Raw genomic sequence first — 56375 nt, forward strand, 5'->3', positions numbered from 1 at the left:
ACCGGAGCCCAATCGACTACGAACAAGACCGCCAGGCCGACCCCACCGTGGAGTTGGCCGCTTGAAAGCTCTCCACGGCGCGAGGGGATTGACAGGGGCGCCCGGCCGCCACGCGACAGGACCTGGAAGTGAGCCAGGTGCAGATGCACGGGGTGGTGGAAGTCGCTGGTGAACCGCCAACGTTCGACGGTGCCCAGGCGCGGGCGCGCCAGGATCTCCGAGGTGCTGAAGGGGCGGCCGTTGATGGTCCACATGTCCTCGTAGCGGCGGAAGTCGAAGTGCCGCGTGGCGACGGCGGACGCCGGGCGCAGGGCCGCGTACCGGGAGAGGCGGGCGGGGACGTGACTGGCGTCCTTCTCCTTGCGGGCGACCCGGAAGCGCATGACCTCGCGCAGACGGCCGTCCGCCAGGCTGTTGACCAGGGTGACGTGGCTGCCCACCGGGCATCCGGTGAAGTCCACGACCACGTCGAAGCGTTCCGCCGGTGCCATGGGAACTCCGGCCAGACGCTGGGGTGCCGCGAGCAGGCCGCCGTCGCCGCCGATCTGCACGAAGGGAAGCGTGCCGCCGTGTTCCCTCTCCAGCACCAGGTGGTAGCGCCGGGCGTTGGAGGCGTTCAGCAGCCGTAGCCGGTGCCGGGTCGCGGAGACCTCCGCCTCGGGCCAGGGCGCCCCGTTCACCAGCTGTACGTCGCCGAGAACGCCGTCCATGTACGCGTCCTCGACTCCGGGGGTGCCGGTGCAGGTCGGCGAGTGGCCCGGGTAGCGGAAGGAGCCGTCCTCCTCGAAGGAGCGGTCGCAGATCAGCAGCGGGATGTCCCGCTCGCCGCCGGGCAGCGGCAGGGCCTCCTCCTCCTGGTCGTGGACCAGGAACATCCCGGCCAGACCGCGCCAGACCTGCGGGGCGCTGAAGTCCATCCGGTGGTCGTGGTACCAGAGCGTCGCGGCCCGCTGGTCCATCGGGTACGCGTACGTCTTGTAGCCCTCCGAGACCGTCCAGTCGGACGCCGGGGCGTGCATGCCCGCCATGCCGTCCGTCATTCCCCGGCCCCTGAACTCGGCGCCGCACTGCGCAGGCACCAGCACATCGGTCGGGTAGCCGTCGGAGTGCGGCGGGGTGACACCCCCGTGCAGGTGCAGAGAAGTGGGCACGGACAGCTTGTTGAGTACCCGCACCTCCATCCGGCGGCCCGACCGGGCGGTGAAGGTGGGGCCGGGGAAAATGCCGTCGTAACCCCAGACGGTCGTCCTCAGCCCCGGGACGATCTCCACGGACCCCTCGCGCTGGGTGATGTCGTAGACGTCGGTACCGCCCGTGGTACGCGACGGGCGGGCGCACGGCGGCACGGGCAGCGGCACGGCGAACCGCCGGGGCGGTCGGACCCTGCTGGACAGAACCGATCCCGTGCGCTCGTCCGACCACTTCTCATACGCCGCCGCTCCGGCGGGTATCGCGAGCCCGGCCGTGACCCCGGCACTCAGACCCAGGAACCGTCGACGAGATGTCATCTGCCTACCTGCCCCTGGTACGTGTACGCCCAGCAGGCCAGTGCCACACCCACTCCGAACACGCCAAGTGCCAGCGGCACGTGGCCGCCCAGCACCCGAGCCGCGCCCAACCCCGTCTGCGCCCCGACCAACACAACCAGGCCGACCGCGAGCGCGCCGGGCCAGGCCGGTCCGCGCATCGAGCGCCACACCAGGAGTGCGGCCACCGCTTCGAAGAGGGCGATGGTGGCGACCAACTGGGCGTTGGCCGCGTGCAGGTCGAGGAAGCGCACGTCACCGGTGATGAACAGGCCGGCCAGGGCCGCCTGGAGGAGGGTGTCGAGGAGGAACAGCAGAGAGGTGGTGCGCAGCAGGGTGAGTGGCCAGGTACGGGAGCGTTCCGCGGCTCTGCCGGAATGTGACTCCTCTTCCGTTGGGCGCGGACGTGGAGCTGGAGCCTGTGTGGACGTATCAGTCACCCGTCACCTCACCGCTCCCGGCGCGGGCCTGCGCCTCGAACGCCTGGAAGCCGGCCTCGATGCCCATGAAGATGTCGTTCATGACCAGATAGCCCTGCGCGATGAGCGGCGAGTCGCGCAGCTCCTCGATGAGGAAGTAGTACGCCTTGAGGTCTTCCGTCTCCAGCACGGCGAAGTCGGAGAAAGCGGTGGTGAACGCCTCCGCGTCGAAGAAGCGGGCGGAGACGCGGTCCGCGTACCTGGCGAACACCGGGTGGATATGGGCCGCCGCCATCGCGTTCCGCTCATCGCGGGAGAGCACCAGCCAGGTCGGGCTGAAGGTGTAGGTCAGGATGATCGTCGTCGTCACGACAGAGGTCCCCCGTTTCCCCAAGTGTTGTAAACGCTGTAAGCTTACGGCGTTTACTACATGTGATAAGCGTTAACCTTGTCAAGTGCGGGCCGGTCGGCGGCCCATGGCTCAGGAGGCACAGGGTGAGCAGTAACCCCGCGTCGGCGCGACGCGCTCGGCAACGCGAAGAGGTGCGCGAGCGGCAGCGCACCGAGACGAAGTCCGAGATCCTGCGGCATGCCCGCCAGTTGCTGGTGGACGAGGGCCCCGCCGCCGTCTCCCTGCGGGCCATCGCGCGCGAGATGGGGATGACCGCTCCGGGGCTGTACCGCTACTTCGCCGACCATCGTGAGCTGGTCCAGGCCCTCACGGCCGCCCTCTATGACGAACTCGCCGCTGCCCTGGAAAGCGCCCGTGACAAGGCGCCCGAGCAGTCCCCGCGGGGCCGCCTCACCGCCACCGCGCGGGCGCTACGGGCCTGGGCGGTGACACACAAACCGGAGTTCGCCCTTATCTTCAGTAAGCCGATGCCCGACGCCGACTGTGGACCGGGCGACCCCTGCCACGCCGCCAGCTGGCGCTTCGGCGGCGTCTTCGTCGACCTGATGCTGGAGTTCTGGCGGGCCGGCACCCTCGCTCTGCCTGAGCCCGGCACCCTCGACCCGGGCTGGCTCCCCCAGCTGAACGAGATAAGGGAACACCTCGGCACCGAACAGCCACCCCTGGAAGCGCTGTACGTCTTCGTCCTCGCCTGGTCCCGCCTGTACGGCATGGTGTCCATCGAGGTGTTCGGACACCTGGACTTCGCCCTGACCGATCCCGAGCCCCTGTTCGAGCACAACCTCCGCGACATCGTGGAGCTGCTCGAATCCGACGCGCGCAACCACCCTTAGGGACCTGAGTCAGAGATTCGCCGGCATACGCGGCCACTTGGCCGAGGATCTCGTCGTCGGTCTTGGCCCATGCGGTGGCCCTGGGGTCCTCGTTCCGGACGGAGCGAAGGACGACGAACCCGTCGGTGTGAAGTGCAGGCGGAAGGGAACAGGGTGGTGCCGACGCGGACGTAGTCATGGCTGCGGCGTTCGGGGACCCCGTGGGCCATCGGCGGCACGGGCTGGAACCGGTCGAGGCAGAGGCCGACGACGTCGCGGACCTTGTCGCTGAACGAGGGGTCGGTGGACAGCTTGAATGTCTGTGAGCGGGGCCGGGCGAGGGCGAACGCCCGGAGGTTGCTCCACCGCTCGGCGGTCCGCGGGCCGGTGCCGACCATGGCCGCGGCCCCTTCCCGCTCGGCCGGCCGGAAGTCCGCGAGGCCGATCCGCCATCCTGCCGCCGCCCGGCCATCGCCATGGTCAGCGCGTAGGCCAGTGCGATCCCCAGGATGACCACCGCGGTGTTGTTCGTCTGCTCGGCAGCGTGCGCGCGCTGGGCCTCCAGGCAGGCGCCGTAGGTCAGGACCTGCGCGCCGGAGCCGGTCAGCGCCAGGTTCACCGCGGCCGTCGGCGTTCGTCGAGCGGCCGGCCCGCGCCCGTCGTCGAGTCGAGGTAGACCTGGCTCGGCATCACCGCGCCGGTCAGTGACGCGGACACAGAGGTGTCGTTGCCGTGCAGACCGCGCGCGACCACCGCCGCGATGACGGTTCGGACCTTTTCGCCGGCCGGCAGCAGCGCGACCACGTGGTCCCCGGCCGGCAGGCTGTCGGACTGGGCCGCGTGCTCGTCGACGATCAGGAAGTCGTCCCGCGGCGAGGCGAGCGCCCGGGAGAGCACGGACGGCGTGATGGTGGTGCCCAGCGCCGCCGGGGACACCGTTGGTGGTGAGCGAGTCGATCTGCTCGCCCTGGGCGATGCCGGTCCGGGCGTCCATCCAGGTGACCGGGGTGCCCCGGATGCCGGGCACGGCCGTCAGCCGCTGCAGCGTGCGGGCGTCGATCCCGGAACCGCCGGGCACGACGACGTCCGCCGGCTTGATCTCCTGCTGCCGGCGTGCGAGGACCGCGGCGTCACCGGACTTCTGCATGGTCAGCAGGGCGCCGACCAGCCCGACGGCCATCACGATCGGCGCCACCGTGGCGGCCGTACGCCGCCGGCAGGCGAGGACGTTCTCGCGCACCGGCAACGGACCAGCCTTGCCCGAGCCGCGCAGCGGGCCGGTCAGCAGCCGGGTGACCGGACGCAGCAGGATCGGCGCAGACAGGGTGCCCGCGCCGACGTAGAGGACCGGCACCGCCTCGTGCTTGCGGGCAATGCCCGCCGGATACGGCTCGGTCCGAGAGATCACGATCCCCACGACGACCGCGCCGATCGGCATCCCGGCCCCGGCAGCCAGCGGCCAGCGCCCGCAGGGCTACGGGTGGCCTGCGAACGGTGTCGGGGGCGGCAACTATGCTCCAGTCCATGAGTGATGCGGGCAGCGACAACAGCGGCAGACGGGTTGTCGACGGGCGGTTCGAGCTGGAGAAACGGCTCGGCGGTGGCGGTATGGGCTTGGTCTGGCTGGCCCGGGATCTGGTGCTGCAGCGGAGCGTGGCCATCAAAGAGGTCCGGCCGCCCGATCCGGACCTCGCCGAGTACGACCCGGAAGCCGCGCGGATGCTTCGAGAGCGGGTCCTGCGGGAGGCTCGCGCCCTGGCTCGGGTCGACCACCCCAACGTGGTGACGATCCACCACATTGTGGACGGCGGCGCGGGGACCTACCCCTGGATCGTCATGGAACTCGTCACCGGCGGTTCCCTGGCCGATCGTCTCACCCGCGGACCGATGAAACCCCGGGAAGCGGCGCTGATCGGACGCGAGGTGCTGGCCGCCCTGCGAGCGGCGCACGAGGCCGGCATCCAGCACCGCGATGTGAAACCGGCCAACGTCCTCCTGCGTCCCGACGGCCGTCCGGTGCTCACCGACTTCGGTATCGCGGCGATCCGTGAGTCGACCGCCCTCACGGCCACCGGGTCGATCATCGGCACTCCCGACTACATGGCACCGGAACGGGTCTCGGGCCACGACGGCGGACCTTCTTCGGACCTGTGGTCGCTGGGAATGATGCTCTACACCGCTGTGGAGGGGCATCACCCCCTGCGCCGGAACACGACGCTCGCGACGCTCGCCGCCGTCCTGAACGAAGAGATCCAGCCCCCCGTCCGGGCAGGCGCTCTGAAGGACGTCCTGGCCCGGGTCCTCGTCCGCGACCCTGCGGCACGGCCTGGCGCGGCAGAGCTGGAGCGGATGCTGGAGGCCGCGTCCCGTGAGGCCGTGACACCCACCTCGTACCCACTGCGTCCCCCGCTCGGCGGACCGGCTTTTGCCCTCGAGCCGGAGCGGCCTGCCCTGCCAGCTCCCGGCCCCGCGCCGGCGATGCCTGCGGCACCGGCCCCCGGCAACGCGACGGTGACAAACGGTTTCGGTCCGGCACCCGCGATGTCCCCGGGGCCCTACGACAGCCGCCCCGGACACACCACGTCACCGGGTCGCGAGGACGCGCGGCCCGGGGCCACGACCACAGCGGTACACCAGAGCCGACGGCGCTGGATGTGGGTGGGCCTGCCCGTGGCGGGAGTGGCGCTCGCCGGAACTCTCATATGGACGCTGGGTCCGGGCGGTGACACCCATGCCTCCGGCTCGTCCGGCCCCTCGCGGTCCGCCGATTTCACCACTTCGGCGGCGCCATCGGGTGGATCGGTCCCCGTCTCGGCCTCGCCGGCGGGGAAGGAACGGAGCGGAAGGACTGACCTGTTGACACCGGCCGGTATCCGCACCGCCGTTGAGGCGTTCAAGAAGGAGACCGGCAGGGACCGCTTCGGAGGCCTCACGGTCTATCAGGACTACGTCAGCGCCGATCTGATGGTGAACGGCAGCGACACCAAGTACGACACGTACACGTACCGTCCCGGGCAGGCCGTCGAGAAGGGCATCATCAGCTCGACGCTGATCGACGGCAACAAACCCGTCACCCTCGACGGGTTCGACTGGGACGCGGTGCCGGCACTGCTGCGCGAGGGCGAGAAGAAGCTGAACGTCGATCACGTGACCACGCGCTATCTCGTCCTGGAACTGGCGGACAAAGACTTCGGCACGCCCGTCGGCATGGCTGTGTACCTCAGCAACGCCTACAACCAGCTCGGCTACCTCCAGGCGGATGCCAAGGGCAAGGTGGTGAGGGTCATGCCCAATGACGAGTGAGGGGACCTTTGCCGCGCGCATCGAGGCGGCGCCTCAACGAGACGCGGATCGGTCCATCTCCTGGAAAGGGCTTCGCGGCGCATCCACTGGAGCAAGGCGGGGTTGTCGACGGTGGTGAGGGCGCTGACAGTGGTGCGTAGGTGGCGGTCGAGGCGAGGGGAGGCGCGCCATCCCGTGCTGCCACCCGCCGTCGCGACCGCTTCCTCGGCGGAGCGCTCCAGCAGCGCCTCCGTCCAGGCCAGGCAGACCAGTGCCTCGCACAGGGCGGTGAGTCGAGGATCAGCCAGTGAGGGCAGCGCGCGACCGAGATGGCCTCCGCCGCGACCGCGCGTGCATAGGGGGTCGGACGCCGTCGGCAGGGTGGACATGCCTCGGTAGCTCGGGATGGTCCATGCCCACCGGCTCGATCAGAGTGTGCTGCAGATCACGACTCTCCTGGAGACCGCCGCTGGCGCCGAGCGCCCGCCTAGGACCAGGTGCGTGACCGGCAGTCGGTTTCGCCGAGCGAGCAGGCAGGGTCAGCCGAGTTTGAGGAGGCCGGCTTCGACCACGGCGCGGCCGAAGGGGCTCGCGAGTTCGGCGAGACGCTCACAGCCGGCGTCACCCAGGGCGGCGTAGGCCGGAAGCGCCAGACGGTCGGTGCGGTCCTCGATGTGCCGGCGCAGGAGTGCGCCTTCCGAGCTGAGGGAGTCGCCGTCCAACAGGCCTCGCTCGTGCAGGCGCTCCTGGGCGCCGGCCCACTCGTCCTCGGACCAAGCGCGGCTCGCCCTGAGGAAGTCGACGGGTATTTCACCGGTGGCGGCGTGCAGAACCAGGGCTTCCAAACCACCGACACCCTCGCTGAGCAGGCAGGCGACATGCCCGTCTCCACGGAACTCCCGAAGCAGCGTCTGGGCGTGCCACAGCTGCAGTACCGGCTCCTTCGGCCAGGGAAGTGCGGCGTGCGCGGCGAACAGGGGGCGGCCCTCCGCGTGTTCGCTCGCCGCCTCAGCTGCCCGGCGGGCCAGCGCCAGGACCTCCTTCAAGTGGGGCAGCTCAGGGATTCCCGCCTGCCGCAGGGCTTCGTCCGCCGCGGCGTACCGCGCGTCCAGCACCTGCTGCGGCGTCGTTGTCTCCCAGGCCCCGTCGAGGGCCTGGCGCACCAGAGCGGGATTGAAGTTGTAGAAGGTCGAGACGACCAGCTCGGCGGATGCCCGGCCGAACGCGGCGCTCCGCGAGGCGAAGTACCCGGCGCGTCCGCTCAGTCCCAGGTCCGCGTACCGTCGCCTTGCCTCGGGGACGAAGTAGATCATGGCGTGTACGGGCTCGAGTCCGCGCCAGGCCGCGCGCGCTGTCTTCATGGGTCACCTCTTCGGAGAGTCGACGAACGGGGTATTCGCTGCTGTTCCGTACTCACCGTGCGTTCGCAGGTGTTCGAGCAGCAGGCGGCTCAGCGTCTCGGGTGCCTCCTCGGGTACCCAGTGGCTGACGCCCTGAAGGGTCTCGAACCGGTACGGCCCGCTGACCCACTGCCCGGTCTGCTGCGCTGCCGCCGGGCCGAACGCGCTGTCCCGCGTGCTCCAGACGTACAGCGTGGGCACGTCGATGACACCGATCGCGCCGTCGGGGCGGCCGGCCCGGTACCAGTTCAGCGCCGCGGTGAGAGCGCCCGGCTCGGACAGGTGCCGTACGTAGGCCTCGGCACTGGCCTGGGGGACCTTCCCGGCGTAGAGCGCGCGAAGCTGTCGGGCGTCGTCGGCGAGCATGCGCTCCTCGGTCGCGGGTGTTTCGCGCCAGGCGATCATGTAGTGGGAGCGTTCGCGCTGATCCTGGTCGGTGCGCAGCGCGGATGCCAGAGCGCCGGGATGAGGGGTCGACACCACCGTCAGGGTGCGTACCCGGCCGGGGTGGGCGTGAGCGGTCCACCAGGCCACCGCGCCTCCCCAGTCATGGCCGACCAGGTCGAACGCCGCCCAGCCCAGCTGTTCGGCTATCGCGACCACGTCGTCGACGAGGTGGCCCATGCGGTAGTCCTCGGGCCGCCGGGGGCGGGCGCCCGGGGAATACCCACGCTGGTCGGGCGCCACCACCCGGTGGCCCTGCGCGGCCAGCGCCGCGATCTGCCGTTGCCACACCAGCCCGGTCTGGGGGAAGCCGTGCAGCAGCAGCACCGGGCGACCGTCGGGCGGACCCGCCGCGATCGCGTCGAACACGCCCGCGACGGTGGAGATGCTCAGCTCGGTCACTCTCCCCCTCCTCATACCAACTGGTCGGTATCCTTCAGGTGGGAGGGTGGGCTGTCAAGGGTGTGAGCGCGTGGTGTGGATCTAATTGAACCTGACGTCGGATTCAACTATAACCGGTTCGGAGGCCGACGCCCCGTCACCCTGCGGTCATGGCTCACGTCATCGGGCACCGGAGGGGACGGTCGACGAGCCCTCGCCCCGCCGTGGTTGGCGCCCGGCGCCGCCTTCCGGCATCCATCCCGGCGTGCGGAGCCCGGAATCCCCGTACCGATACCCGCCCCGTCGCTCCCGGGCGAACCGGACCAACAGGAAGCAGTGAGGCGACATGAGGGAAGCAGTCATCGTTTCGACGGCACGGACGCCGATCGGAAAGGCCTACCGCGGCGCGTTCAACGACACCCAGGCGCAGGAACTCGCCGCCCACGCCCTCTCGCACGCTGTGCAGCGCGCCGGGCTCGAAGGAGGCGAGATCGAGGATGTGATCCTCGGCTGCGCCGCGCAGCAGGGGTCTTCCGGTTTCAATGTCGCGCGTCAGGCCGCTCTCCGCGCCGGGCTTCCGGACACCGTCTCGGGGATGTCGATCGACCGGCAGTGCTCGTCGGGCCTGATGGCCATCGCGACGGCCGCCAAGCAGATCGTCGCGGACGGTATGCAGATCGCTGCCGGCGGCGGTGTCGAGTCGATCTCCCTGGTGCAGAACGACCACATGAACACCCACCGCATGGCGGATCCCTGGCTGGTCGAGCGCAAGCCGGGTATCTACATGCCGATGCTGCAGACGGCGGAGATCGTGGCCGAACGCTACGGCGTGAGCCGGGAACGCCAGGACGAGTTCGCGCTGGTGTCGCAGCAGCGCACCGCGGCGGCGCAGGAGGCCGGCCGGTTCGACCGGGAGATCGTCGCGCTCAACAGTGTCAAGAAGGTGCTCGACAAGCAGTCCGGGGAGGTGCGGGACGAGGAGGTCACCCTGACCCGGGACGAGGGCAACCGCCCGTCGACGACGCTCGAAGGCCTGGCCGGGTTGGCGCCGGTGCTGCCGGACGGTCAGGTGAGCGCGCGGTCCAGCGTGACGGCGGGCAACTCATCGCAGCTGTCGGACGGGGCTTCGGTGTCGGTGCTGATGGAGTCGAGGGAGGCCGAGCGTCGCGGACTGGCACCGCTGGGCGTCTACCGGGGGATGACAGTCGCCGGTTGCGGCCCGGACGAGATGGGCATCGGTCCGGTGTTCGCCATCCCGAAACTGCTGAAGCAGCACAACCTCACCATCGACGACATCGGCCTGTGGGAACTCAACGAGGCGTTCGCCTCCCAGGCGCTGTACTGCCGCGACGAACTGCACATCGATCCCGAGCGGTTCAACGTCGATGGCGGCGCGATCTCGGTCGGTCACCCTTACGGAATGACCGGAGCCCGCCTGGTGGGTCATGCCCTCATCGAGGGCAAGCGCCGAGGGGTCCGGTACGTGGTGATCTCGATGTGCGTCGGTGGCGGAATGGGCGCAGCCGGACTGTTCGAGGTCGCCTGAACTCGGCATCCCTGCCGGACGCAACCCAACTGCGAGAGAGGCGTGGATACGGTGTCGAACATGGCGGGAAGGATCCGAACCGCGGTCCTGGTGGACTTCGGCGGGGTCATCACGTCCTCGGTGTTGCGGGCTTTCACCGACTTCGGCGCCTCGCTCGGCGGCGACCCGCGGCTGCCTCTGGACCTCCTCGGCAGGGATCAGCCATCACGCACCCTCCTGGCCGACCACGAGTGCGGCCGTATCGACACAGAAGCCTTCGAGCGGGGATTCGCCGAACGTCTCCGGGCCCACGGCGCCGACGTACCGGCCGAGGGCCTGACGGCCCGGATGCAGGCGGGGTTGTCGATCGACCAGGACATGCTCTCGCTGCTCGCTGACCTTCGGGCGGCCGGCCGTCCGGTTGCGCTGGTGTCCAACTCGTTCGGCACCGGAACCTACGACGGCGTCGACCTCGCCGCTGTCGCCGATGTGGTCGTCATCTCCGCCGAGGTCGGAATCCGCAAGCCCTCCCGGCGGATCTACGCGATCGCCTGTGAACGCCTCGGTGTCGATCCGGGGGAGGCGGTCATGATCGACGATCTGCAGCAGAACCTCGACGGAGCGGCCCGGATCGGCATCGGGGGCGTGCTGCACACCCATGCCGCCGACACCCGCCGGCAACTTGCCGAACGCTTCGGGATCACCGCCTGAACCCGCCTTTCGGCTCTCTGACCATGGCGTCGGATTCAAGTAGAGTTCCCGGGATGAACAGCACGTCGCCCGAGGAGATCGACGGCGAGAAGGCACCGCCCATGGCTCCCCTCTCGCACCTTCGCGAGCCGCCCACGACGAAGCGCGGAGCGCGCACACGGGCCACTCTCGTGAAGGCCGCGCGCAAGGTGTTCGAACGGGACGGCTACCTCGACACCCGCCTGACCGACATCACCAAAGAGGCTCAGTGCGCGGCGGGATCCTTCTACACCTACTTCGCCAGCAAGGAAGAGGTCCTTGCCGCCGTCCTCCTGGAAGCGCAGGAGGACATGATGCACCCCGGTATGGGCCGGGTACAGGGCACCGACGATCCCTATGCGGTGCTTGAGGCGAGCAATCGCGCGTATCTCGAGGCGTACAGACGGAATGCGAAACTGATGGCACTACTGGAGCAGGTCGCCCAAGTGGAGCCGGAGTTCCGTGAGTTCCGGAGCCGGCGCGCTGACGCCTTCATCCGCCGCAACGCCCGCGGCATCGCCGACCTGCAGGCACGGGGTGTCGCGGACCGCGAGGTCGATCCGATAACGGCCTCCCGTGCGCTGTCGGGCATGGTCAGCGTCATGGCCTACAACGCCTTCGTGCTCGGCGAACAGCAAGAGCAAAGTCCGCGGGTGGACTTCGAGGAGCTCGTGTCCACGGTCACCCGGCTCTGGGCGAACGCCCTGCGGTTCCCCGGTCACCGCTGATCCGGCAGCTGAACCCGGGCGCGAAGGCCTCTTCCCTGATCTCCCGGGCCTCCGTCCCGTCCCCGCAGCCGCCCAGCTGGCGCGCCGCCCCTGCGATGACGGTGGTCAGTACGCCCCCGGACCCGGCCGGTGCGTCGCCGCTCGTCCACCTCCAGCAGCCGGGCATCGCACCGTACCCGTGCGCGGTCCCACTGGCGGCGCAACGCGTCGAAACCCGCGGGCCCGTCGTCGACCGCGAGGAGTCCGCCGAGCCCGGTTGCCCCAAGCACCCTCCAGATACGCCCTGGCTCCCGCCACGAAGAGGGCGACGGGGTCGTCGTCCGCTTCTCCACCGTGCTCGGCCCCCCGGGGCTCCGCCGACACCGTCCGGGACACCCGCGGATTCGCGACGAAGTTCCACGAAGTGCTCGACGGCCAGTTGCTGAGGAAAGGTGTCGAGCGGTTCCGGCGAGTGATCGAAGGCGACGCGGTAGCCGCTGCCGGACGTCCGGCTGGTCGGCGGCTCCTCGCCCAGGGCGGCATGCGGCCGCTCGTGGTTGTCGTAGTTCAGGAGGTCGGCGAGTGCGGCACGGTGCTCGCGCTCGGAGACGTGGTCGCGCACGCAGACCCACTCCCTGGTGCGGCCTGCTGGACCTCGGCGGACATGTCCTCCGATGGTGTGCCGGGGCGATCCTCTCGGACGATCTCCGGGGCTGTTGCGTGCGAACAGGCCGCGCGGCGGTCACTAAGCAGGCGAGGCACACGCTACCGGCCGGTGCCGGACCGCGCGGGACCGGGGCAGCCCGGACTTCCGTGAACGAACCAGGTGGAAGGCAGTCTCCATGACGTCACAGCGTGAAACCCGCAGAGTCAGCAACGCAGTGTTCCAGGTCGTCTACGACTCGCCCGCCGCGCTGCCCGGCCGCCACCGCTGGGTCACCAAGGACGAGGACGTACGTAAGGTGGAAGAACTTCTCGGCATGGAGGCCGGGACGATCGGCGCACCCCTCTGGGTGAGCGGCGACTCCCGCGCCTGCGGATCGTGCGGCCGGGAACCCAGTTGGCTGGACATCGTCTCGTCGGCGCTCTCCCGTACGCATGAGCGACGCATGATCGCGGAAGTGATCCTGGGCGTGCACAAGTACGTGAATTCCGAGGCACCCGAGGCCATCGCCGGACTGCGGTGCCACGGTTGCGGAGAGGCGATCACGGATCTGCGTAGCTTCAAGTGCCACAACTGGGCCTACGCCTTCGAAGACCTCCAGGCCGTGCTCGACCGGATCGGCTGACCTCCCGGTGACTGCCGGGGTTGCTGCTGGTGAAGCGGAGGCGACACCTTGTCGCGCCAGCCGGGCGAGCGTCGTGGCGAGGTCGGCGAGTCCGTGCAGGCGGGGGCGGGCTTGGTCCGGTGCCGGGGGCGAGGGCCGGTCACGGCAGAGGTGATCGTGGGCGCTGTCTGGCGAACCGAGACGTAGAGTACCCCTGGGGGTATTTCTTCGAGGAGTGGTCGTGGAATTGGATCTTGAGGGCGCGTCCCTGAAGGCTGTGCTGAACCGGCTGCGGCGTGCGCAGGGTCAGATCTCCGGAGTGATCCGGATGATCGAGGAGGGGCGGGACTGTGAAGACGTGATCACGCAGCTGGCCGCCGCCTCGCGGGCCCTCGACAGGGCCGGTTTCGCGATCATCGCCACCGGCCTGCAGCAGTGTGTGGCGGACATCGAGTCCGGCCGGGGGAGCGGTGAGGACTCGGAGGCGATGCGTGCGCGACTGGAGAAGCTGTTCCTGTCCTTGGCGTGAGGAATTCCGGCTGGGTGGATGAAGGGACGCCCCGGACTTGCCGTTCCGTCCACGGGAGCCGCCGCGAAATCGGTCGTGGGCGTATGCCAGGCCGTCCCGGTATCCGACCTGCCTCTTGTACCGGTCTTTGCCCACTCGCGCAGATCGCCCGGCAGAGGGCAGGACGGCCGAGCTCATGCAGACCACTTCCGTGCGGCAGGTTTTGCCCGACAGGCAAATACCCGCTGGGGTATTTGACCCGCCTCCTCGGGTCGCCGTAGCTTCGTCGTCGATACACCCCCGGGGGTATTTGAGGAGACAACCATTGGCCGCGCAAAGAGACTCGCCCCGAAGGTGCGGCCCTGCCGAGAAGTACCTCGCGCGCGGCGGCATGGCCCTCCAACACGCCCTTGCCGAGGCTGCTTCGCGCCGGCACCGCAGGTGCCTGCGTGCCGGCACCACCATCCGCCTCATGGCCTCAGGACCAGACGGAAGGAGCACCACCATGGTCGCCAGCCCCTCGCCCAGCGGCGAGACGATCGCAGGACGGCACCGCGTCGCCATCATCGGCGGCGGCAGCGCCGGAATCAGCGTCGCCGCCCGCCTGCGCCGCGCCGGCGTCACCGACATCACCCTCGTCGAACCGTCCGACAGCCACTGGTACCAGCCCCTGTGGACCCTGGTCGGTGGCGGTCAGGCACCCCTGCGCATCACCCGGCGTGCCGAGGCCTCCGTCATCCCGGACGGAGTGCGCTGGTTACGCCGGCACGCCCTCGCCGTCGACCCCGACGCGCGGACCGTCACGCTCTCCGGTGGCGCCCGACTCGCCTACGAGTACCTCGTCATGGCTCCCGGACTGCAACTCGACTGGGATGCCGTGCCCGGTCTCGCCGAGGCGGTGGGACACGACCAGGTGTGCAGCAACTACGCGCCGGAATACGCCCCGCGTACCTGGGAGCTGATCAAGCGCATGCGTTCCGGCACAGCCGTCTTCACGCACCCGGCGACTCCGCTCAAGTGCGGCGGCGCACCACAGAAGATCGCCTACCTGGCCGCCGACCACTGGCGCAGGCAGAAGGTCCTCGACCGCATCCGGGTCATCCTCGTCATTCCCGATCCCGTCCTGTTCAAGGTGCCCGAATGGGCCCGCACTCTGGAGCAGGTGGCCGGCAGGTACGGCATCGAAGTGCGGCTTCGGTCCGAGATGACCGCCGTGAACGGCGACCGCCGCGAAGTCGTCCTCACCGACCACGCGAGGGGCACCGCGGAGACCGTCCGCTACGACCTTCTGCACGCCGTGCCTCCGCAGAGCGCGCCCGACTGGGTGAAGGGCAGCCCGCTCGCCGACCCCGCGAGTGCTCTGGGGTTCGTCGCCGCGGAAAAGTACACGCTGCAACACCCGCGGTACGCGAACGTGTTCGCGCTCGGCGACGTGGCCAACCTGCCGACCTCGAAGACCGGTGCGGCCATACGCAAGCAGGCTCCGGTCGTGGCGGCCAACCTGCTCGACGTGATGAACGGCAACAGCCCGGCGCGCCGGTACGACGGCTATACGTCGTGCCCGCTGGTGACTGCCCGGGACCGCATGCTCCTCGCCGAGTTCGACTACGACCTGAAGCCCTCACCCACCTTCCCGCTGATCGACACCTTCAAGGAACGGCGGGACATGTGGGCCTTCAAGCGGTACGTCCTGCCGCAGGTGTACTGGCACGGCATGCTGACCGGCCGCCTCTGAACCGACCGGCCCGGGTTTCCTCCGACCCGAGCCCGTCTTCCCCTGCCCGGCAGACGCAGCGCGTCGCACAGGGCGGACACCGGACCACGCGCCCGCCCGGGGAGACGCACACGCCCAGAAATACCCCCGGGGGTATTATTGCCAGGGTGGTACGCATACCCCCCGGGGTAATCCCAGTGGGAAGGAAAGATCCCCGTGTTCTTCATCGACACCATTGACCTCGAGGGCCTCGGCAACCGCAGTTACCTCGCCGGCGGCCGGCTGTCGGCCGCAGCCATCGACCCGCCGCGCGACTTCGACCAGGTGCTGGCAGTGGCCGCACGTCGCGGCGTACGGATCTCCCACGTGGTGGAGACCCACATCCACAACGACTACGTCACCGGCGGTCTGGAGCTGGCCCGGGTGACCGGCGCCGCCTACCTGGTGCCCGCCGGGGCCCGCGTGTCGTTCGCACGGATACCTGTGGCCGACGGCGACACCGTCACCATCGACAGCGGGCTGGAGCTGCGTGCCGTCGCCACACCCGGCCACACCCCACACCACACCTCCTACGTCCTGCGGGAGGAGGAACAGCCGGTGGCGGCCTTCACCGGCGGATCGCTGCTGATCGGCACGGTGGGCCGGCCGGACCTGGTCGAGCCGCGACTGACCGAGCAACTGGCCCGCGCCCAGCACGCCTCCGCACACCGCCTGGCGGCCGAGTTGCCGGACGAGACGTCCGTGCTGCCCACGCACGGCTTCGGCAGCTTCTGCACCTCGGGGCAGGCCGAGGGGGACACCACCACCATCGGCAAGGAGAAGTCCGCCAACGCGGCGCTCACCACCGATGCCGACTCCTTCGTCGCGCGGCTGCTCGCAGAGCTCGACGACATCCCCGCGTACTACACCCACATGGGTCCGGTCAACGCCGCCGGGCCCGCACCCGTGGACCTGACCCCACCGGCCATCGCGGACGCCGACGAGATCGCCACCCGTCTCGCGGCCGGCGAGTGGGTCGTGGACCTGCGCAGTCGAGTCGCGTTCGCCGAGGGCCACGTCGCGGGGTCCTTCAACTTCGAGGCCGACGGCAAGATCGCCACGTACCTCGCCTGGATGATCCCGTGGGGCAAGCCCGTGACCTTGCTCGCCGAGTCCCCCGGGCAACTGGCCGCCGCCCAGCGCGAACTCGTCCGGGTCGGCATCGACCGGCCCGCCGCCGCTGCGACCGGTACACCGCAGGAATGGGCGACTGCGGGTGAGAGTCTCGCCTCCTTCCCCCGCTCCACGTTCGCAGGGCTGGCCGAGCACGCCACGGACGGCATCGTCGTCCTCGACGTACGGCGCGACTCGGAGAGAGCCGCCGGCCACATCGAGGGCTCGGTCCACATTCCGATCCATCAGCTGCACAAGCGGCTATGTGAGGTGCCGGCCGGAACCGTCTGGGTGCACTGCGCCGGCGGGATGCGGGCCGGTATCGCCGCTTCGCTGCTGGACGCCGCGGGCCGTGACGTCGTGGCCGTCGACGACGGCTTCAGCGCCGCCGCGGCCGCCGGGTTGACCGTCGTCACCGGCTGACCCGATCCGTTCGGTCAGCTGCAGAACTCTCGAGAGGTTGTGCGATGCCCCTTCTCCGTCGTGGCGCAGACCGCGGCACCGTGGACGAGGCCCACCGGCGCACCCGGGGCCCCGACCCCGCGGCCGTCCTGTTGGACGTACGCGAGCAAGTCGAGTGGAGGACCGGGCATGCGCCCGGCGCCGTCCACGTGCCACTGTCCTGTCTGGCCGCGGATGAGGCATCGCCCGGTGTGGCTCAGGCACGGCCGTCGGCGGTGATCTGCCGCAGTGGGCACCGCTCGCAGTGGGCCGCCGCAGTGCTGCCCGCACGCGGCGCCGACACCGTCGACGTGAAGGGCGGCACGCAGGCGTGGGCCGCCGCCGGTCACCCGGTCGTCGATGAACGCGGGGACAACGGCTGTATAGCATGACCGCCCTGATCCTCGCGCTCGCTGCCGGTGCCGTCATCGGCCTGGCCCTGGGCGGCCTCGGCGGAGGCGGCAGTGTCCTCGCCGTCCCCGCGCTGATCTACCTGCTCCACTTCACCCCGGCGGAAGCGACGACGGCCAGCCTGGTGATCGTCACCCTTACCTCGGTCACGGCACTGACCGCCCACGCCCGGGACGGCAACGTGGCCTGGCGCACGGGGCTGCTCTTCGCCGCCGCGGGCATCGGGCCCGCGATGGTCGCCGGAGCGGTCTCCGGGCATCTGCCCGCGACCATGCTGACCGGCGCCTTCGCCGTGATAGCCGCACTCGCCGCCCTGCGTATGCTGCGGCCCGCCCGTACCGAGCCGTCCGGCAAGGTGCACCCCGCCAAGGCCGGTTCGGTCGGCGCCGGACTCGGCACGGTCACCGGATTCCTCGGCGTGGGCGGCGGCTTCCTCGCAGTACCCGCGCTGGTGAGCGTCCTCGGACTGACCATGCGCCGGGCGGTCGGCACCAGTCTGCTGGTCATCACGATCAACTCCCTGGCCGCCCTCGTCGCCCGGGCCGGCACCGGAGGGCGGCTGGACTGGTCGGTCGTCGCGCCGTTCACCGCGGCGGCGATCCTGGGCGCCTGGGACGGCAAACGCCTCTCCCGCAGGATCGAGGGGACGACACTCCAGCGGATCTTCGCCCACGTCCTCCTCGCGGTCGCCGCCTTCATGCTCGTCGACGTGTTCCTCTGACCATGTCCGCGAAGTCCGGCAAACGGAAACGACAGGGCGTCAGGGACGCGGCGGCCGGTCGGGCGACATCGTCAGACGTTCGGCTCAGGGCCACGCGTAACACGCTTCAGTCGGTCTGCTCAAGAAATGCGCGGCCCCCGGCCAGGGTGCCATGGATCTGGAACAGGTGGCGGAGACGGCAGGTGTGGGCGGACGGCATGCCGTGGAGACCGTCCACGGCATACAGGGCGGTGTGGGCGGCGGCGTCGATCTCACCCAGGTCGAAGTGTGCCTGGGCGGTGTGGAAGAGGTAGCGGGCGACGACGCTGGGCAGCACGGCGCACGGGGGCCGCCGAGGTGACGTTCACGCTGCCTGAACGGCGCGAGATCAAGAAGAGCGCCTCTACGCGATCGCCGATCGTGAGGTCATGCCCGGGGGGTATGAGCCCGAAGTCGTCTTATGTCTCGATGAGTTCGGCCCGCTCACCCTGATGCCCCGCCCCGGACGGCAGTGGGCCGAGCGCGGACCGCTCTGCCTACGGGGTGCCGCCGCACTCTCGCCGAGGTTGTTCGGAATATACGGACCTCGGTGGAATGAGGTCGCTCCGCAGGACTTTGCGGCTCGCCGAGTGGGCGAGCGTGCTCGATACCGCCAGCTCACGCCAACGTGACGTGCATGCCGCCCTCGGCCAGGACGTCGAGGACCTCGGCGAAGAGGTCGTAGCGCTGGCCGTCCGGTGTCAGGGCCTGGGACAGGCGCGTGCGTGCGGTCGCGGCGTTCCGCCACAGCAGGGTTGCGGGGGCGGTGTAGCCGAAGTTCCCGCCCAGGCAGTCGTCGAGGGCGGCGAGGCAGCCGCCGAAGTAGCCACCTGGCCCGTTCACCGCCTCGCCAAGGGCCAGGTAGAGGCCCGGTTCATCGGTGATGTGCTGACCGTCAAGTTCGTAGGCGTGACCAGCCGGCCGGTCATGGTGGGCGCCTCGGCAGGGCCGTTCCCGGACCAGGTCGAGCCAGGCCCAGCGCCGCCGGGTGTCGAAATGGGCCCAGACGGCTTGGGTGTCCGGCGGCCCAGCGAGCCATCGGTCCCAGACGGGCCGCGCGTATTCCGGAACAGGTGTGAAGAAGCCGCCGTCGAGCTCAAGGTCGATCAGGTCCGTGCCGTAGGAGGATGGGCGCCAGGCGCTGACTCTGCCCCACAACAGGCGTTCGGTGAGCGGCCCACCCTGGCCATCGCGTATCTCCAGAGCGGCTTGCTCCAGGTCCAGCGCCCGCCGGGTGCCCTTCGACAGTGCTGCCCGCAACTGATCACCCTGGGCAAGCCCCCGCAGGACGAGCGGGGGCACCGACTGCTCCGGCGGCAGGATGCGGGTGAATTCCCGGCAGGAGCCCAGCCAGCGCTGCCCGTCGTGCACCCGAACGCGACCTCTGTGTCCCTCGGGCGGACCTTCGTAGTCGTCCAGGCCAGTGAGTACGAGACTGTCTGGCCCAGCGGCCCGGTCCAGGACCTCCGCGTCCTGCAGCAGCCAGGGTTCGAGTGAATCGTCGTCCGGCACCAGCCACACTCGGTTGCCGACCCAGCCACGCACTTCTGCACGTGGAATCCAGCCGAACAGCTCGTAGATCCCGCGCTGGGATTCCCCGAACAGCCCTTCTACCTCGGCACAGGTGCCCCAGGCCTGCCCGTGTTCCGTCTCAGACAGCGTGTACCGCATGCGCCCGCGATGATCCTTGTCTTCGTGCACGGTGGGCATCTTGCCGGGACCGAGCCCTCACAGCGAAGGCATTTCCTCGCAATCGGCTGCGATGACTGAAGGCCGCGGCCATTGACCGCCTGTACACAAGCGGACGGGTGTCGTGAGAAGACGCCGTGTGTAAGCCCGGCGGCGACCGGAACTCGCGAAAAATGTCGCGACTTCAGAACCTCGCACTCACGGGAGGAGCTGGCTTCGGTTCACGGTGAAGGTGTGTTTGCCCTCCAGCGTCATGACTCCGTCCGGAGAGGTGGAGACCGTCACGATCTCGTCGCCAGCGGTCACCTCGACATCGCCCTGGATCACGCATGCCACCGTCGTCTTCACCGGATAGACCGAGTCGGGAGTCGGCTCAGCGGAGAACGCGAAGATCGAGCTCTTGTCGATCAAAGACCAGCGTTGTCCCGCAGCATCAACGAACTGCACCTCGACGATGCCGCAGCGCAGCTCAGGCACTCAGGCTCCCGTCCTGGATCCGGACCGCGACGGCAACGAGCGCCGGCATGCCTGAGACGCCGGCCTTCCGTACGGGACAGCCTCTAGCGGACGACGTGGACGGTCACTGGCGTGGAGACGCGGTCCGTCTTCGCGTGCTGGTGGTGGCTGTCGGTCGAGTACAGCACTGAACGGAACTGCAGCTCGCCCGTGTGCGTGACCTTGATGTTTGCGCGCGCATCGGCGTTGAAGCTCTGCGCGACGGCGTGCCAGTGGCCCCAGTGGCCGGGTTTGCCGGACCGCTCCTGTATGACGAGCATGGTGTACCGCTCGGCGTCGTCGCCACCCTGGCCATGTACCTTCACCACATGCCCGGCGTGCGCGGTGTGGGGGGTGGCCTGAATCGAGATGTCACTCTTCGCGAACGCCGGGGATACAGCGAGTGCTGCTGAGATCACACCCAGCGCGCCGACTGCCGCGAGACGCTTCATACCAAGCTTCATGCTCAGGTCTCCTTGGACTTCTTCGTTGCCTTCGCGTCAACTCGCAGCTATCTACTGCCTAGTTGCCGCGCTTTCACCGAAGAAGAGCAGTTGGCGCGCTAACAAGTTGGCCCCCGATTGTCACTACCTCGTAACTGGTGTCGGATGACCACCGTGCTGCCTCACGGTGCGCATGCCGAGGTGGCCTGTTTGACAGCCAACCCGGTCGTCCCAGGTCAGAGGCGCGGTCGCCGACTAAGCTGCGGTGACGGGGGCGCGCTTTCCGGCCTGCGCCCGGGCGACGGCACACGGATTGCCGTCGGCCCAAGGCCTTCTACTGATCCCGTTCCGTCTGCTCGTCCGGTTCGGCGGTCTCGTACTCGCGCATGCGCCGCTGGGTGTACTCGCGCATACTCTCGCCGTCGGATGGTTCATCCGTTCGCGGCTGTCGCGACCCTGACGCCCCCGCCTTCATCCTCTCGATCTGCTGACGCAACCGGGCCGCGCGAGCCCTTCTCTCCTTTTCGTCTGCTTCGCCCATGGCAGTCCTCCCGTTCCCAGGGATGGCGTACTACTCATTCTCCTCCTCGCCCCCCTCCCAGGAAGCCTCGACGATCTTGCCCGCCTTCAGAGCGTCGATCTGGTCCCGCCAACCCTGCGCCCGCGAGGCAGTGGTCTTCTTGATTTGCGCGGTCAGTGAGCGGGCGTCGGCGAACTTGAGGGACTGCGATCCGGTCTGAGCGATGCGGCGAGCCGTTTCCGTCTTGGCGTCGACCGCGGACCGGATACTGCCGATGCGGTTCGTCATGCGCCCCAGCTTGCGGAATGCCGGCTTGGATGTGCCGAACCAGACCTGCTGCCACCAGAGATTGGTCGTGCGGTCGAGCCAGGTGATGTACCCGCCCTCGCGGATCGAACGGGGCTCCTTGATGTTGCCCCCGAAGCTGTAGCGGACACCGTCCGCCGTCACCGGATCGTAGAAGTGCGGCGTGATGAAATCCGAGACGAGAAATCCGTTCACGGTGTACCCGAACTGCGGGTCCTCCGGGGGATCGGCCACCTCGACCAGGAATTCGACCACACCCTGGTCTGGCTTGGGGGAGTGGCCTGCCATGAGCCTGTTGCCGGCCGGGTCGGCCAGCATTTCCAGAACCTCGTGACTCGCCGTGAGCGACCAACTGTCGCTGTACTGGACGAGGGCGAACGGTTGCCCGTGCTCATCGAGGTGGATGCCGTCGACACCGGCTGGCTCGTTGATGTCGTCGGCCACGATGACCGGCCAGTACCCGACGGGGACGTCCTCCAGTCGGTCGAACGCGTCCACGGTCGCGGAGACGTTCCAGAGCGGGCCGAAGTCCCGGGTGACCTGCTTCTGCAGCGCGGCCGTCACACGGCTGAGCTGCGCGGCGGTGATCTGGTTGGTTTCGGATACAAGAGCGACCTGGGCCAGCAACATCGAACTCGCCTCTTTCCTTTCCGTTCCGTGCCAGCGCGATGGTCCGCTCGTATGGGGCAGGGGCAGGGTCCGAAAGCGGGGGGCCGACCGGCAGTTCCAGCTCGCCGAAGCGCTGAGCAAGTAAGACCGTATGTTCGATCTGTGGCATATGCCTGCTGATTCGTCTCTATGGGTGACATGTTCAGCACTCAACGTGACTTGGTCGCAGAGTCGACCGGTCTGCCCTTGTTCATCGGGATCTTGGGCGCGAACCTGCACGACAGCCAGGATCTGATCCCATGGGTACCGGGCAGCCAGCGGCTGGGGCGGCACCGCTGGACCATCGAACGCGCCATGGCCTGGCTCGCCGGATGCCGACGCCGCCACCGGCGTCAAAACGCAAGGCCAGTCACTTCCTGGCTTTTGTCGGCATCGCCAGCACCCTTGTCTGCCACCGCCGACTCACCCGGCAGTCCGGTCTTCCGCGCCCTGTGCTGATCCACTCCCTTGGGGGTGCCTTGATCCAGGCCCCGTTCCCCGACCTGGTCCGGGCCGCCGGTGAGATGGCCCGACTGCCTTGTCCTCGACGGCGAGCTGGTCGCGTGGGTCGGCGAGCTCTCTTTCGAGGTGCCGCAACGCCACGCCGCCTCCAGCGGCCGGACGGCCGCACGGTTGGCCGAGGAACCGCTGGGCTGACTGACCTTCTGGACCGATGGCCCCGGCGTGGAAGGGCTCGTGATCAAAGGTCGGGAGCAAAGGTGTCTGCCGGGCGTCCGAGGCTGGCACAAGAGCCGTCGTCGGCGCGCCACCGTGGGCAGCGTCAGCGCCGTCACCGGCAGCCTGCGCCGGCCCCAGAGCGTCCTTCTGGGCCGCTATGACCAAGGTCGGGTGCCACGGCTCGTCGGCCGCAGTACCCAGCTGCACCCCGACCAGGCCCGGCGCATCGCCGGCCAGCTGACCGCAGCCAGACCGAAGCATCCTGGGAGGGCGCGCGGTTTACGACATCTTGGGGGCCACGCACGCCGCTGGCCACCGGATGCGCGGCCCCGGTGGGCGACCTCGTGCCCGATCGGCAGGGCCCTGGCGATGGGCGGATGACGTCCGCAGGCGTGCGCGCCGCGCTGGCCCTCAAAGCCCGTACTCCTCCTACCTCGGGTCGAACGAGATCCAGACGTCGGGCGGCAGGTCTGGCCGATGGCTCACGGGCCTGCGCTCCTCAGCCCATGCATCACCGGCGATCTCCCCGGCAACACGACGCCAGAAGTGGACTGCTCCCACGTTGGCGTCTTGGAAGGCGATCTCCCAGGGCCCCTGGTGCCTGGCTATTACCTGCTGAACAGCGCTCAGACCGATCCCTGCCCTGCGAGCTCCACGAACGACGAAGAAGCTGTTCAGCACGAGCTTCGGACCGGTCAGCCCCCGAACGAAGGCAAGACCAGCTGGGCGTGTGTCAATCGTCACGAGGTAGGCCGCCCAGTCGGTGTCAGTGAGAGCGACGTTGAGCCGATCGGCATAGAAGGTCCCGTCGGCATCAGGAAGGACTCCATCGAATTCTGACAAGTCGTGGCGGAACATCAGCCATAGCCGCTCCACCAGGGGACGGTCGGCGGCATCTGCCAAGCGCACGGATATCTCTGGCATGGGACTCCATTCAATGAGCGGCCCGGACAGTCCGGATCTGAGCACAAAAAAAGAGCCTTTCCGGCGGAGGTTTATCCGGCCGGAAAGGCTCAACTGATGCCGTGGAGCATAGCAGGCACGATCGCCTGTGACGTCAGTGGCGATGCAGGGGGACGACGCTGCCGGCCTTGTTCCCCTGTTGCGGTTCCGGGACGAACACCTGGCCGGTGCAGCTGGAGATGCTCAGTTCGCGGCGAAGCTGCTGGAGTTCATCGCCCTTGGCGGCCCAGGACGGACGGGAGAAGTTGGTGTCGCTCCTCGAGCTGGGTGAACTCCGTGTGGGTGCGGGCGAGTTCGCCGGTGAGCCGCTGGTTGAGGTGGCCCCAGGTTCGGTAGAGAGAGGCGCGGGAGATGCCCGCCTCGCGAGCGAGCGTCTTGACGTCGCAGGCGCCATTTCAGTTCGCTGGACCGCATCCCGGTCAGCGCGGAGGTGGCCACCTTGCAAGCGGGACCGGCGACCCGGATCAGGGCATCGGCGGACCTGTGCGACAGGGCAAAGACCACGGAATCATCTCGTCGGTGTCCGCGCGGGGGGCGTCGGCCGCGCTGCGACACCACATGTACTCGGTGCCGACCTCGGCGACCGCCTCTTCCAGCAGCGGCCGGGCCTGGGCAAGGAGAGACTTGCCGATGTCACGGTGTCCGGTCGGCCGCAGCAGATGCTGAAAGGTGAAGTCGAGCAATGGATCCTTGGGATCCCCGCCGGACCGGTGGCGCTTGGTCACCTGCGCGTCTTCAAGCCGCGCCAGCGGCTGGCCTGTTCGCAGGTGCGCGTCGACGAGCGGGGCGAGACGGTCGGCGTCCCGCAGGTTCCGGGACCACTCGACTTTCTGCCGGGCCTCGCGCTCGGCCTGCCGCGTGGTCCGCAGGTCCACGATGTGCGGCCCGAGGACGTGGACCAGGTGAAGGTACGCCGTCAGCAGCGGACGCAGGACACTGTCGTCCAAGGGTTCGGTCTTGATCACCACTTGGGGCCGGGACGGTGCGCCGGTGACGGTGCGGGGCGATCGCGCGCTTCCCAGGGCCGGAAGGCGGGCCGGTGCCGGTCTGTGGACAGCAGCTCGCCGTGATCGGTGATGTCCTGCATGGCCGACACCACCGTCCGCAGCGAACCTCCGGCCTTGTTCCGCAGGGCTGCTCCGGTCTCCTTGTCCCGGACGACGCCGTACTCACGCAGAAACGCCTCGCAGTGGTCCTGGGTGACCGCGGCGAGCGTGGTGATCCGGCGCTCGTGCAGTCAGTTCAGCCAGAAGGTGAGGTGGTAGATCCGTGCACAGACGGTGCGGAGGTGCCGCGGAATCCGGCGGGCGCGCGGCAAGGCGAGGACGCGCTCGTCCTGGGTCGCGATCCAGGCCAGGGCGAGTTCCTTGGCGACCACGCGCCAGGGCGGGTGGGCGATGCGGTCGAACGGCCAGTTCTTCTTCTCCCCCCACCCTCATCCCGACCGGTGCATCGGCCCAGCCGACGAGAGACCACACATCGTCCTCGAAGCGCGGCCGCGGGTAGAGCTCCCGCCAGGCGAGGCGGGCAGTTGCGGTGACGTCCGCTCCGGCGAACACCGACCGGCGCGCAGGCTCGGCGGAGACAGGAAGCAGGCTCGCGACGTCGTCTCCTCGGCTCGCAACGGCAGCTCGGCGTCCTCGTCACCGACGTCGCGTCGCGTTGCCGCGTGGCGGCCTTCTCGAAACGCGGCAGGATGTCCGCCGACAGTGGGCGGGCGTAGGGGGCGAAGGCGGCCCAGCTTGGGTCACCACTTGCCCAACCCGTGCGGACCTGCGGCTGTAACGGCCAAGGCGCCTGCCATGATCGTCATCATGGGGATACACATCGCACCGGCCTCGGTGGCCGACTTCCACCAGGTCCTGACTGATCACTCCCGTTACTGGGGCGAACGCGACCTTCGGTCGCTGCACCTTCTGGCCCTGGTGCAGGAGTTCGGTTCCACCTGCTTGGTTGCCCGGGCCGAGGACGGAATCCGGGGGTACATCTTCGGGTTCGTCACCCCAGACGGCACCGGGTATGTGCATCTGATCGCCACGCGGGATGATGCCCGTGGCGCCGGTCTCGGGCGTCGTCTGTACACGGCGTTCGCTGAAGCAGCAGAACGTCAGGGTGCGCGGAAGCTGAAGGCGATCACGTCAGTCGAGAACACCGGCTCGATCGCCTTCCACCGCAGCCTCGGCTTCGATACGAAGATCGTCGACGACTACAACGGCCCTGGCCGGGCTATGGCCGTCTTCCACCGGGATCTGCCGCTCAACGTCTCACGGCCCTGACCCGCCAACCGTCTCACCGGTACTCGCTCCCCAGGTCGTTGGTCGTAAGATGATCTTGGTACGCGGTACGTGGGGATCTGACGGACGGGCAAGGGGCGGTGCTGCGGCCGTTGTTGCCGAGGGGCAAGAAGCCCGGCCGCCCGCTGACGTGGGCCCGGCGAAAGCTGACCGGCTTCCGTGGATTCGCACTGTCGCTGGTGGTGTCCCCGCCGGGCAACGCCGGTGCCCTCATGGAGGGGGCCATCGACGCCGGTGCCACCTGTCTCAAGACCGGCTACGACGCGGGCCTGGACGCCGGGTGGGGCGTCCACAGGACGGCCGCCTCCTCCGAGCGAATGCCGCGCAGCGTAAGACCAACATCATCCTCGTCTGACGGTACGTCCGGGGCCGGCTGGAAGCCGACTGGATGACGGCGGAGCGGTATGGCGGCGGGTCGAGGCCAAGAGCGTCCGCTGCTGAACTGAAGGTGCCGACGCAAGACCGTCCTGGGTCCTGCGGCGGTTCAGCGCTCGATGCCCAGGCCGTTCAGGAACTCCTGGAACAGATCCTCCACGAACGGGTCGGACCGCTTCGACAGGACATCGGCGATCGTCTTGGGCAGGGGGGTCAGGCCAGCGGCCCGTGCCCAGGCCACAGCGCGCTCCGCAGCCTCCTCCGGCCCCAGGAACCAATCGTCGACGGATTGGCCGCCCTCCGCCATGTAGCCGGACATGGCTGTCCGGTCGAGACATGCGCGCCAGGTTGCCTGGTCCCTGGTTCGGCCTTCCAGCACAAGGCAGTCACTGTCCATGACGAATCCGGCAAGGACCGGGCGGCCAGTGACTTCCACAAGCTCGATGAGAGTCTCCTCGTCGAGTGAGGTCTGACCTTCCAACGACCAGAGCCGCCAGTCATCGGCGCGCTCCTGAAGAAGCTCCATGTGCGCCCCGTCAGTGAAGGTTGCCGCCCCGTTCAGCGGGTGCCGATGGCGGGCGACGATGAGAGAACCCCAGTACCCCATGTGATTGCTCCATGTCCGAGAGCCGCTGCCTGGCGGCGCTCGCCGCAGCCACCCAGAGCCGCGTTTGCGCTGGGAGGTGCGATTCTAAGTCGCATCCTCGTCGGCCCGGACTCGGTCGTTCGTCAGATCCCCACACCCCAGGACATAGGCCTGTTTCACCGCCAAGGAGGCCGCCGCCTGGTCGAGCGGGTGACGGTCGGAGACGTGTACATACGGCACTGGCCGACACGCTCAAGGAGTGGTCGGAGCGCAGCTGAGTCCAAGCACGCCAGCGCCGTTGCCAAGCTGTCACTCAGCTGAGCATGGGCTCTGTCCGGTGGAGACGTTGCTGATCATCGCGGCTGCCGTCCTGTGGGGCTGCGGCACGGGCGTGCTCATACCCCGTCTCGCGTACCGGCTCTCCGTGCCCTCGATGAACCTGGCGGTCGGCGTGCCGAACGCCAGGGCAAGGCGCGCATGAGCGGCGCGCGCACGCTATGACGTGACATCGCTTTGGGGGAGCTGACCATGCCAGCGCCCTGCTCGTCCTCAAGAGTCACGCCGGCCCGGAGGGCGCCGAGGCCGTCCTCGCCGTGCTGCGGCGCCGACCGGACGGCGAACTGGTGTACAACACCCTGGGCGCGCAGGCATCGTCCTCGCAAGCTCAGAGGCCACAGACCTCCGGCTGGTCGCGCTGATGGGTGAGATGGCGTTCGACCACTGCTGGACATCGACGAACGGCTCTCGCCCACCGAGCCCTGCTGGAACGTATCGGTGCGTCCGGGCCGGACGATGAGCGTCTACGCAGCGAGTGAGGTCTATGTGGCTCTCGCCCCGGCCCACCTGGCACTTACTGGCAGGGGTGAGCGTCGGCAGACGGTCGTCTGTCGACACCCGGAACCCCCCACTGGAACCCAAGGCCCAGTTACTGCCGGACAGGAGGCCGAACGTGCTCGTCTGGAGTGGCGAGGTCGACGATGCGCTGAACCAGGCGGGGGTAGGACCAGCCGGCGCCGGTCGCCGCGCGTGGCAGCAGGCTCGTCGCCGTCATGCCAGGAAGGGCGTTGACCTCGAGGCACATCGGCTCGCCGCTGGCGTCACAGCGGAAGTCGGTGCGGGAGTACGTGTCACTGCCGAACCCGAGCGCCTTGTGCGCGCGCAAGGCCAAGCTCTGCAAGTGGGAGGCGAGATCATCGGTAATGTGAGCTGGACACACTTCGCCAACCGCGCCCGGCTGGTATTTGGCGGTGTAGTCGAACACCGGTGTCGTCAGCTCGATCTCCACCACGGGAAGCACCTGGTCGCCGACCACGGCCACGGTGAACTCCCGTCCCGGAAGGAAGGGCTCCACCAGCAGCGCGCTCTCACCGGAGTGCACCTCGGCCGCTACCCGCGTCAGCTGCGAGAGCGAGTCGACCCGGTGGACCGACACACTCGAACCGTCCGTGACCGGCTTGGCCACCACGGGTCCGGCCGCCACCAGCCGCTTCACGTCCCGCGGAGCCTCGCACGTTCCGGGCCGCCACAGCGCCCGCTCGGGCACCGGCACTCCTGCCGCGCCCAGCACGGCCTGGGACCGCCCCTTGTGCCAGGCCGCCGAACACGCCGGGCTTCCCGCACCGGTGAACCGCACACCGGCCATCTCCAACAGCGCCTGCACATGCCCGTCCTCGCCCCAGCCGCCGTGCAGCGCCACGAACACCATTGCCGCGTCACGAAGCAGATCCAGGACGAAGCCGCCGGTCAGGGCGGCGTGCATGCGTTCTCGCAACTGGCGCCGGTTCGAGGACGGCGGCGGCTCATTCCCCACCACGGATCCCCCGACCGCGTCACCACCGGTCAGCGGACCGGCCAGGAGCGGCACCGCGGCGGCCGGGTCGATCAGCACCACCTCGTGCCCACGTTCGAGCAGGGCCCGGGCCACCGACCACCCCGAGGCCAAGGAGACCTCGCGTTCCGAGCTCTCTCCGCCGCACAGGACCACCACACGCATGCCGGGCTCCTCACCTTTCTCTTCCTCCGGGGTTGGCCGGTTTCGCTGGGCAGGTCGGTTCATTGCGCCGGGCTCAAGACCATCAGGTGTTCAGGGTTCGGGAAGGGTGTGAAGCCTGCCTTCGCGTAGACCTCGTGGGCGTCGCGTGTGGTGAGCAGGACGCGCTTGAGGTGGTAGGGGGGCGAGGTGGTCGCGGGCGGCGCGGGCCAGCCAGGTGCCCAGGCCCTTACCGCGGTGCGCGGGGGCGACGTAGACGTCGCACAGCCAGGCGAAGGTCGCCCAGTCGGTGACGACGCGGGCGTAGGCGACTTGGGAACCCGCGACGTCGTAGACGGCGAAGTTGAGGGAGTGGCGTACGGACCGCTCGACGGCTTCCCGGCTGCGGCCCAGCGCCCAGAACGCGTCGGTCGACAGCCAGTGGTGCACCAGGCCGACATCAAGGCGGTCCAGGTCCGTGGAGAGTTCGTAGCCGTCTTTCGTGCCTGTGATCATGCTGAGTCAGCGTAGCGATGTCGCTTGGGTTTTCCAAGTAATCGCTTGGGTATTCCAAGTGCACCCGCTGTTCCACCCCGTACGGCGACCGGAGGATGCGCCTCGGACGGCGGGCGACGAAGATGGCCTTCCGTGCACGGCCGACCGCCAGCATGGCCGCGTAGGTGGGTGGGAGGCGTCACGGGTGAAGCGGCGCGGGATCGTCGCGGTGGACGCGGTCCGCCTACGGATCGCGGTCGCGTACTTGATCATCCGGTCGTACTGCTGGGCAATCAGTTTCCAGCGGATCGGGCGGGTCAGCGCAAGAGCGAGCCGCGGGTACGGGTCCGGCACGCCGGCTGTCGGCCAGTACAGCTTTACCGTGTTGATCCGCTTGATGCGCGGCAACAGGTAGTAGTTCAGCAGCCTCGTGATGCCGAACCCGATCTCCGACCGGCCATGCCTGTCGGTGCAGTTGGCCTCGACGTGCATGGTGGTGCCGTGTGCGCGGCCGCCGTAGCGGGAGTGCCACTCGGTGAACAGGTTCTGGTCCTAGGCGCGCACATGAGTGGGGTCGCAGGCGACCGCGGTCGAGCCCTGGCCCCACCAGGGTCTACGAGCTGCTGCGTGCCGCCCTCAAGGAGGCGAACAAGGCAGGTGGCGCCACGTTCGTCCTGCGCAACAAGCAGTACCTGACGGCGTGCGCGCGGAGGAGATCGCGGCGGCTGAGGCGCCGCCGGAGGCGACCAACGGCATCGACCTGATGAAGGTTCTCGAGGGCAGCTTGCAGGCCGCCCGGCCCGGCCGCGGCGGCGAGGAACCGGCCAGGCGGAGGAGCGAGCCCGAGCCGCGCAAGACCGCCCGCACCGCTGCGGCCAGGAAGGCGGCGAAGACGCCGGAGCGCAAGGCCCCGCCGAAGAAGGCCAGGGCGGCATCGGCGCGCTCCCGTGGCCCCGGCACCGGCGGCAAGAGCGAGCTGCAGAAGTTGAGCAAGGCGGCACTGTTCCAGCGGGCGACCGGTCAGGATGTTGCCGGCCGGTCCAAGATGAGCCGAGAGGAGCTCATCGACTCACTCGCGAGCAGACGTCGCCGCAAGAAGAGCGCCGCCTGACAGGAGCCCCCGCCGCATGACCGGCCCCCGGACGCCACCACCTACTGTGGAGGACCGATTTGGCTCCGGGTGCCGGCGAGTCACGAGGCGTGGCAGAAGCTGCTGGACCTGTTCGCCGCGGACGCACCCGATCTCAGCCCCCGCCGGGCAGCGGCGGCGCGGACTCCCCGCGGCAGGCAAGGGGATGGGCTGGTTCGACCACGGCACGCTCCCATCAGCAGTGCTCCCGCCGGCGTAGCCAGACGAAGGCAGGGCGTCCGGGCTCACCTGTTCTCGTCGTCGGCGGCGAGAATGGTACGGCTGGCCGCGAAGAGCCGTGCGCAGCGTTGTGTCATGGCTTCGGGTGACTGGTCGGGATGATTGACCCACCAGCGGACCAGGGCGGTGCACAGACCGCGCCAGGCGTATGTGAGGGCGTCGGCGTCAAGGGGGTCGCGGGAGCCTGCCTCGTGCAGGAGGCCGGCGGTACCGATCGCGGCGAGGCCGTCGATGGCGTCGCGGTAGTACGCCGCGCGTCGGGCGGCGTCGCTGTCGGGCGGCAGTGTGGCGTCGTACAGCACGAACCACGCCTCGCGTTGTCCGTCCAGGGTGGTGAACAGAGCGTGCAGTACGCGCAGGGGGGTGGGCGGCGCGCCGGAAGCGGGTGCGGTCATCGCGGCGCGGATGGCGTCCAGCAGCCGGTCGCCAACCGGGTTCAGGCAGGCGAGATAGAGGTCTTGCTTGCTGCCGAAGTAGTGGTGCAGCAGTGGTTTGGTGACGCCCACGCGGGCGGCGATGGCGGCAACGGTGGTGGCCTCGTAGCCGTGGCGGCCGAACTCCTCGGTGGCCGCGGCCAGGACCTGTCGTTCGCGTGTGGCCCTGGGCACGCCCTTGGTGCCGGCCCTGGAGGAGAGTGCTGTCATGGAAGCCGATATTACCGTAGGGTAATTTCCTGTTGGGTAAATTACAGGACACGCTGGGAGCACACTCATGCCTGCCACCCCGTCCGACGCCAGAACCTCCCGTACCCGCTCCTGGTGGGGCTGGGGTTACGCCGACGCCCACCCCGACGACGCCGAATGCACCGCCATGGGCGCCCTGCTGCCGGGCACCCTGGCCCGCCCGCTGTCGATACCCCGGGTCACCGACCTGCTGATCGCCCGCCCCCGCGCGACACCACCGCCCGCGCTGGCGCACCTGGTCACCGCCCATCCCGAGGCACGCGCCGCTCACGCCATGGGCAAGGCCTACCGCGACGTCATCCGGGCCCTGCGCGGTCGGCCCGGCCGGATTCCCGACCTGGTCGCCCGACCGACCGATGACCAGGAGGTGGCTGATCTGCTGGACTGGGCCGGCGGGCAGGGCGTGGCCGTCATCCCCTTCGGCGGCGGCTCGTCGGTGGTTGGCGGCGTGGAGTACCGCGGCGACGCGCATCGCGCCGTGCTGTCGCTCGACCTGACCTCGATGGACAGAGTCCTGGAGATCGACGCCGTCAGCCGCTCAGCCCGTATCCAGGCCGGCGCGCTAGGTCCCGTGCTGGAAGAGCAGTTGCGCCTCCACGGCCTCACCCTGCGTCACTTCCCACAGAGCTTCGAGTTCTCCACCCTCGGCGGCTGGCTTGCCACCCGGGCCGGCGGCCACTACGCCACCGTCCGCACCCACATCGACGACTTCGTGCAGTCCCTGCAGGTCGTCACACCCGCAGGCTCCGGGGCGTCCTGGCGGCTGCCCGCATCCGGCGCCGGACCGTCTCCGGACCGCCTGTTCCTCGGCTCGGAGGGCGCGCTCGGCGTCATCACCGAGGCGTGGATGCGCCTGCAGGAGCGCCCGCGGTACAAGGCCTCGACGTCCGTGGCCTTCGCCGACTTCCACCAAGCGCTGGGCGCGGTGCGTGCCATCGCGCAGTCCGACCTCTCCCCGGCCAACTGCCGTCTGCTCGATTCCGGCGAGGCACTGCTGTCCGGCGCCTCGCACGATGGCTCGGCCGTCCTGGTCCTGGGCTTCGAATCCGCCAGTACCCGCGTCGACGAGCACCTCACGAGCGCCCTGGAGCTGGCCCGCGCGCACGGCGGCCGCGGCGGGGCACCGGCGGCGGATCGCGACGCCCCGGCCGACACGGCCGTCAGCGCCTGGCGTTCGGCGTTCCTGCGGATGCCCTACCTACGCGACGGTCTGGCCCGCATGGGCGCGGTTGTCGAGACCTTCGAGACCGCCGCCACCTGGGACAGGATTCCAGCCCTGATCGACGCCGTCCGCACCCAGGTCGGCGCCGCCGCCCTGAAGGCCACCGGGCACCCGGCCACCATCAACTGTCGCCTGACCCACGTCTACCCCGACGGCGCCGCCCCCTACTTCACCGTGGCCGTCGCCGGCCGAGCCGGTGAGGAGGTTGAGGTCTGGGACGACATCAAAGCCGCCGCGAACGACGTCCTGCACCGCTACCGAGCGACCATCACCCACCACCACGCCGTCGGCCGCGACCACCGCCACAGCTACGACCTCCAGCGCCCGGAGCCCTTCGCCCTGGCCCTGCGCGCCGCCAAGGACGCCCTGGATCCCAACCGCATCCTCAACCCAGGCGTCCTGATCGACTGACAAGACGGCCGTAGGAGGGGCGGGCGGCGGCGTGAGCCGTCCCAACGGCTTTCATCCGACAGCCCCCTGCGCAGCCGGACATGGATGACGATGCCCTCCAGCCACTCGCGTCCCGCCGGGCACCACCACTGCACAGACACCCGAGCCCTCGGAGTCGCCGCCTGCGGCTCCGCCGCCGGCCCGCTTGGCGCTTTGTGGCGGGCACACGCCGGACCCGGTGGGCGAGTGGGTTCGACTCGACGGCGTATGCGGAACGGGCTGCGATCACTTGCCCGGCCCGACGGCCGAAGCAGTCGTACTTCAGCGCTGGCTTGGAGGAGGCGGGATCGCGCGTCTCGGAGTCGGTGTCCAGACAGAGGAAGTTGAGCAGGCCCGTCCCCGCAGGGAGGGCAGCATCGGGCCAGGGGGCCAGGGGGCCAGGGGGCCAGGGGGCCAGGGGGCCAGGGGGCCAGGGGATAAGGGGGACAAGGGGCCAGGGCGTCGGCCGGACACCGGCGGACGGCCATTTCTGCCCAAGCACTGTTCACAAGACAGCGGCAGAGACGCCCCTGCCGGGCAGCTGCGGCTGTTGCCGGGGCAGGTGGGCGGCAGGCCAGGGCGCGGAGGGCAAGACCTGCGCCAGCTCGTGACGTACGCGGTCGGCTTCACCACGAGCCTGGGCGGGGACATCTCCGCGCTCTGCGACAAGCCGGTTGAAGATCGGGGTTTCCTGGAACATGCTGGGATCTTTCTCCTGAAATGGGCACGGCTCGGCACCCGCCGCACGGCAAGACGATCATGTGACGGAATGAGTATCCAGGGTCGTGGGAGGGACAGCGACCAGCCGGGCCTCCAGCTGCAGACCCGCCGTTCACGAATCGATCACTCGGGGCATCCCGCTCGCGAGGTCGCTCACTGGCGGCAACCGCAACAACGTCACCCACCTGCTGCCTGTGCTGGGCAAGGTCCCGGTAGAGGCCCGGCGTCGTCGTCCGTCGAGGGCGCCGGCCCGCCAATGCCGCCTGCACCCTCGTCAGACCTCTTCAACGCGTGACGGGCACCTACCGGCAGGCGGCTCACTGCGGGCCGACGGCCAACGTTGCTCGGGGGATGTTCGTTCGGCTGCGAAGGCGGGGACAAGTGCCACTCGGGCAACCCGATCGCCTGGACCATGATGCCTTTCACCCGGTCCAGGTGAACACGCGTGAGGCCCTCGTGAAACTGATGCGTAGATCGGGGCCGCTGTGCGGGGTCGCGACTGAGCAGTCCGGCGACGAGTGCCATGATCGTCGTCGGCGACAGGTCCGTGCGGTGGGCCGCGTTCGAAGATCATCGGACGGACGTCGCGCTGCCTTGTCGTGGTCGTAGCAGCGGCCGGCAGCGGCGGGGACCTTGTCCGGCAGGGGAGCTGTTGGGTGACGTTGCCGCGGTTGCCGCCCGTCAGGGACACGTCCGAGCGGGATGCCCTGGGTGTCGGTGAGGACGCCAGGCGGCGCCGACGGACGGCGCCGCACCGGAACGTCCAGCGCAAGTGGTTGAGGGTCAGCCGAGTGCGAGGGAGGTGTCGTCGATGACGTATGAGGTCTGGAGAGACTGGTCTTCGGTGCCGGTGAAGGTGATGGTGACGGTTTGACCGGCGAGGGAGGAGAGGTCGAAGGTCTTCTGGCTGTAGCCGGTGGCGGCGTTGAGATTGGAGTAGGTCGCCAGGGTGGTGCTGCCCGCCTTGACGGTGAGCTTGTCGTATGCCGTGGACGTGGTCGTCTCGGCGGTGTCGATGTGCAGGTAGAAGCTGAGGGTTGCCCTGCAGCCCGAGGGGATCGTCACGGACTGGGAAAGGGTGTCGGTGTGGGAGCTGCCGTAGCCGTCCAGCCATGCGTCCCACGTGCCGCTGTGCGGGGGCTCGCCCTGTGAGCTGTACTGCCCGATGACGTTGGCGCTGGCGGACCACACCGTGTTGCCGGACTCGAAGCCCGGGTTGCCGAGCCGCTGGCTGGTGCAGGTGTCGCCGCCGGCCGGGTTGACCGTCCAGGTGAAGGTGGTGGAGCCGGAGGCGCCCGTGTTGTCAGTTGCGGTGGCGCTGACGTGGTAGGTGCCAGGAGCGGTGGGCGTGCCGGAGATCAAGCCGGTGCCGGAGGCGATGGTCAGGCCGGGTGGCAGACCGGTCGCGCTGTAGGTGAGCTTGGCGGACGCGGAGGAGTCGGTCGCGATGATCTGCAGGCTTGCCGAGCTGCCGACCGTGCCCGTCTGGTCGCCGGGGTTGGCGACGGTGACGGTGTTGCCGCCCGTCTGGCCGCCGATCGGCAGGCCGCCGGTCGGTGCGTACATCGCCACGTCGAAGGTGCTGCCGCTGGGGGCGTGGGCGATGGGGATCACGGTGATGGCGTTGCCGCCGGACAGGACGGACGTCGAAATGTAGTCGCCGAACATCCGGCCCTGCGTGGTGTTCGGCAGCCAGGCCAGCGTCATGGGGCCCGCGAGCTGGGTCGGTGCCGTCCACGTGGCGCCGCCGTCGGCGGAGGAGACGTAGCCGGCGTCGAGCTGGCAGGTCGTGTCCGTGCAGGAGGCGTTCGGGTAGTAGTAGTACGTCAGTCCGATGCGGGCGGTGTTGCCGGAGCTGCTCGGGTCCACGCCGATGCCAGGCACGAAGTGGTCGGCGGAGCTGTTGGCGGCGTCGATCGGTACGCGGCTCGGCGAACTCCACGAAGTACCGTTCGTCGACGTCGACATGATGATGTCGTTGCTCGTGCAGTTGGTACGGAAGCGGCAGTCGGACCAGACCACATAGACGCGGCCGGCGGCATCGACCTCCGAGGACGGCAGGGGCCCTTCGCGCAGGGTGTCCAGCCGAGACATGTCGGCGGCGTCGTCCTCAAGACCGGTGACCGGGTGGTGCGAGACCGCGGCGATCTGAACGCTGGTGCCCCAACTGCTGCCACCGTTCGTGGAGATGAACGCCCGTTCGCTGTCCTCGCTGCCGGAGGAGAACGGCACGACGACGGTGCCGTTGGGCTGCACGACGGGCTGACCACCGAGCCCGCTGGGTCGGTCGGCCGGGCTCTGCTGGGCGCCCCAGGTCGCGCCTCCGTCGGTCGAGGTCTTCATGTGCTCGGCGTCGCCGGCGTTGGCGTCGTCGTATTCGGTATAGCAGCGGCCGTAGTACGGGCTGGACGGGTGGTTGTCGCAGACCGTCCAGTTCTTGTCGTCGAAGGTGCCGGTGGAGAGGACGACCGGGGCGCCCCAGGTGTGGCCGCCGTCCGTGGAGCGGCTGACATCGACGTCGACGCTGTTTCCGGAGCGGATGCCCAGCCATGACACCATCCACACGCCGTCCTTGGCGTCGTAGGCCACGGAGGCGTCACTGGCGGCGGCGTACGGGCCGCCGGTGTTCGTGGTGGAGTTGGGCAGGAAGCCGTGCGTCCAGCTCTGCCCGTTGTCGGTGGAGGTTGACCACCCGATGTTGGACGCGCCGCCGCCTGAGACCCGGCCGACCTGGAAGGCGGCGACGACGGTACCACCGAAGCTGTAGGTGTCCGGCTCGACCTCGGTGGCGTGCTGGGCCTGCGAGTCGGAGTACGGGTCACTGCTGACCTGCGCCAGAGAGGAGGCAGCGGCGTGAGGGGCCGCTAAGGCGGCCGCTGAGCTCGCGGGGTTGGCGAAGGCCGGGGCGGCGAACGCCATCGCCGCGGCCAGAGCACCGATGAGCAGGGAGGCTCTTCCTCTTGCCGGTCTGGACATGTCTCTCCTGGCAGTATGTGTGTGGGTACCGGCGACCGCTGGCGAAGGGCGGCAAAACCGGCAGGAACGCGACACGGCGGACTCGCGTGGTGATGCGGGGGTTTCGCGTGGCTGCGTCACGGCCCGACGCGTGAGCGTCGTGCCTGGGTCCGGCATGCGGCGAGCCACGCCGACACCGATCAGAGGGGCGGCGCGCTCCAAGCGGCGGTACTGCTGGGCGTGTTGGTGGTCCCGATCGTGCCCATGGCGGTTGTCGACGACTTGGCTGCTTTCCCGCCGCTCCGAGTTGCTGGGCTGACCGTGGCCGCACGCGTGGTGAATGCGGTGATCAGCCGTTTCCGGCTTGGTGTGGAGCGTGACACTGAACATCCCTTCAGGAAGCCGGGGGCGTCCGGTGGTGGGGGTGAAGGACGTTCGCGCGAGGTGCACGCGTGTTCGCAAGCCGGATTCTGGACCCGTACATGACACCATGCAAGGGGTGGCGCCAACTCGGCCAGAGCCCCGCGCCTCGCGCACTCGGTCGAGGCCCTCACGCATCGCGGCCCGGCGACGCGAGCGGAGCCAACGGGGTCGATTTCCGCGAGGGGAAGGCGGGCCGTCCGCCTTCGGTAGCCGGTCCTCCGTGCAGGGCTCATCCGGCAGGAGGCAGTCGTCGCGAGGATCCCGGGGACCGTGCGCCGCGCTCGCCGTCCGGCGGGCGAGTGCGTGTCGTCCACCGTCGTGAAGAGGACTTCCCGAGCATGGCCGCCCGAGCCGGGCGGTGATCGCCGGGTGCCTCGGGGGCAGGTCAGACCGTCCGCGATGCCGGGCATGTGATGGCGCTGGAACGCAGGGTGCTGGAGTCCTTCTCCGACAGGCCCTGCAAGTCGAAGGTCCGCCGCCCGCCGTCCGAGGCCGCGCTCACGGAGGCTGGCCTCTCTCACTGTGTCGCCGTGGCGGAAGGCCTGCGGACCGTTCCTCCGCCGAAGGAGGAGGGACAACGAGGAGTGAGTACGACGCCGATGCAGATGAGTGAAGCACACCGTTACCAGCAAGTGCGGGCTCATCTGTCCTGTCTCCCACTGAACGACGCAGCCGAGCCCCTCAACCGGCTCCTCGACCAGGCCCGCTCCGAGCGGTTGTCGATGTGAGGTTCCTCGACGGCGCCTCCGACGTGCTGTTCGTCGGCCTCCCGGCGGCGGCAAGACCATGCTCGCAGGCACACTCGGCCGGGCTGCCGTCGACGCCGGCCACCGCATGTACTTCAGCAACGCGACCGAACTGGTCCGCCGGCTCCGCGTCGAAGCCCGACGCGCGCGTACGTCGTACGGCCCGACTGGCGGGATGTCGCCAGCTCCCACGCCGTGACTCTCGCCCCTTCAGGCAGGACGCTTCCCGTGAGCCCCGCCTCGTGTACGCCGCGACCCGCTGATTGATGTCGACTTCGCCCTCCGTAAGCGGCATCTGATTGCTCGCCACGACCAAATCAGCCGACATCACGGATTCGCCCACCGCGAGCACCCCCCGACTGGTGGGGGCGCAGGCGCGCACTCCGCTGTCCCAACCCGCCGGCGCCCACCGGTATCTCGGCCGAACCGGACTTGCACGGTCGAGGGAACTCAGTAGAACTTGGAGGGCTGGACCGTCGGGCTGGGGCTGCCTCCGGATTCGAGCTGAGCGACGCGCTGGTTGTAGTCGTCGACGCTGCCCGGCTGAAGCGCGTAGTCCTCGATCTGGCCGTTCGGCTGCGGCACCTGGAGGGTGAGAGTGTCACCGTTCAGGGTGCCGTTGATGACCGTGCTGCCCAGCGTGAACTTCACATTGAGGGTGACCTGGGACCCCGTCAGGGTTCCAGTGACGACCCCACGCTGGTGATCAGGGCTGCTGTATTTCACCTCGGTCTCGTCGAGGGTGCCGGTGATGGTGCCGTTCCGTGTCTGGGTCTCGAGGACGCTGACGGAGTTGTAGTCGCTGCCCACGAGCGTGCGGGGCAGGCCGACGGCTACCTTGGGCACGATGGGACCGGTGCCGTGTCCGGCGCCCTTGCCGGTACCGCAGCCGGCGGTTGTGAGTGCGCAGATGGCAGAGGCGGCGATGGCCGCGCGTCTGATGATCATGAAGCCCCCCAAGGCTGTTCAGCGCAGACTCTAACCTCGGCGGGCACCGCCGGCGCGGCGATTGACAACAGTCGACGCTGCGGTCTGTCACGGCCTATGCAGTGTTCCCCCTCGCCCGGTCCATCCTCGCCCGCCGAACCTAGGTCATCGTCGCCGTGTTCCAGGCCGGGGCCCCCTTCTCAGGCCTAGTTACGACCCGGTCCGCGATTGGGGCCACGACGTTCCGGCCTGACGGGGAGTGTGCACCACAGACGCGACCGCTAAGCCGACGCCGATGACGACGTGGCCCGGCGACCGCTCCGGCCAGGGAGGCAGCAGCGGTTCGAGCAGTGCCCACACGTCATCGTCCACGATCCCGGGCGAGTCGTCACACGAAGCGAACGGCCGGACCAGCACACCCGCCCAGAGGTCGACGCATAGCGCTCCGCAGGCCCTTGCAGCGCATGCAGCCGCGGTACCCAGGAGCCCTGCGGCGTCTACGACTCGGGCATGCGCGACCCGAACGCCGGACCCAACACCACGAGCAACGCCGAGTCTTCACTCACGTCGACGAATTCGGTGCTCCTCACCCGCCGGCACGAAGATCACCGCTCCTGGGCCCACTTCGGTCGTCCGGTCCGGCGTCATGATCTTGGCGCGCCCGGCCGTGACAACATAGATCTCATCCTCTGTATGAGGGCTCTGGGTATCACGTCCGTTCCGCGCGGTGCTCGCGAAGGCGCACGATCGCCGTTCCGAGAGCGTGGAGGAGCTGGAGGCGTCCTACGGTTCGCAGTACCTGGGGTGCCTGCACCAGCAACTGATCCCTACGTTGTTCTGCGCGCCGTGGTGAGCTCTTCGCATGGTTCACCCACCCAGGGGCGTCGAGCGTGGCTCTGACTGAGCTGCTGCTGATAGCTGGTAACGATTGGCTGCTCGGCGCCCCACGACGACTCGGCTGCCAGTTGGGAATCCCCCCGCATCGGGGCGCCATGGCTGTGATCCGGGCTGGCATTGGCGCAGGAAAAGCCCACCATCACTGCGTCGCGATCGACGTGGGCGGCCACCGGCGCTGTCCCGACGCGTCACCAACGACGACCCCGAACAGTTGCAGAAAACAGTGGAGGCGGCCCTCGATGCGGTGACCGGCCGATCAAGCCCGTGAGGAAGCGGCTCACGTCATGGGTGAGCAGCGAGCAGCAGGTCAACCAGGTAGGTCTCTTCCAGCACCTCATCGGGGAAGGCCTCGCGCAGTCGCCTGCGTTCCGCGGCGAGAAACGCTCGGTTGGCGGCCTGCTCCATGACAAGGAACGCCGAACGACTGCTGATGTTGGCCAGATGGGTGTCGAGGGTGACCACGCGCTGCCAGCGGATCTGCCGGCGCACCACCCGCAGCCCTGTCAGGCCCGCGAGCCGGACGGCCTCCCTGTCGTCGGGGCGCACCGCGGAACGCGGAGGCACACCGCAATGGTGCGCCAGGCGCTCGTGCTGGGCACGAATCCACGGCACGTCGAAAGCGGTCGTGTTCCACCAGATCGCGAGCGCACCGTCCGGGCGCAGCACACGCAGTGCCTCCGGGACAGAACGCCCGGTATCCGTCCACTGCCAGGACTGTGCGTAAGTGATGAGGTCGTGAGAGGAATCGGCGAGAGGCAGGGCATTGCCGTCGCCCCGGACGATCGGCACGTCAGGGAGGAACCGGCGAAACTCGGCGGCCATTCCCTCACCGGGCTCGACCGCGATCACCTCAGCACCCCGCTCGCACAGCAGCGCGGTCGCAATGCCCGTACCCGCACCGACATCGGCGGCGCGGACCCCCGCCAGAGAACGGCCCAGGAACTCCTCAACAGAGTGGAAGAGCGCCGACGGATACGAAGGGCGGCTCACCCCGTATTGGACGGCGGCCGAGTTGAACGAACGAGCACGCTTTCTCGAAGTCATCCCCCCATCATCGTTCCCCGACCCTGTGTAACAGGCCAACCGATCACGCAACTCGGTGATCGTTGCTGGTCGCAGCTCCTTCGCACACGTGTGGCCGGCGCCGTGAACCGGGAAGGTCGACCTCAGGCCCTTCCAACTCGCCCTGCCGTCCTTCGCGTTAGGCCTCGACGATGCGGGCCACGAGGTTGTAGCGGATCTCAACCAGTCGCCCGGCTGGTAGGGCACGGTCGGTGGAGCCAAGCGTCGCCTGTCGGCCGTCGCCGGTACAGCATGTGGACCACTGATCCGACCAGTGCGAATGCTGGGCGCTGCGGGTACTCGGCTGCGGCGAAATAGACAAGCCCCTGCGTCACTGGACGGTCACGGCCTTCACTGCTGCCACCGTCACGTCGTACCGAATCTGAACTCCTCCTCGAACCCGATCCAGCTGCCGACCGGTCGGTCCGTTGGTGATGACCAGTCGGGGGCAGGTCGTCGAACACGGCCGTCCTCGTGTGAGCGCTCTGGTTCTCAGGCATCTCACCGACCAGCAGGCAATCACGCTGCGTTGCAAAGCATGGCTGCCGCTACCGCGCGTGCCTCCGCTGCGGGAGCCGACGTGCGTTCCCGCAGCGCGGTGACGATCGCACCGTCCATCAGCAGAACGAACCGTCGGGCGAGTGCCCCGGCGTCCTCGTGCCCACTCTTGGCGAGCAGGCTCGCAACGTACGCGGTGACGCGCTCCTTGTGCTCGGCAGCCACCCGGTACGCCGCGCTGCCGGTGTCGGCGGTCTCGGCCATGGTGTTGATGAAGGCGCAGCCGCGGAAGTCGGCGTCGGCGAAACGCTCGGCCAGCGCATGGAAGACATCCAGGGGCTCTCCGCCGAGGGCGTCCACGCGTTCGGCCAGCCAGGCGCGCCAGGCCTGGTCGCGTCGTTGCAGGACGGCCACGACCAGGTCGTCCTTGCTGGCGAAATGCCGGTAGAAGGAGGCGCGGCCGACTCCGGACTCGGCCAGGATGCGCTCTACGCCGACGGCGCGGATGCCCTCGGCGTAGAAGAGTTCCTCGGCGGCGTCGAGGAGGCGTTCGCGTGCACGGGTGGCCATGGGGCCAGGCTATCCCGATCTTGACGATTACGGAACCGATCAGTACCGTCCTGACGCAAGGAAACGGAACCGATCGGTACCATCTGGAGGGCTCGTGTCACGCATGCCACAGCTCGCCGACGACCCCTCGGGGCTTCTCGACCAGACCCGCCGCCAGCTCGGCCGACTGCCCAACCTGTATGCGGCGCTGGCCAACGGCCCGGCGGCACTCGCCGGGTACCTGGCCCTGCGCGATCACCTCGGCCGCGGCGTTCTGCCCGCACGCCTCCGTGAGCAGCTCGCGCTCCTGGCCGCGCAGGAGAACCACTGCACGTACTGCGTCAGCGCCCACACGCTGCGGGGCCGGAAGCTGGGCCTGAGTGACGAGGAACTGATCCGCACCCGCGAGGCTGCCGACGACACCGACCCGCACGCCGACGCAGTGCTGCGGCTCGCCCGCGAGGTCATGCGCACCGGGGGCCGCGTGGAGGACACGGCGCTGGCCGCAGCCCGCCGAGCCGGGGTGACCGATGCCGAGCTGGCCGAGATCGTCGCCCACATCGCACTCAACACGCTGTCCAACTACTTCAACCACCTTGCCCAGCCGGACCTCGACTTCCCGGAGGTGTCCGCGTGATCCGCGAGTGGCGCAGGGGCTCGATCGAGCTCGTGGCCGGTTACACCATCACCGACGCCGAGGGCCGTTCCGCCAGCCGCGCCGCGGACGTCGAGTTCGCACTGGAGGGCGGCTTCGTCCACGTCCGACTCCCCGGCGCCCGCCATACCCAGGTGGTCTCAGCTCCGGCCGTCCGTCTGATCACCTGCGAATCCTGACCTTGCGTACTGGTTGGCTTCTCCGAACTACCGCGGGCGTCCCGTGATCAGGTTGTCCCGTCTTCGATGACCTGGTCCGGGATCCGGGCCGTTGCCTGCGGTGACCGGATCGGTTGAGACGCCGCGTCGCCGGAGATCCCAGTCGGTCTGGACCCTGTCGGGCAGATGCCTGACGCTGCCTCAGCCGATCTGGTCCTTCCCCACCGTTTCGTGGACCTACCGGAGCCTCGTCGATTCACGGCGGGTTCGTGATCACCAGGGGACGACGCCGTCGTCCTCGAAGAACGAACCGGTCGGGCCGCCGTCGGGCAGGGTGGCGAGCCGGATCGCTGTGGCCGCGCCCTGTTCAGGAGTGCGGGGCCCTTGGAAGCCTGTGAAGTCGGTCGCGACCAGGCCCGGGCAGGCGGCGTTGATCAGGATGTTCGTACCGGCGAACTGCCGGGCGTACTGCAAGGTCAGGGCGTTGAGGAACGACTTCGACGGCGCGTAGGCCGCCATGATCGGTATCTCGGTGTCCGGGTCCGCCTGCCGGGCCAGGGAGCCGACGCTGCTGGAGACGTTGACGATGCGTGGCGAGGCCGAGCGCCGCAGCAGTGGCAGCATCGCGTTGGTCACCCGGACCACACCCATGACGTTGGTATCCACGACCGTGCGGAGCACCTCCAGGTCGAGCGCGGTCGGGTCCTGCACCCACCCCGGGCCCATCTCGCCCGAGATGCCGGCATTGTTGACCAGGGCGTCCAGGCGCCCGGCCAGCCGTTCGATCAGTTCCGCGGCATCAGTGACGCTCTGGTCGTCGGTCACGTCCAGCGGTACCCCGAACGCGTCCACGCCGACCGCGCGCAGCTTCCCGACGGCGGTTTCGCGTCGGGTGGCGTCGCGGGCTCCCACGCCCACGCGGTACCCGAGGCTGCCCAGCCCGGCCGCGATCTCGTACCCGATGCCCTTGTTCGCGCCGGTCACCAGCGCGATCATCGTTTCGCTCATGCTGATGATGTTGGCTCGCGGACGAGTGGCGCGGCCAACACCGATACGGTGTCCTGTCATACCTGCCAGGTATCACCGCGTATGCTGCGGCCGTGGACACCCTGGAGACCCGCGAGCTGAGGTACTTCGTGGCCGTCGCCGAGGAACTGCACTTCGGGCGCGCCGCCGAGCGCCTCGGCATGGCCCAGCCGCCGCTGTCGCGGGCGATCCAGCAGCTCGAACGGCGCCTCGGGGTCAGCCTGCTGCAGCGCAACCGCCGTGGCGTCCGCCTGACCGGTGCCGGAGAGGTGCTGTTGCACGAGGGCCGGGCGGCCCTCGACGCGACCGCTGCCGCCGCTCGCCGCACCCGGCGCGCCGGCGGTGCCGACAGCCCTGGCGGCCCCCGCGGTCGGCTGGTCCTCGCGGTGAAGGCCGCCGCGTCACACGAACTGCTGCGGAAACTTCTCGACGCCTACGCGGCCGAGCCCGACAGTGCCGAGATCGATGTGCTGCCGTGCGGCATTTCCGAGCAGGAAGAGCTGCTGCGCGACGGACGTGCTGATGTCGCGCTCATGCACACGCCGTGGAACTCCCTCGCCGGGTTCGACAGCGAGGCACTGACGACCGAGGGGCAGGTTGCCGTCCTGCCTGCCGGGCACCCCCTCGCCGCCCGCGAGACCCTGTCCCTGGCCGATGTCAGGGGCGTCCCCGATCTGCCGCTCGCCCGCTGGCCCACCCACGGCACCTACGCGCCCGGCCCGGGCCCCGAGATCCACAACCAGACGCAACTGGCCCAGTTGATCGCCCTCGGACGCACCGTGGCGGTCGTCCCCGACTCCGCCCGCTCCTGGCTGTGGGCCGAGCACACGGCCGTCCCCTTGACCGACGCGCCTCCCGTCGTGACCCACATCGCCTGGCCCGCCCACAGCCGCTCCCTCGCCCTGGCCGGCCTGATCCGCACGGCCGCACGGCTCTGACCAGCTCCTGCCCCCATCGGTCAGCACCCGGGACAGCTCAGATGCCACCAGGGCCGGCGAGACCGAAGATGCAGACCCGCGGGACCAGATCATCTGGAACGACGAGCGAATCGGACCAGATCAAGGGCGCTGGCCGACTGGGCGGGTGTGGACGTGGGCCTTCAGGTTGATGGTGCTCGGGGAGTAGAGGCCCGGCGGGAGGCGGGCCGTGCGGTCCGCCGATGGCGTCCGACGCCCAGAGCCGAAGGAAGTCGCGCCAGGGACGGGTTGGGCAGCGCACATGACTTCCATGTGCGCTGCCGTTCAGGCGTAAGCGCTGTCGCCGGGGACGGTGAGCCGGAAGCCGATGCCGCGGACAGTGGCGATCCAGGCGGGGTCGCCCAGCTTGCGACGTAGCGCCGAGACGTGCACGTCGAGAGTGCGGGTGGGGCCGAAGTAGTTGGGGTCCCACACCGTGTCGAGGATCTGCTGACGGGAGTACACGGCGCCAGGATCGCCGGCCAGTTGGGCCAGGAGATCGAATTCCTTCGGGGTGAGGGTGAGAGGGCGGCCATCAATGGTGACGCCTCTGGTGCGCCGGTTGATGGTCAGCGGGCCCAGGCGCTGGACGCCACGCTCCTCCGGGAGTTGCGTGCGCTGAAGGGGGAGCCCGGTTGTGGCGGTGCCAAGCGCCGGCGGGGCGTGCCGCTCGGGATGGGTGCGGCGCGTGACGGCTCGGATCCTGGCGACCAACTCGCGTACGCCGAAGGGCTTGGAGAGGTAGTCGTCCGCTCCGACTTCCAGGCCGACGACGCGGTCGGTCTCCTCACTTCGTGCGGTGATCATGATGATGGGGACGGTGGAACGGGCACGCAGGGCCCGGCATACATCGATGCCGTCCATGTCGGGCAGGCCGAGGTCCAGAAGGACGAGGTCGGCGGTGGAGGCCGACAGAGCGGATGCCCCGGATTTGACGTGGTCGACGGCGAAGCCGTAGCGGTTCAGCCCCTCCATGACGGGGCCAGCGATCCGGTCGTCGTCTTCGACGAGCAGGAGCCGCATGGTCTCTGTTGGGGGTTCGGCCGGGACGACCTGCTCGGCCCCTGCGGTGTACGAGGGATCGCTATGCGTCGGCATGGGTGTGTCCGTGATCATGTGGATTGTTCGCCGCTGGTGTCGCGGCGTGCGGTGGTGGTGACGGTGCTCCTCGTGCGGCTGAGAGTGTGGACTGTGGGCACGACCCTACGGGTGAGGGGGGCAGCTCGGAAGCAGAAGCAGTCCAGCGTCGTGTGAGCGGATGGCCCATTCCGGTATGGGGACGGGCGTCCCACGTGGTTCGCAGGTGACTCACGCCTTGGCGGTGTCGATGGCTGCGTGGAGTGACTGCTTGTACGAGGCGCTGGTGAAACTCGCGCCGGAGACAGCGCGGTTGGTCGCGCTCTGTGCCGTCAGACCGAGCCTGTCCAGGTGTCTGCCCTGGGTGGCGACGGAAGAAAATGCCGTCGGCCTCGGGCACCACGGCGGTGACCTTCAGTCGGTGGCGCAGAGTCAGCACGAGTGGTCCCACCAGGCGTCCCCAGGCCGGGCAGGCGATCACGGGCGTGTACAGGACGGTCCAGTAGCCGCGGGCCAGCGGGGACTGCAGGTCGGCGCCGAGCGTGAACTGGTGACCGTAGCCGAGCAGCAGCACCAGGTAAGCGGTCAGGTGCGGGACGTACCAGATCTCGTAGCGTACCCGGCGGCATGCCGAGCGGACGGCCAGCAAGGCGAGGGCGACGCTGGTGGCCCGGAGCGCCCAGAACGTAGGGACGACGAGGAGGCGGTTGCCCCCGCCTTCGCTCCTGGTAGCTGGAGCGGGAGGAGCGGCCGTTCCCGGGGCACGCTCACGGGTTGCCGGCGCAGCGGCCGGGTCAAGTGACCCATGGGGCCGGGTCCGCTGAGGGCCGGGGCCGCGGTGGTGCCGGCGGGCGTGTTTCCGCGGAGCCCTGGGGAAGGCACTGTCCTGCGGCCTTCCCCTGTCCGCTGCACGGACACCGGCTGCTGGTGCGAAATCGGGCCTGGAGCTGGCGGTGGTGTGAAAGAGCGTCGGGTCACCGCTGGAGACGTGGACGGCAGGAAGAGGCGGAAACACCGCTGTCATGTCGTAGGGACCCACGTCGGCGAAGAGTTGCCGGCCGTCGATCGCTGGGTTGTGTCTGGCTATGTCCATGGCTGTCCTGACCTCGTCGGCCGGCGGCCGGAGCCGTTGAGCGGCTGGCCGACGGGGTGTCGTTGTGACCGGCGCGGATCGCACCCCTCGACAGCTGCCGCTTCCTCCCCTCCTTCATGAGCACCGAATGGAATGGGCCCGTTGCGTGCACAGTCGCGGCTGGCAGGCAGCCATCTGCAGTGGGGAAGAGCCGGCCACCCCAGGGACTTTAGAGGGAGGCATTGCAGCGCAATGTCAGTGAACGGGTAGCGGACGGCCAAGAATCAGCCAACGCCTCGCAGCACTCGCACGCTTGGGCACCCCGATCGCCGCCGGAGTGCGGTGCCTCACTGCTGCCAGTCGGACACGGCATACGGGCGGTCGGTGGCGAAGGGCGGCACTCCGGTCTGTCTGGCTCGCATCGCCGATCGGGGACGTCGAGGGTGCCCTGGGGGGTGCGCCTCGGCGGCCCTGAGGCGGACAACGGCATCGAGTCCCACGCCGGGTGCGGCCTGCAAGGTCACTTCGCCGCCCGAGGCGCGGGCCAGTTGCTTGACGATGGGCAGCCCGAGCCCGGTGCCTTCGTGGTCGGCGTCGTGCGCCCGCCAGAAGCGGTCGAAGGCGCGTCGCCGCTGTTCCTCGGTCATGCCCGGGCCCTGGTCGATCACGTGCAGTTCGACGGTTGCGGGCGCACCGTTCGCCCAGGCGGTGGCCAAGGTGATCGTGGTCTGGGGCGGTGCGACCCGCAGCGCGTTGGAGAGCAGGTTGTCGATGATCTGCTCCAGCGCGTCGGGGAGGGCCCACACCTGGCCGATCTTCGGCCCGGACACGACGATGTCTACGTAGTGCTCGCCGGCGAAGGCCGCCCACACGGCCGCGCGGTCGGCGATGACGGAGTCCAGGTCGGTGGCCTCCGGCGTGGTCGCTGCGTTCTCCAAGCGGGCCAGAGCGAGCAGCCCGTGCACCATGCGGCTGAGCCGTTCCACCTCGCCGACCGCCTCGTCGAGGCTGGGCTGGGCGCGCGGGTCGAGATAAGGCTCGAAGTTCTCCAGTCGCAGCCGCAGCGCGGTCAGCGGCGTCTTCAGCTGGTGGGACGCCTCTGAGGCGAAGGCGTGCTGGGCTTTGAGCAGATGCTGCAGCCGGGTTGCGGTGCGGACGAAGCTGGCGGCCAGGCGCCGCAGCTCAGGGGGCCCGAGGTCGGTGGCGGGCAGGTCCGTCAGGGTGCCGTCGGCGAGTTGCGTCGTGGCGTGCTCCAGCGCCCGCACCGGGCGGGTGATCCAGCGGGCCAGCGCGAGAGCTATCAGTGTGACGGCCGCCAGTACCCCCAGCCCCACGGCAGCCAGTGCCAGCCAGGCGTCGTGGACCTTGGACGTCACCGCGGTCAGCGGGAAGGACGCCCGTACGACGCAGCGGACCGTGCTGCCCGAGGCGCCCGGCACGGTGACGAGGAAGACGTCTTCGTCCAGGACCGGATCCTGCCGGGTTGTGGACCTGGACCGGTTGGCCAGAGCGGTCGCGATGTCTGGCTGAGCGGACAAGTCCGAGCCGACGGTCACCACGTTGCGCGAGTCCGCGAGCAGTTTTCCCTCGTCGTCCACGACGATGACATGGCTGCCGGTGCGCCGGGCGAAGTTCGCCACCAGTTCGGGGACGTCGGAGGCGCCCCGCCGCTCGACCTTCTCCTCCAGAACCTCTGCGAGCATGCCCGCGGCCTGCCGGCCGTTGCCGGTGAAGCGGGACATCTCCCCGCGCGCGTAGACGTAACCGAACGGCACTTCCAGGCACAGCAGCACCAGCAGGGTGAGGCTGAGATAGCTGAGCAGGAGGCGACGGGTCACCGGTCACCTCCTCGGACGTTCTCTTCCACCTGCCTGGCGACTGCGACGTCGGCGGGCGGCGTGAGCCGAAATCCTACGCCGCGGATGTTGTCGATCCAGGCGGGGTCACCGAGTTTGCGGCGTAGGGCGGCCACGTGGACGTCCAGGGTCTTCGTAGGGCCGAAGTAGTTCGGTTCCCATACGGCGTCCAGGATCTGCTGTCGCGTGCGGACGGCGCCGGGGTCGTCGGCGAGATGGGCGAGCAGGTCGAACTCCTTGGGCGACAGGGCGATGGAGCGCTGGTGCAGGTGGACTTGGCGGCCCCGCCGGTCGATGCTCAGCGGTCCGATCCGCTGAACGTGGGCCACCGGAGCCGGGTGACCGCCTCCCGCAGCGGACGTGACCGCCACCGGCTCGGCTGCGGCGGGTCGGACACGACGGAAGACGGCCCGGATCCGTGCGACCAGTTCCCGCACTCCGAACGGTTTGGACAGGTAGTCGTCGGCCCCCAGCTCGAGACCGAGAACGCGGTCGACCTCGTCGTTTCTCGCGCTGATCATGATGATGGGCACCTGGGAGCGCAGTCGGAGCGTCCGGCAGACATCGATGCCGTCCATGTCCGGCAACCCCAGATCCAGCAGCACCATCTCCGCTTCCGCCGCGGCGAGTCCGTCAGCGCCGGTACGGGCGTGCTCGACGGTGAACCCGAAACGGCTCAGGCCCTCCATCAGCGGGCCGGCGACCCGGTCGTCGTCCTCGATCAGTAAGAGACGCATGCCGACAGATTCACAAGCAGGCGGTCCGTCGCGCTGAGAAACCGACCGAATGTCGCGTGAATTAACTTCGGCGGACCTGAACAATCGTATTCCTTACTGTCTCCTGCCTGCCATGTGACTCTACGGGCCCCGCTGCAGCGCAACGTCAGTGAAGTGGCAGCACAGTGCAAGCAGAGTGTTAAGAAACCGCAGCGCAGTCTTTGTCATCCAGTAACCGCTTCCTGGGCAAGTGGCAGCCGGGCGCAGCCGCCCGTTGCCTGAGGCGGGCGACGCAGGACATACTGTCAATTGTCCGCTGACAGTTCTATTGTTCGGCGCGATGGAGCGGGCGGAATGCTGGATCGATTCTGATGCCGGCCTTCCTTTTCTCTGGCGATCAGTTAACTAACGATCCCGTAACGTTGTCGGCAGCTGATCACGGACGGCGCTCGCATTCGCGCTCTCTTTTCGCCTCCGCAGCCTGCCCCTTGCTTTCCTATGCCACGGGACGGTGAAACATGCCGTACAGCAGCACGACCGACGAACTGCGCCACGTGCGCCCCGATCTGGTCGACCCCTTCATGGCCGCACTTCCCGGTGCGCGTGCCACGGTGCTCGGGCGGCTGTGGGGCGCATTCGCCCGCGAACCTCTGCCAGGTATCGCCGACTGCAGCCACGACGCCGACACCCTCGTCGTCCGCCTCACGGGCGGGGGGCAGCTCGCGGGCCCTGCCATCGCGGCCGAACGATTCGCCCCGGTCCCCGTCGATTTCACCGTGCAGGGCCCCGACGGCCCGATCGCCGAGCCGGCCCGGCTCCTCGCCGCCCTCGGAGCCCGCGGGGACGCCGTGTCACGTCTGGCCGCCGAACTCGGCAACAGCATCACCAACCTGGCCCTGGCCCGCGCGGCGAACCACGAGCCGCGGGAGGTACGGGACTCCGCTGATGCCGAACAGTCCGTGGTCGACGGCCATCCGCAGCACCCCTGCTGCCGTACCCGCACCGGACTCTCCGTCGCCGAGGTGCTCGCCTACGCGCCCGAGCACCATCCCGTCATCGAGCTGGCGCTCGTCGCCGTACCGGCCGATCGCTGGTGGGCCACGGGCGACTGGCCTGAGGAACTGCGCGATGGCGACACCGTCCTGATGCCGGTCCACCCCTGGCAACGCGACCGCGTACTCGCACACCAGCCGGACCTGGCCGTTGTCGAGCGCACGATCACCGCTCGCCCGCTGCTGTCGATGCGGACCATGTCCCCCCTTGACGTCCTGCCTGGCTGCCACATCAAGACGGCGCTGGACGTGCAGGTCACCAACTACCGTCGCACCATCTCTCCGGCCGAGGTGGCTGACGGAGCCCCACTTTCCGAGCTCGTCACCACCGTCGTCGACAAGTCTGGCCACGGCGAGAGCCTGCGCATCCTGCGCGAACTCGCCGGCGGCGCCATCCGCGTGGACGGCAAGCCCTCGGCGAGCCTGGCCGCGATGATCCGCGAGTCGAGCGAACGGCACCTCGGACCGGAAGAGATCGCCGTCCCGCTGACCGCCATCCAGGCCACCGGGGCGCACATGGTGAGCGGCGACCCGGTCACCTGGCTGGCGGAGTTCGCCGGACTCGTCCTGCCGCCCGCGCTGACGCTGCTGTCCATGGGCGTGGCGCTGGAGGCCCACGGCCAGAACACACTCGTCGCCCTGCGCGACGGACGCCCGGTGCGGATCCTCTACCGCGACCTGGACGGCGTACGTATCCACCCGGAGCGGCTCGCCCGCCACGGCTTCTCGCTGCCGCCGCTGGCCGGCACCCGGGCCGGGCACGACGAGACGGCGCTGCGGAACAAGCTGTTCGGGGGCCTGCTCAGCGGCGTCTTCAGCGAGCTGGTCTCCGTGTTGTCACGCACACACGGTGCCGACCCCGAGCAACTGTGGGCAGCCGTGGCCGCCGTCGGCCACCGCGTCTACGCCGGACTGCCCGATGCGGGCTCGGACCGGGAGGTGTTCTTCGGCGACACGCTGCCGCTGAAGGCGACCATCGCGATGCGCCTGGCCGAAGCCTCCGGCGTCGCCCAATGGACTCCCGTCCCCAACCCCCTGGCCCGCCACCGCTGACAGCCCGCTTCCGACTGCCGGGCCCGGCCGGCCTTCCCCCATCTCCTTGCACCGACTGGAGTCCTTCGCATGACCGTCCCCAGCACCACCGGCGGCGTTCTCGCCACGACCGACAGTCCCACCCTGGTCGCCGACGCCGTCACCGCCCACACCCTGCTCAACTGCCTGATCCGTGAAGTCTCCGCACCCGAGCGCCAGGTCACCGTCGACCAGGACCACCTGCTGCTGTCGCTGCCCCGCCGCGACGTCCTGCTCCGCGTCCCCCTCCGCCGCATCTCCCTGATCGGGGCGCACCGCTTCGACGGTCCGGTCAAGCGGTACGAGGGCGGGGACTGGTCCGCAATCGGGTGGCGAGAGCTCGCCGGATACATCCAGGACGAGCTGGAACTGCGGACCGGCATGTCCAACGACGAGTTCCTGGCCCAGGTCACCGACAGCCGTAACACCATCCGCACCGTCCTGGAGCAGCGCGCCACGGCGGTGCTGCCGCAGGACCCGTATCTGGAGTCCGAGCAGTCCCTGGTCTTCGGTCACCGCTTCCACCCCTCGCCCAAGTCGCGCACCGGCGACCCCGAGGACTGGCTGGACTACGGCCCGGAGACAGGCACCCGCTTCCCGCTGCGCTACCTCGCCGTCCACCGTCGTCTGGTGCGCGAGGAAGGTGACCTGGGCAGGCTCGACGCACTTCATCCGTTCGGGCGAAGGGACTACGTGACCCTGCCGGTGCACCCGTGGCAGTACCGGATGCTCGGCGACCACCCCGCCCTGCGCGAGGCCCTGGCCGCCGGCTCGATCGTCGACACGGGCGTCATGGGCCCGGACTTCGCCCCCACCGCCTCCGTACGGACCCTCTACCAGCCGGACGCCGACACGTTCCTGAAGTTCAGCCTCAACGTCCGGCTGACCAACTGCGTCCGCAAGAACGCCGCCTACGAGCTGTCCGGCGCAGTCGCCCTCAACCGGCTCCTGGGCCCGGTCTTCGCCGGCATCGGCCGTGCCCATGCCGGAAGCTCGTTGCTCGCCGAGCCGGGCTACCGCACCCTCGCCCTCGGTGACGACCTCTCCCTCGTGGAGGGCTTCGGTGTCATCGTCCGTACCGGCCTGCGCGAACACCTGCGTCCGGGCGTGACCCCGCTGCTGGCCGCCGCGATCGCCGACGAGCACCCCACCAGCCCGGCTCACGTCTCCCGCCTCCGGGCCCGCGGCGACGGCGACGCACTCGCCTGGTGGGACGCCTACCTCGGCCTGCTGCTGCCCCCCGTCCTGACCGCCTACTTCGAGCACGGCATCGTCCTCGAACCCCACCTCCAGAACGTCGTCGTCGGAGTGAGCGCCGACGGCACACCCGTCCAGGTGATCTTCCGCGACCTGGAGGGAACCAAGCTCGTCCCCGAACACCACCGCCCGTTCCTCGCCGGCCTGCCCGAGGACGTGCGCGCTCCGATGACGTACGACGCCGAGCGCGGCTGGAACCGGGTGGCCTACTGCCTCCTGGTCAACCACACCGCCGAAGTCCTCGCCGCCCTCGCCGACACCGACCCCGCCCTGGAACCCGCTCTGTGGGGCCTGGTCCGCGACCACCTCGACGCCTACTCCCGCCGCGCCGGCGAGCCGCCCCGGCTGCGCGCCCTGCTCTCGGGCGTACCGCTGCCCGCCAAGGCCAACCTGCTACTGCGCTGGTCGCGGCAGGCCGACCGGCACGCCGGCTACGTCCCGCTGCCCAGCCCACTCGGCGAGGGCTTCCCCCGCGAGGTGACCCGGTGAGGCAGCGACTACTCCAGTACGTCACCGAGCTGGCCGCGGAAGACCTCCCCGCCTACGTCTACGACCTGCAGGACCTGCGCGAGCACACCGCGGCAGTCCGTGCCGCCCTGCCCGAACGCGTCCAGCTCTTCTACGCCGCCAAGGCGAACTCTGACCCCCGGCTCCTGGATGCCCTGCGCGACCACGTCGACGGCTTCGAGGTCGCTTCCGGCGGCGAACTCCATCACGTCCGGACCACCTGCCCCGGCACGCCGATCGCCTTCGGCGGCCCCGGCAAGACACCCACCGAACTCGAACAGGCCCTGCAAGCCGGAGTGGACCGCCTCCACATCGAGAGCGAACAAGAGGTCCACCAACTCACCGGCATGCTCGGCGAGCGCACCGTGGACGTCCTGCTCCGGGTCAACCTCCCGGTAGCCCTCGGCGCGGTGGCCCTCGCCATGGGCGGCCGGCCCAGCCCCTTCGGCCTCGACCCGAGTCACCTCGACCGCTGCCTCACCCTCATCGCCGACGACCCCCGCATCCGGCTGCGCGGCATCCACGTCCACCTCGCCAGCGGCCTCGATGCCGCCGCACACCTCGACCTCGCGGGCCGGGTCCTGGCCTGGGCGAGGGGATGGGCGGACCGCAACGGTGTGGAGCTGAGCGAGGTCAACCTCGGCGGTGGCATGGAGGTCGACTACAGCCGTCCCGACCGGCGGTTCGACTGGGCGGCCTTCGGCGCCGGCCTGCGCCGCCTGTTGGAGGGACACCCGGACCTGACCCTGCGGATCGAACCGGGCCGCTCGGTCACGGTGTACTGCGGCTGGTATGTCACCGAGGTCCTCGACGTCAAACGCAGCCACGGCCATGCCTTCGCCGTCCTGCGTGGCGGCACACATCACCTGCGCACACCGGCCACCAAACAGCACAACCAGCCGTTCACCACGATCCCCGTCCAGACCTGGGACCGGCCCTGGGAGCGCCCCCGGGTCACGGACGAACTCATCACGCTGGTCGGGCAGTTGTGCACGCCAAAGGACGTCCTGGCCCGCAGCGTGCAGGCAGGACGGCTGGGTGTCGGCGACAGGATCGCCTTCGCTCTGGCCGGGGCGTACGCCTGGAACATCTCCCACCACGAGTTCCTGATGCACCCCGCCCCACAGTTCCACCACCTCGACCACGATCCCGTCCCCGCCGGCCCCCACCCGTAGAAGGTCATGACCAAGCACCGCCGTGTCCCCAGCAGCGACAGGACGCAGACCCTCCGCGCTCACCTTGCCGCCCTCGACATGGGCGGCCGGCACCGAAGGGTCCGCAGAGGCGGAAAGCGACGGGCCCCGAGCGAAGCACTCGCCACGCTCGGGGCCCGCAACTTCCGCCGCTACCTGATCGGCCAGCTCGTCTCCAACATCGGTACCTGGATGCAGCGCGCCGCCCAGGACCTGCTCGTCCTCCAGCTCACCGGCAACAGCGGCAGCGCCGTCGGCATACTCACCGCCCTGCAGTTCCTGCCGCAGACCCTCTTCGGTCTCTCCGGGGGCGTCTTCGCCGACCGCTTCGCCAAACGCCGCCTGCTGATCCTCACCCAGTCCGCCATGGGAATGCAGTCGCTGGTCCTGGGCGTCCTGACGGTCACCGGCGCGGTGAGCCTGTGGGCCGTCTACCTGCTGGCCTTCATGCTGGGAACGGCCACGGCGCTGGACAGCCCGGCCCGCAACGCCTTCGTCTCCGAACTCGTCGGCAAGGAGCGCCTGGCCAACGCCGTCAGCCTGAACTCCGCCCAGTTCAACGTCGCCCGCGCGATCGGGCCGGCCGTGGCGGGCCTGGCCGTCGCGACCGCGGGCACCGGACCTGTCTTCCTGGCCAACGCGGCCTCGTACCTCGCCGTCCTCTACGGACTGATCGCCATCCGCGCCGACGAACTCCACACGCCCAAGGAGAAGAGCCGCGGAAACACCCGCCTGTCAGATGCCTTCCGAGCCATCCGCGGCACCCCCGAACTGCTGCTGCCGATCACGGTCATCGCCTTCGTCGGTACCTTCGGCTTCAATTTCCAGGTCACCATCTCGCTGATCGCCATAACCGTCTTCCACTCGGGCTCCGCCGCTTTCGGTTGTCTCTCGGCCGCCTACGCCATCGGCAGCCTCGTCGGCGCGCTCAGAGGAGCCGGCAAGCGAAAACCCCCCACCGCCCGCCGCCTGGTCACCGCCACGGTCGTCTTCGGAGCCCTGGAGGCCCTGTCCGGCCTCATGCCCGGCTACGCCACCTTCCTGCTCGTGCTCGTGCCCACCGGGCTCGCCTCCGTGACCGTGATGACCACGGCCAACGCCATGACCCAGCTGAACGCCGACCCGGACATGCGCGGCCGCATCGTCTCCGTCTACCTGCTCGTCCTGCTCGGAGGCACTCCGGTCGGCGCCCCTCTGGTCGGCCTGGTCTCCGACACCCTCGGCGCGCGCTTCAGCCTCATCCTCGGCGGCGCGATCTCCGCCGCAGCCGCCATCACCCTTGCGGTCGTGATCACTCCACGCTCCCGCACCGCCCAGGAGAGCACCCCGCTGACCGCGGTCGCATCACCGCCACCGATAGGCACCGACCGCCGGTTCCACCCCGAACCCCTGACACGCCGGCCGGCGGCCTGACGCGAGACATGTGGGCGTAGAACCGACGGGGAAGGTCCCACAGCAAGTGCCGGGTGTGACCCCCGTAGCATTGAGCTTGAGGAAGGTAAGCCTCCACGGCCAGGTTCGCACGTGGGAGTGGGTTCCGATGAGCGAGGTAGGGCAGGTCCTGATCGGGATCGCTGCGAGCCTGCTGCTGTGCTGGCTGGTGCTGCTCGGTGCCCTTGCGATCGCCCGCCCCAAGGGCAACCTGCTGACGGAGGCTGTCCGCCTCCTGCCCGACCTGCTGCGCCTCGTCTCCCGCCTCGCCCGCGACCGCACCCTGCCACGCCGTACCCGCTGGCTGCTGTGGATCCTGGCCGGCTATCTGGCCCTGCCCATCGACCTGGTCCCCGACTTCATCCCGGTCCTCGGCTATGCAGACGACGCCATCGCCGTCGCGCTCGTACTGCGCACCGTCGTCCGGAATGCCGGGACACAAGCGGTGGTCCGACACTGGCCCGGCACTGGCGACGGACTTGGCGTCGTACGCCGACTGGCAGGGCTGCCGAACGCAGATCCGCAGGAGTAGTACGG

General features: G+C 69.3%; 52 protein-coding genes and 5 pseudogenes. 28 read left to right on the forward strand and 29 right to left on the reverse strand.

All coding sequences use genetic code 11. From position 1 onward, the window contains the following. The 3 genes from ACWC94_RS29685 to ACWC94_RS29695 all read right to left on the reverse strand — a co-directional run. The coding region (locus tag ACWC94_RS29685; RefSeq protein ID WP_450800271.1) for a multicopper oxidase family protein at positions 1–1508 on the reverse strand (1508 nt) is incomplete at its 3' end. Continuing rightward, complete coding sequence (locus ACWC94_RS29690; RefSeq protein ID WP_450800272.1) at positions 1505–1966, reverse strand: hypothetical protein; 462 nt, start codon at positions 1964–1966, stop codon at positions 1505–1507. The genes ACWC94_RS29690 and ACWC94_RS29685, both read right to left, overlap by 4 nt. Continuing rightward, on the reverse strand, positions 1959–2315 hold the full coding sequence (locus ACWC94_RS29695; protein WP_450800273.1) for a darcynin family protein: 357 nt from the start codon (positions 2313–2315) through the stop codon (positions 1959–1961). Before ACWC94_RS29695 ends, ACWC94_RS29690 begins: the two co-directional genes overlap by 8 nt. A 125-nt stretch (positions 2316–2440) precedes the next feature. On the opposite strand from ACWC94_RS29695, the gene ACWC94_RS29700 reads away from it, so the two are divergent. Further along, on the forward strand, positions 2441–3190 hold the full coding sequence (locus ACWC94_RS29700) for a TetR/AcrR family transcriptional regulator (protein WP_450800274.1): 750 nt from the start codon (positions 2441–2443) through the stop codon (positions 3188–3190). 152 nt (positions 3191–3342) lie between these two features. On the opposite strand, the pseudogene ACWC94_RS29705 reads toward ACWC94_RS29700, so the two are convergent. Next, positions 3343–3573, reverse strand: a pseudogene (locus tag ACWC94_RS29705) (IS630 family transposase); the annotation flags it as partial. A gap of 211 nt (positions 3574–3784) precedes the next feature. Beyond that, positions 3785–4105: a hypothetical protein gene (locus ACWC94_RS29710; protein WP_450800275.1), complete on the reverse strand. Its 321-nt coding sequence runs from the start codon at positions 4103–4105 to the stop codon at positions 3785–3787. An 8-nt stretch (positions 4106–4113) separates the two neighbouring features. On the opposite strand from ACWC94_RS29710, the gene ACWC94_RS29715 reads away from it, so the two are divergent. After that, positions 4114–4512 carry a hypothetical protein gene (locus ACWC94_RS29715; RefSeq protein ID WP_450800276.1) on the forward strand — a complete coding sequence of 133 codons (399 nt, stop codon included), beginning with the start codon at positions 4114–4116 and terminating at the stop codon, positions 4510–4512. A 181-nt stretch (positions 4513–4693) separates the two neighbouring features. Continuing rightward, positions 4694–6472, forward strand: a complete 1779-nt coding sequence (locus ACWC94_RS29720; RefSeq protein ID WP_450800277.1) for a serine/threonine-protein kinase — start codon at positions 4694–4696, stop codon at positions 6470–6472. A 518-nt stretch (positions 6473–6990) separates the two neighbouring features. Here the strand turns inward: ACWC94_RS29720 and ACWC94_RS29725 are convergent. Together ACWC94_RS29725 and ACWC94_RS29730 are read right to left on the reverse strand one after the other, a co-directional pair. Beyond that, positions 6991–7812 carry an SCO6745 family protein gene (locus ACWC94_RS29725; RefSeq protein ID WP_450800278.1) on the reverse strand — a complete coding sequence of 274 codons (822 nt, stop codon included), beginning with the start codon at positions 7810–7812 and terminating at the stop codon, positions 6991–6993. A gap of 3 nt (positions 7813–7815) precedes the next feature. Next, entirely contained in the window at positions 7816–8688 is an 873-nt protein-coding gene (locus tag ACWC94_RS29730) for an alpha/beta fold hydrolase (protein WP_450800411.1), read from the reverse strand. A 334-nt stretch (positions 8689–9022) separates the two neighbouring features. Here ACWC94_RS29730 and ACWC94_RS29735 point away from each other — a divergent pair, with 334 nt between their 5' ends. From ACWC94_RS29735 to ACWC94_RS29775, 9 genes are all read left to right on the forward strand, one after another. Continuing rightward, entirely contained in the window at positions 9023–10222 is a 1200-nt protein-coding gene (locus ACWC94_RS29735) for an acetyl-CoA C-acyltransferase (protein ID WP_450800279.1), read from the forward strand. Positions 10223–10282: 60 nt separating this feature from the next. After that, positions 10283–10912 (forward strand): HAD family hydrolase, encoded by a 630-nt coding sequence (locus tag ACWC94_RS29740; protein WP_450800281.1) that lies wholly within the window; start codon positions 10283–10285, stop codon positions 10910–10912. Between the two features lie 53 nt (positions 10913–10965). Continuing rightward, entirely contained in the window at positions 10966–11658 is a 693-nt protein-coding gene (locus ACWC94_RS29745; protein WP_450800283.1) for a TetR/AcrR family transcriptional regulator, read from the forward strand. Positions 11659–12479: 821 nt separating this feature from the next. Beyond that, positions 12480–12926, forward strand: coding sequence for a hypothetical protein (locus tag ACWC94_RS29750; protein ID WP_450800285.1), 447 nt, complete (start codon positions 12480–12482; stop codon positions 12924–12926). 220 nt (positions 12927–13146) lie between these two features. Continuing rightward, positions 13147–13434: a metal-sensitive transcriptional regulator gene (locus ACWC94_RS29755; protein ID WP_450800287.1), complete on the forward strand. Its 288-nt coding sequence runs from the start codon at positions 13147–13149 to the stop codon at positions 13432–13434. 484 nt (positions 13435–13918) lie between these two features. Continuing rightward, a complete protein-coding gene (locus ACWC94_RS29760) occupies positions 13919–15148 on the forward strand; it encodes an FAD-dependent oxidoreductase (protein ID WP_450800289.1) in 1230 nt (409 codons plus the stop codon). 195 nt (positions 15149–15343) lie between these two features. Next, positions 15344–16702, forward strand: coding sequence for an MBL fold metallo-hydrolase (locus ACWC94_RS29765; RefSeq protein ID WP_450800291.1), 1359 nt, complete (start codon positions 15344–15346; stop codon positions 16700–16702). A 44-nt stretch (positions 16703–16746) separates the two neighbouring features. Continuing rightward, on the forward strand, positions 16747–17112 hold the full coding sequence (locus ACWC94_RS29770) for a rhodanese-like domain-containing protein (protein WP_450800293.1): 366 nt from the start codon (positions 16747–16749) through the stop codon (positions 17110–17112). Then, on the forward strand, positions 17109–17852 hold the full coding sequence (locus ACWC94_RS29775) for a sulfite exporter TauE/SafE family protein (RefSeq protein WP_450800295.1): 744 nt from the start codon (positions 17109–17111) through the stop codon (positions 17850–17852). The genes ACWC94_RS29770 and ACWC94_RS29775 overlap by 4 nt, the downstream gene beginning before the upstream one ends. Before the next feature lie 106 nt (positions 17853–17958). Here ACWC94_RS29775 and ACWC94_RS29780 read toward each other — a convergent pair whose 3' ends face one another. Continuing rightward, the gene (locus tag ACWC94_RS29780) at positions 17959–18168 is read right to left on the reverse strand and encodes a hypothetical protein (RefSeq protein ID WP_450800297.1); all 210 of its coding nucleotides are present in this window, start codon (positions 18166–18168) and stop codon (positions 17959–17961) included. A 58-nt stretch (positions 18169–18226) separates the two neighbouring features. Here ACWC94_RS29780 and ACWC94_RS29785 point away from each other — a divergent pair. Further along, positions 18227–18358, forward strand: a pseudogene (locus tag ACWC94_RS29785) (IS630 family transposase); the annotation flags it as partial. A gap of 130 nt (positions 18359–18488) precedes the next feature. On the opposite strand, the gene ACWC94_RS29790 reads toward ACWC94_RS29785, so the two are convergent. The 4 genes from ACWC94_RS29790 to ACWC94_RS29805 form a co-directional block, all read right to left on the reverse strand. Continuing rightward, positions 18489–19580: a barstar family protein gene (locus tag ACWC94_RS29790; protein WP_450800299.1), complete on the reverse strand. Its 1092-nt coding sequence runs from the start codon at positions 19578–19580 to the stop codon at positions 18489–18491. 177 nt (positions 19581–19757) lie between these two features. Continuing rightward, complete coding sequence (locus tag ACWC94_RS29795; protein ID WP_450800301.1) at positions 19758–20036, reverse strand: hypothetical protein; 279 nt, start codon at positions 20034–20036, stop codon at positions 19758–19760. Between the two features lie 83 nt (positions 20037–20119). Next, positions 20120–20518, reverse strand: coding sequence for a hypothetical protein (locus ACWC94_RS29800; protein ID WP_450800303.1), 399 nt, complete (start codon positions 20516–20518; stop codon positions 20120–20122). A gap of 550 nt (positions 20519–21068) precedes the next feature. After that, positions 21069–21953, reverse strand: coding sequence for a hypothetical protein (locus ACWC94_RS29805; RefSeq protein WP_450800304.1), 885 nt, complete (start codon positions 21951–21953; stop codon positions 21069–21071). Positions 21954–22151: 198 nt separating this feature from the next. On the opposite strand from ACWC94_RS29805, the pseudogene ACWC94_RS29810 reads away from it, so the two are divergent. Next, positions 22152–22399 (forward strand): annotated as a pseudogene (locus ACWC94_RS29810) (transposase); the annotation flags it as partial. Positions 22400–23078: 679 nt separating this feature from the next. On the opposite strand, the gene ACWC94_RS29815 reads toward ACWC94_RS29810, so the two are convergent. From ACWC94_RS29815 to ACWC94_RS29825, 3 genes are all read right to left on the reverse strand, one after another. Beyond that, the gene (locus ACWC94_RS29815) at positions 23079–23573 is read right to left on the reverse strand and encodes a GNAT family N-acetyltransferase (protein ID WP_450800306.1); all 495 of its coding nucleotides are present in this window, start codon (positions 23571–23573) and stop codon (positions 23079–23081) included. Between the two features lie 503 nt (positions 23574–24076). After that, a complete protein-coding gene (locus tag ACWC94_RS29820) occupies positions 24077–24559 on the reverse strand; it encodes a hypothetical protein (RefSeq protein ID WP_450800308.1) in 483 nt (160 codons plus the stop codon). A 290-nt stretch (positions 24560–24849) separates the two neighbouring features. Beyond that, positions 24850–24990: a hypothetical protein gene (locus ACWC94_RS29825; RefSeq protein ID WP_450800310.1), complete on the reverse strand. Its 141-nt coding sequence runs from the start codon at positions 24988–24990 to the stop codon at positions 24850–24852. Between the two features lie 424 nt (positions 24991–25414). On the opposite strand from ACWC94_RS29825, the gene ACWC94_RS29830 reads away from it, so the two are divergent. Then, on the forward strand, positions 25415–25888 hold the full coding sequence (locus tag ACWC94_RS29830) for an N-acetyltransferase family protein (RefSeq protein WP_450800312.1): 474 nt from the start codon (positions 25415–25417) through the stop codon (positions 25886–25888). 502 nt (positions 25889–26390) lie between these two features. Here ACWC94_RS29830 and ACWC94_RS29835 read toward each other — a convergent pair. Further along, positions 26391–26888, reverse strand: coding sequence for a hypothetical protein (locus ACWC94_RS29835; protein ID WP_450800313.1), 498 nt, complete (start codon positions 26886–26888; stop codon positions 26391–26393). A 316-nt stretch (positions 26889–27204) separates the two neighbouring features. On the opposite strand from ACWC94_RS29835, the gene ACWC94_RS29840 reads away from it, so the two are divergent. Next, the gene (locus ACWC94_RS29840) at positions 27205–27348 is read left to right on the forward strand and encodes a hypothetical protein (RefSeq protein ID WP_450800314.1); all 144 of its coding nucleotides are present in this window, start codon (positions 27205–27207) and stop codon (positions 27346–27348) included. A 444-nt stretch (positions 27349–27792) separates the two neighbouring features. Here the strand turns inward: ACWC94_RS29840 and ACWC94_RS29845 are convergent, their stop codons facing one another. The 3 genes and pseudogenes from ACWC94_RS29845 to ACWC94_RS29855 form a co-directional block, all read right to left on the reverse strand. Continuing rightward, the gene (locus ACWC94_RS29845) at positions 27793–28860 is read right to left on the reverse strand and encodes a D-alanine--D-alanine ligase family protein (protein WP_450800315.1); all 1068 of its coding nucleotides are present in this window, start codon (positions 28858–28860) and stop codon (positions 27793–27795) included. A 59-nt stretch (positions 28861–28919) separates the two neighbouring features. After that, positions 28920–29352: pseudogene (locus ACWC94_RS29850) on the reverse strand (GNAT family N-acetyltransferase). Between the two features lie 6 nt (positions 29353–29358). Continuing rightward, entirely contained in the window at positions 29359–29823 is a 465-nt protein-coding gene (locus ACWC94_RS29855; protein ID WP_450800317.1) for a Tn3 family transposase, read from the reverse strand. Positions 29824–30031: 208 nt separating this feature from the next. Between ACWC94_RS29855 and ACWC94_RS29860 the strand changes: the two genes are divergently transcribed. Continuing rightward, on the forward strand, positions 30032–30442 hold the full coding sequence (locus ACWC94_RS29860; RefSeq protein ID WP_450800318.1) for a hypothetical protein: 411 nt from the start codon (positions 30032–30034) through the stop codon (positions 30440–30442). Positions 30443–30705: 263 nt separating this feature from the next. Here the strand turns inward: ACWC94_RS29860 and ACWC94_RS29865 are convergent, their stop codons facing one another. After that, on the reverse strand, positions 30706–31344 hold the full coding sequence (locus ACWC94_RS29865; protein ID WP_450800320.1) for a TetR/AcrR family transcriptional regulator: 639 nt from the start codon (positions 31342–31344) through the stop codon (positions 30706–30708). 67 nt (positions 31345–31411) lie between these two features. Between ACWC94_RS29865 and ACWC94_RS29870 the strand changes: the two genes are divergently transcribed. Both ACWC94_RS29870 and ACWC94_RS29875 read left to right on the forward strand, forming a co-directional pair. Next, complete coding sequence (locus ACWC94_RS29870; protein ID WP_450800321.1) at positions 31412–33016, forward strand: FAD-binding oxidoreductase; 1605 nt, start codon at positions 31412–31414, stop codon at positions 33014–33016. Positions 33017–33885: 869 nt separating this feature from the next. Further along, a pseudogene (locus ACWC94_RS29875) lies at positions 33886–34002 on the forward strand (IS5/IS1182 family transposase); the annotation flags it as partial. Positions 34003–34537: 535 nt separating this feature from the next. On the opposite strand, the gene ACWC94_RS29880 reads toward ACWC94_RS29875, so the two are convergent. Then, the gene (locus ACWC94_RS29880) at positions 34538–36730 is read right to left on the reverse strand and encodes a putative Ig domain-containing protein (protein ID WP_450800322.1); all 2193 of its coding nucleotides are present in this window, start codon (positions 36728–36730) and stop codon (positions 34538–34540) included. 1188 nt (positions 36731–37918) lie between these two features. On the opposite strand from ACWC94_RS29880, the gene ACWC94_RS29885 reads away from it, so the two are divergent. Then, complete coding sequence (locus tag ACWC94_RS29885) at positions 37919–38077, forward strand: hypothetical protein (protein ID WP_450800323.1); 159 nt, start codon at positions 37919–37921, stop codon at positions 38075–38077. Positions 38078–38328: 251 nt separating this feature from the next. On the opposite strand, the gene ACWC94_RS29890 is transcribed toward ACWC94_RS29885, so the two are convergent. From ACWC94_RS29890 to ACWC94_RS29905, 4 genes are all read right to left on the reverse strand, one after another. Continuing rightward, positions 38329–38826, reverse strand: a complete 498-nt coding sequence (locus ACWC94_RS29890; RefSeq protein WP_450800324.1) for a hypothetical protein — start codon at positions 38824–38826, stop codon at positions 38329–38331. Between the two features lie 537 nt (positions 38827–39363). Continuing rightward, positions 39364–39453 carry a hypothetical protein gene (locus ACWC94_RS29895; RefSeq protein ID WP_450800325.1) on the reverse strand — a complete coding sequence of 30 codons (90 nt, stop codon included), beginning with the start codon at positions 39451–39453 and terminating at the stop codon, positions 39364–39366. 531 nt (positions 39454–39984) lie between these two features. Then, complete coding sequence (locus ACWC94_RS29900; RefSeq protein WP_450800326.1) at positions 39985–40746, reverse strand: class I SAM-dependent methyltransferase; 762 nt, start codon at positions 40744–40746, stop codon at positions 39985–39987. 537 nt (positions 40747–41283) lie between these two features. After that, the gene (locus ACWC94_RS29905) at positions 41284–41832 is read right to left on the reverse strand and encodes a TetR/AcrR family transcriptional regulator (RefSeq protein ID WP_450800327.1); all 549 of its coding nucleotides are present in this window, start codon (positions 41830–41832) and stop codon (positions 41284–41286) included. A gap of 103 nt (positions 41833–41935) precedes the next feature. On the opposite strand from ACWC94_RS29905, the gene ACWC94_RS29910 reads away from it, so the two are divergent. Both ACWC94_RS29910 and ACWC94_RS29915 read left to right on the forward strand, forming a co-directional pair. Then, positions 41936–42448 carry a carboxymuconolactone decarboxylase family protein gene (locus ACWC94_RS29910; RefSeq protein WP_450800412.1) on the forward strand — a complete coding sequence of 171 codons (513 nt, stop codon included), beginning with the start codon at positions 41936–41938 and terminating at the stop codon, positions 42446–42448. After that, positions 42445–42645 carry a hypothetical protein gene (locus tag ACWC94_RS29915; protein ID WP_450800328.1) on the forward strand — a complete coding sequence of 67 codons (201 nt, stop codon included), beginning with the start codon at positions 42445–42447 and terminating at the stop codon, positions 42643–42645. Before ACWC94_RS29910 ends, ACWC94_RS29915 begins: the two co-directional genes overlap by 4 nt. A 252-nt stretch (positions 42646–42897) precedes the next feature. On the opposite strand, the gene ACWC94_RS29920 is transcribed toward ACWC94_RS29915, so the two are convergent. Further along, the gene (locus ACWC94_RS29920) at positions 42898–43632 is read right to left on the reverse strand and encodes an SDR family oxidoreductase (protein WP_450800329.1); all 735 of its coding nucleotides are present in this window, start codon (positions 43630–43632) and stop codon (positions 42898–42900) included. Positions 43633–43724: 92 nt separating this feature from the next. Between ACWC94_RS29920 and ACWC94_RS29925 the strand changes: the two genes are divergently transcribed. Then, entirely contained in the window at positions 43725–44588 is an 864-nt protein-coding gene (locus ACWC94_RS29925; protein ID WP_450800330.1) for a LysR family transcriptional regulator, read from the forward strand. A gap of 303 nt (positions 44589–44891) precedes the next feature. On the opposite strand, the gene ACWC94_RS29930 is transcribed toward ACWC94_RS29925, so the two are convergent. From ACWC94_RS29930 to ACWC94_RS29940, 3 genes are all read right to left on the reverse strand, one after another. Continuing rightward, on the reverse strand, positions 44892–45629 hold the full coding sequence (locus ACWC94_RS29930) for a response regulator transcription factor (protein WP_450800413.1): 738 nt from the start codon (positions 45627–45629) through the stop codon (positions 44892–44894). Between the two features lie 1473 nt (positions 45630–47102). After that, positions 47103–48593, reverse strand: a complete 1491-nt coding sequence (locus tag ACWC94_RS29935) for an ATP-binding protein (protein WP_450800331.1) — start codon at positions 48591–48593, stop codon at positions 47103–47105. Continuing rightward, a complete protein-coding gene (locus ACWC94_RS29940) occupies positions 48590–49348 on the reverse strand; it encodes a response regulator transcription factor (RefSeq protein WP_450800332.1) in 759 nt (252 codons plus the stop codon). Before ACWC94_RS29940 ends, ACWC94_RS29935 begins: the two co-directional genes overlap by 4 nt. A gap of 497 nt (positions 49349–49845) precedes the next feature. Between ACWC94_RS29940 and ACWC94_RS29945 the strand changes: the two genes are divergently transcribed. The 5 genes from ACWC94_RS29945 to ACWC94_RS29965 all read left to right on the forward strand — a co-directional run bounded on the left by ACWC94_RS29945 (position 49846) and on the right by ACWC94_RS29965 (position 56370). Further along, positions 49846–51432, forward strand: a complete 1587-nt coding sequence (locus tag ACWC94_RS29945) for an IucA/IucC family protein (RefSeq protein WP_450800333.1) — start codon at positions 49846–49848, stop codon at positions 51430–51432. 69 nt (positions 51433–51501) lie between these two features. Continuing rightward, positions 51502–53196 (forward strand): IucA/IucC family protein, encoded by a 1695-nt coding sequence (locus ACWC94_RS29950; RefSeq protein ID WP_450800334.1) that lies wholly within the window; start codon positions 51502–51504, stop codon positions 53194–53196. Continuing rightward, positions 53193–54389, forward strand: coding sequence for a type III PLP-dependent enzyme (locus ACWC94_RS29955; RefSeq protein WP_450800335.1), 1197 nt, complete (start codon positions 53193–53195; stop codon positions 54387–54389). Before ACWC94_RS29950 ends, ACWC94_RS29955 begins: the two co-directional genes overlap by 4 nt. 6 nt (positions 54390–54395) lie before the next feature. Continuing rightward, the gene (locus ACWC94_RS29960; RefSeq protein ID WP_450800336.1) at positions 54396–55820 is read left to right on the forward strand and encodes an MFS transporter; all 1425 of its coding nucleotides are present in this window, start codon (positions 54396–54398) and stop codon (positions 55818–55820) included. 127 nt (positions 55821–55947) lie between these two features. Beyond that, a complete protein-coding gene (locus ACWC94_RS29965) occupies positions 55948–56370 on the forward strand; it encodes a YkvA family protein (RefSeq protein WP_450800337.1) in 423 nt (140 codons plus the stop codon). Positions 56371–56375: the final 5 nt, after the last annotated feature.

Source organism: Streptomyces sp. NPDC001135 (genome assembly GCF_053598395.1).

Excerpts from the sequence above, each read along its gene's own strand:
- ACWC94_RS29720 (WP_450800277.1), top strand. The coding sequence starts at position 4,694 with ATGAGTGATGCGGGCAGCGACAACAGCGGCAGACGGGTTGTCGACGGG.
- ACWC94_RS29725 (WP_450800278.1), bottom strand. The coding sequence starts at position 7,812 with ATGAAGACAGCGCGCGCGGCCTGGCGCGGACTCGAGCCCGTACACGCC.
- ACWC94_RS29735 (WP_450800279.1), top strand. The coding sequence starts at position 9,023 with ATGAGGGAAGCAGTCATCGTTTCGACGGCACGGACGCCGATCGGAAAG.
- ACWC94_RS29740 (WP_450800281.1), top strand. The coding sequence starts at position 10,283 with ATGGCGGGAAGGATCCGAACCGCGGTCCTGGTGGACTTCGGCGGGGTC.
- ACWC94_RS29745 (WP_450800283.1), top strand. The coding sequence starts at position 10,966 with ATGAACAGCACGTCGCCCGAGGAGATCGACGGCGAGAAGGCACCGCCC.
- ACWC94_RS29750 (WP_450800285.1), top strand. The coding sequence starts at position 12,480 with ATGACGTCACAGCGTGAAACCCGCAGAGTCAGCAACGCAGTGTTCCAG.
- ACWC94_RS29760 (WP_450800289.1), top strand. The coding sequence starts at position 13,919 with ATGGTCGCCAGCCCCTCGCCCAGCGGCGAGACGATCGCAGGACGGCAC.
- ACWC94_RS29770 (WP_450800293.1), top strand. The coding sequence starts at position 16,747 with ATGCCCCTTCTCCGTCGTGGCGCAGACCGCGGCACCGTGGACGAGGCC.
- ACWC94_RS29775 (WP_450800295.1), top strand. The coding sequence starts at position 17,109 with ATGACCGCCCTGATCCTCGCGCTCGCTGCCGGTGCCGTCATCGGCCTG.
- ACWC94_RS29790 (WP_450800299.1), bottom strand. The coding sequence starts at position 19,580 with ATGCCCACCGTGCACGAAGACAAGGATCATCGCGGGCGCATGCGGTAC.
- ACWC94_RS29800 (WP_450800303.1), bottom strand. The coding sequence starts at position 20,518 with ATGAAGCTTGGTATGAAGCGTCTCGCGGCAGTCGGCGCGCTGGGTGTG.
- ACWC94_RS29805 (WP_450800304.1), bottom strand. The coding sequence starts at position 21,953 with ATGTTGCTGGCCCAGGTCGCTCTTGTATCCGAAACCAACCAGATCACC.
- ACWC94_RS29815 (WP_450800306.1), bottom strand. The coding sequence starts at position 23,573 with ATGCCAGAGATATCCGTGCGCTTGGCAGATGCCGCCGACCGTCCCCTG.
- ACWC94_RS29830 (WP_450800312.1), top strand. The coding sequence starts at position 25,415 with ATGATCGTCATCATGGGGATACACATCGCACCGGCCTCGGTGGCCGAC.
- ACWC94_RS29835 (WP_450800313.1), bottom strand. The coding sequence starts at position 26,888 with ATGGGGTACTGGGGTTCTCTCATCGTCGCCCGCCATCGGCACCCGCTG.
- ACWC94_RS29845 (WP_450800315.1), bottom strand. The coding sequence starts at position 28,860 with ATGCGTGTGGTGGTCCTGTGCGGCGGAGAGAGCTCGGAACGCGAGGTC.
- ACWC94_RS29855 (WP_450800317.1), bottom strand. The coding sequence starts at position 29,823 with ATGCACGTCGAGGCCAACTGCACCGACAGGCATGGCCGGTCGGAGATC.
- ACWC94_RS29865 (WP_450800320.1), bottom strand. The coding sequence starts at position 31,344 with ATGACAGCACTCTCCTCCAGGGCCGGCACCAAGGGCGTGCCCAGGGCC.
- ACWC94_RS29870 (WP_450800321.1), top strand. The coding sequence starts at position 31,412 with ATGCCTGCCACCCCGTCCGACGCCAGAACCTCCCGTACCCGCTCCTGG.
- ACWC94_RS29880 (WP_450800322.1), bottom strand. The coding sequence starts at position 36,730 with ATGTCCAGACCGGCAAGAGGAAGAGCCTCCCTGCTCATCGGTGCTCTG.
- ACWC94_RS29885 (WP_450800323.1), top strand. The coding sequence starts at position 37,919 with ATGCTCGCAGGCACACTCGGCCGGGCTGCCGTCGACGCCGGCCACCGC.
- ACWC94_RS29890 (WP_450800324.1), bottom strand. The coding sequence starts at position 38,826 with ATGATCATCAGACGCGCGGCCATCGCCGCCTCTGCCATCTGCGCACTC.
- ACWC94_RS29895 (WP_450800325.1), bottom strand. The coding sequence starts at position 39,453 with ATGACGCCGGACCGGACGACCGAAGTGGGCCCAGGAGCGGTGATCTTC.
- ACWC94_RS29900 (WP_450800326.1), bottom strand. The coding sequence starts at position 40,746 with ATGACTTCGAGAAAGCGTGCTCGTTCGTTCAACTCGGCCGCCGTCCAA.
- ACWC94_RS29905 (WP_450800327.1), bottom strand. The coding sequence starts at position 41,832 with ATGGCCACCCGTGCACGCGAACGCCTCCTCGACGCCGCCGAGGAACTC.
- ACWC94_RS29910 (WP_450800412.1), top strand. The coding sequence starts at position 41,936 with ATGCCACAGCTCGCCGACGACCCCTCGGGGCTTCTCGACCAGACCCGC.
- ACWC94_RS29920 (WP_450800329.1), bottom strand. The coding sequence starts at position 43,632 with ATGAGCGAAACGATGATCGCGCTGGTGACCGGCGCGAACAAGGGCATC.
- ACWC94_RS29930 (WP_450800413.1), bottom strand. The coding sequence starts at position 45,629 with ATGCGGCTCCTGCTCGTCGAAGACGACGACCGGATCGCTGGCCCCGTC.
- ACWC94_RS29940 (WP_450800332.1), bottom strand. The coding sequence starts at position 49,348 with ATGCGTCTCTTACTGATCGAGGACGACGACCGGGTCGCCGGCCCGCTG.
- ACWC94_RS29945 (WP_450800333.1), top strand. The coding sequence starts at position 49,846 with ATGCCGTACAGCAGCACGACCGACGAACTGCGCCACGTGCGCCCCGAT.
- ACWC94_RS29950 (WP_450800334.1), top strand. The coding sequence starts at position 51,502 with ATGACCGTCCCCAGCACCACCGGCGGCGTTCTCGCCACGACCGACAGT.
- ACWC94_RS29960 (WP_450800336.1), top strand. The coding sequence starts at position 54,396 with ATGACCAAGCACCGCCGTGTCCCCAGCAGCGACAGGACGCAGACCCTC.
- ACWC94_RS29965 (WP_450800337.1), top strand. The coding sequence starts at position 55,948 with ATGAGCGAGGTAGGGCAGGTCCTGATCGGGATCGCTGCGAGCCTGCTG.